Annotated in this window: 43 protein-coding genes and 3 pseudogenes; 14 read left to right on the forward strand and 32 right to left on the reverse strand. The window is 64.7% G+C overall.

What is annotated here, in order from left to right; genetic code table 11:
- From AC1DWT_RS25245 to AC1DWT_RS25275, 7 genes and pseudogenes are all read right to left on the reverse strand, one after another.
- Positions 1 to 1,187 (reverse strand): annotated as a pseudogene (locus tag AC1DWT_RS25245) (thiolase family protein); the annotation flags it as partial.
- A gap of 172 nt (positions 1,188 to 1,359) precedes the next feature.
- Entirely contained in the window at positions 1,360 to 2,379 is a 1,020-nt protein-coding gene (locus tag AC1DWT_RS25250; RefSeq protein ID WP_095869852.1) for a fumarylacetoacetate hydrolase family protein, read from the reverse strand.
- Positions 2,380 to 2,449: 70 nt separating this feature from the next.
- Positions 2,450 to 3,091: an MFS transporter gene (locus AC1DWT_RS25255; RefSeq protein ID WP_259376145.1), complete on the reverse strand. Its 642-nt coding sequence runs from the start codon at positions 3,089 to 3,091 to the stop codon at positions 2,450 to 2,452.
- Positions 3,019 to 3,726, reverse strand: coding sequence for an MFS transporter (locus AC1DWT_RS25260; protein WP_206016350.1), 708 nt, complete (start codon positions 3,724 to 3,726; stop codon positions 3,019 to 3,021). Before AC1DWT_RS25260 ends, AC1DWT_RS25255 begins: the two co-directional genes overlap by 73 nt.
- Before the next feature lie 428 nt (positions 3,727 to 4,154).
- Complete coding sequence (locus AC1DWT_RS25265; protein ID WP_095869850.1) at positions 4,155 to 5,393, reverse strand: NAD(P)/FAD-dependent oxidoreductase; 1,239 nt, start codon at positions 5,391 to 5,393, stop codon at positions 4,155 to 4,157.
- Position 5,394: 1 nt separating this feature from the next.
- Positions 5,395 to 5,721 (reverse strand): 2Fe-2S iron-sulfur cluster-binding protein, encoded by a 327-nt coding sequence (locus AC1DWT_RS25270; protein ID WP_095869849.1) that lies wholly within the window; start codon positions 5,719 to 5,721, stop codon positions 5,395 to 5,397.
- Between the two features lie 18 nt (positions 5,722 to 5,739).
- On the reverse strand, positions 5,740 to 7,038 hold the full coding sequence (locus AC1DWT_RS25275; protein WP_241031736.1) for a cytochrome P450: 1,299 nt from the start codon (positions 7,036 to 7,038) through the stop codon (positions 5,740 to 5,742).
- 122 nt (positions 7,039 to 7,160) lie between these two features.
- Here AC1DWT_RS25275 and AC1DWT_RS25280 point away from each other — a divergent pair, with 122 nt between their 5' ends.
- Entirely contained in the window at positions 7,161 to 8,126 is a 966-nt protein-coding gene (locus AC1DWT_RS25280; RefSeq protein WP_095869848.1) for a LysR substrate-binding domain-containing protein, read from the forward strand.
- 263 nt (positions 8,127 to 8,389) lie between these two features.
- Here the strand turns inward: AC1DWT_RS25280 and AC1DWT_RS25285 are convergent, their stop codons facing one another.
- Positions 8,390 to 9,289 (reverse strand): ABC transporter substrate-binding protein, encoded by a 900-nt coding sequence (locus tag AC1DWT_RS25285; protein ID WP_477922659.1) that lies wholly within the window; start codon positions 9,287 to 9,289, stop codon positions 8,390 to 8,392.
- A gap of 130 nt (positions 9,290 to 9,419) precedes the next feature.
- On the opposite strand from AC1DWT_RS25285, the gene AC1DWT_RS25290 reads away from it, so the two are divergent.
- The 4 genes and pseudogenes from AC1DWT_RS25290 to AC1DWT_RS25305 form a co-directional block, all read left to right on the forward strand.
- Positions 9,420 to 10,940 carry a bifunctional 3-(3-hydroxy-phenyl)propionate/3-hydroxycinnamic acid hydroxylase gene (locus AC1DWT_RS25290; RefSeq protein ID WP_218835159.1) on the forward strand — a complete coding sequence of 507 codons (1,521 nt, stop codon included), beginning with the start codon at positions 9,420 to 9,422 and terminating at the stop codon, positions 10,938 to 10,940.
- A 49-nt stretch (positions 10,941 to 10,989) separates the two neighbouring features.
- Positions 10,990 to 11,928, forward strand: a complete 939-nt coding sequence (locus AC1DWT_RS25295) for a VOC family protein (protein WP_095869999.1) — start codon at positions 10,990 to 10,992, stop codon at positions 11,926 to 11,928.
- Between the two features lie 78 nt (positions 11,929 to 12,006).
- Positions 12,007 to 12,867 (forward strand): oxidoreductase, encoded by an 861-nt coding sequence (locus tag AC1DWT_RS25300; protein WP_095869845.1) that lies wholly within the window; start codon positions 12,007 to 12,009, stop codon positions 12,865 to 12,867.
- A gap of 422 nt (positions 12,868 to 13,289) precedes the next feature.
- Positions 13,290 to 14,102: pseudogene (locus AC1DWT_RS25305) on the forward strand (IS481-like element ISRhosp6 family transposase); the annotation flags it as partial.
- On the opposite strand, the gene AC1DWT_RS25310 reads toward AC1DWT_RS25305, so the two are convergent.
- From AC1DWT_RS25310 to AC1DWT_RS25325, 4 genes are read right to left on the reverse strand one after another with little or no spacing between them, the layout of a single operon-like run.
- Positions 14,099 to 15,052, reverse strand: coding sequence for a fumarylacetoacetate hydrolase family protein (locus AC1DWT_RS25310; RefSeq protein ID WP_179443364.1), 954 nt, complete (start codon positions 15,050 to 15,052; stop codon positions 14,099 to 14,101). The pseudogene AC1DWT_RS25305 and the gene AC1DWT_RS25310 sit on opposite strands and share 4 nt — an antisense overlap.
- 2 nt (positions 15,053 to 15,054) lie before the next feature.
- Positions 15,055 to 15,498 (reverse strand): hotdog fold thioesterase, encoded by a 444-nt coding sequence (locus tag AC1DWT_RS25315; protein WP_095869843.1) that lies wholly within the window; start codon positions 15,496 to 15,498, stop codon positions 15,055 to 15,057.
- Positions 15,495 to 17,474: an acetoacetate--CoA ligase gene (locus AC1DWT_RS25320; protein ID WP_095869842.1), complete on the reverse strand. Its 1,980-nt coding sequence runs from the start codon at positions 17,472 to 17,474 to the stop codon at positions 15,495 to 15,497. The genes AC1DWT_RS25315 and AC1DWT_RS25320 overlap by 4 nt, the downstream gene beginning before the upstream one ends.
- Entirely contained in the window at positions 17,471 to 18,076 is a 606-nt protein-coding gene (locus AC1DWT_RS25325) for a cupin domain-containing protein (RefSeq protein ID WP_143548761.1), read from the reverse strand. Before AC1DWT_RS25325 ends, AC1DWT_RS25320 begins: the two co-directional genes overlap by 4 nt.
- A 230-nt stretch (positions 18,077 to 18,306) precedes the next feature.
- Between AC1DWT_RS25325 and AC1DWT_RS25330 the strand changes: the two genes are divergently transcribed.
- From AC1DWT_RS25330 to AC1DWT_RS25350, 5 genes are all read left to right on the forward strand, one after another.
- Complete coding sequence (locus AC1DWT_RS25330) at positions 18,307 to 18,972, forward strand: TetR/AcrR family transcriptional regulator (RefSeq protein ID WP_164060999.1); 666 nt, start codon at positions 18,307 to 18,309, stop codon at positions 18,970 to 18,972.
- A gap of 19 nt (positions 18,973 to 18,991) precedes the next feature.
- The gene (locus tag AC1DWT_RS25335; RefSeq protein WP_167114292.1) at positions 18,992 to 19,138 is read left to right on the forward strand and encodes a hypothetical protein; all 147 of its coding nucleotides are present in this window, start codon (positions 18,992 to 18,994) and stop codon (positions 19,136 to 19,138) included.
- 10 nt (positions 19,139 to 19,148) lie between these two features.
- The gene (locus AC1DWT_RS25340; protein WP_477922664.1) at positions 19,149 to 21,467 is read left to right on the forward strand and encodes an ATP-binding protein; all 2,319 of its coding nucleotides are present in this window, start codon (positions 19,149 to 19,151) and stop codon (positions 21,465 to 21,467) included.
- Between the two features lie 226 nt (positions 21,468 to 21,693).
- Positions 21,694 to 22,659 carry a LysR family transcriptional regulator gene (locus AC1DWT_RS25345; RefSeq protein WP_477922666.1) on the forward strand — a complete coding sequence of 322 codons (966 nt, stop codon included), beginning with the start codon at positions 21,694 to 21,696 and terminating at the stop codon, positions 22,657 to 22,659.
- A 666-nt stretch (positions 22,660 to 23,325) separates the two neighbouring features.
- Positions 23,326 to 24,303, forward strand: a complete 978-nt coding sequence (locus AC1DWT_RS25350) for a LysR family transcriptional regulator (protein ID WP_241031738.1) — start codon at positions 23,326 to 23,328, stop codon at positions 24,301 to 24,303.
- Positions 24,304 to 24,312: 9 nt separating this feature from the next.
- Here AC1DWT_RS25350 and AC1DWT_RS25355 read toward each other — a convergent pair whose 3' ends face one another.
- The 8 genes and pseudogenes from AC1DWT_RS25355 to AC1DWT_RS25390 all read right to left on the reverse strand — a co-directional run.
- Positions 24,313 to 25,221, reverse strand: coding sequence for a dioxygenase family protein (locus tag AC1DWT_RS25355; RefSeq protein WP_095869837.1), 909 nt, complete (start codon positions 25,219 to 25,221; stop codon positions 24,313 to 24,315).
- A complete protein-coding gene (locus AC1DWT_RS25360; RefSeq protein WP_095869836.1) occupies positions 25,218 to 26,291 on the reverse strand; it encodes a maleylacetate reductase in 1,074 nt (357 codons plus the stop codon). The genes AC1DWT_RS25355 and AC1DWT_RS25360 overlap by 4 nt, the downstream gene beginning before the upstream one ends.
- Positions 26,288 to 27,007, reverse strand: a complete 720-nt coding sequence (locus AC1DWT_RS25365) for an alpha/beta fold hydrolase (RefSeq protein ID WP_241031739.1) — start codon at positions 27,005 to 27,007, stop codon at positions 26,288 to 26,290. The genes AC1DWT_RS25360 and AC1DWT_RS25365 overlap by 4 nt, the downstream gene beginning before the upstream one ends.
- Positions 27,004 to 27,801: an SDR family NAD(P)-dependent oxidoreductase gene (locus AC1DWT_RS25370; RefSeq protein WP_095869835.1), complete on the reverse strand. Its 798-nt coding sequence runs from the start codon at positions 27,799 to 27,801 to the stop codon at positions 27,004 to 27,006. Before AC1DWT_RS25370 ends, AC1DWT_RS25365 begins: the two co-directional genes overlap by 4 nt.
- Before the next feature lie 51 nt (positions 27,802 to 27,852).
- Entirely contained in the window at positions 27,853 to 29,058 is a 1,206-nt protein-coding gene (locus tag AC1DWT_RS25375) for a VOC family protein (protein WP_095869834.1), read from the reverse strand.
- Between the two features lie 2 nt (positions 29,059 to 29,060).
- Positions 29,061 to 30,080, reverse strand: coding sequence for a fumarylacetoacetate hydrolase family protein (locus AC1DWT_RS25380; protein WP_095869833.1), 1,020 nt, complete (start codon positions 30,078 to 30,080; stop codon positions 29,061 to 29,063).
- 67 nt (positions 30,081 to 30,147) lie between these two features.
- On the reverse strand, positions 30,148 to 30,573 hold the full coding sequence (locus AC1DWT_RS25385) for a nuclear transport factor 2 family protein (protein ID WP_240960383.1): 426 nt from the start codon (positions 30,571 to 30,573) through the stop codon (positions 30,148 to 30,150).
- Positions 30,565 to 32,040, reverse strand: a pseudogene (locus tag AC1DWT_RS25390) (aldehyde dehydrogenase); the annotation flags it as partial. The gene AC1DWT_RS25385 and the pseudogene AC1DWT_RS25390, both read right to left, overlap by 9 nt.
- Before the next feature lie 277 nt (positions 32,041 to 32,317).
- On the opposite strand from AC1DWT_RS25390, the gene AC1DWT_RS25395 reads away from it, so the two are divergent.
- Complete coding sequence (locus AC1DWT_RS25395; RefSeq protein WP_477922670.1) at positions 32,318 to 32,428, forward strand: DUF1059 domain-containing protein; 111 nt, start codon at positions 32,318 to 32,320, stop codon at positions 32,426 to 32,428.
- Between the two features lie 26 nt (positions 32,429 to 32,454).
- On the opposite strand, the gene AC1DWT_RS25400 is transcribed toward AC1DWT_RS25395, so the two are convergent.
- From AC1DWT_RS25400 to AC1DWT_RS25410, 3 genes are read right to left on the reverse strand one after another with little or no spacing between them, the layout of a single operon-like run.
- Positions 32,455 to 33,309: an HpcH/HpaI aldolase/citrate lyase family protein gene (locus AC1DWT_RS25400; protein ID WP_477922672.1), complete on the reverse strand. Its 855-nt coding sequence runs from the start codon at positions 33,307 to 33,309 to the stop codon at positions 32,455 to 32,457.
- Positions 33,310 to 33,311: 2 nt separating this feature from the next.
- Complete coding sequence (locus AC1DWT_RS25405) at positions 33,312 to 34,475, reverse strand: CaiB/BaiF CoA transferase family protein (RefSeq protein ID WP_095869831.1); 1,164 nt, start codon at positions 34,473 to 34,475, stop codon at positions 33,312 to 33,314.
- A 43-nt stretch (positions 34,476 to 34,518) separates the two neighbouring features.
- A complete protein-coding gene (locus tag AC1DWT_RS25410; protein WP_164061008.1) occupies positions 34,519 to 35,727 on the reverse strand; it encodes an FAD-dependent monooxygenase in 1,209 nt (402 codons plus the stop codon).
- A gap of 115 nt (positions 35,728 to 35,842) precedes the next feature.
- Here AC1DWT_RS25410 and AC1DWT_RS25415 point away from each other — a divergent pair, with 115 nt between their 5' ends.
- Positions 35,843 to 36,802 (forward strand): LysR family transcriptional regulator, encoded by a 960-nt coding sequence (locus AC1DWT_RS25415; RefSeq protein WP_477922675.1) that lies wholly within the window; start codon positions 35,843 to 35,845, stop codon positions 36,800 to 36,802.
- On the opposite strand, the gene AC1DWT_RS25420 is transcribed toward AC1DWT_RS25415, so the two are convergent.
- The 8 genes from AC1DWT_RS25420 to AC1DWT_RS25455 all read right to left on the reverse strand — a co-directional run bounded on the left by AC1DWT_RS25420 (position 36,766) and on the right by AC1DWT_RS25455 (position 43,771).
- The gene (locus AC1DWT_RS25420) at positions 36,766 to 37,980 is read right to left on the reverse strand and encodes an NAD(P)/FAD-dependent oxidoreductase (protein ID WP_477922677.1); all 1,215 of its coding nucleotides are present in this window, start codon (positions 37,978 to 37,980) and stop codon (positions 36,766 to 36,768) included. The two genes, AC1DWT_RS25415 and AC1DWT_RS25420, sit on opposite strands and share 37 nt — an antisense overlap.
- A 5-nt stretch (positions 37,981 to 37,985) precedes the next feature.
- Positions 37,986 to 38,798 (reverse strand): HTD2 family dehydratase, encoded by an 813-nt coding sequence (locus AC1DWT_RS25425; RefSeq protein ID WP_477922679.1) that lies wholly within the window; start codon positions 38,796 to 38,798, stop codon positions 37,986 to 37,988.
- The gene (locus AC1DWT_RS25430) at positions 38,795 to 40,186 is read right to left on the reverse strand and encodes an MmgE/PrpD family protein (protein ID WP_477922680.1); all 1,392 of its coding nucleotides are present in this window, start codon (positions 40,184 to 40,186) and stop codon (positions 38,795 to 38,797) included. Before AC1DWT_RS25430 ends, AC1DWT_RS25425 begins: the two co-directional genes overlap by 4 nt.
- A complete protein-coding gene (locus AC1DWT_RS25435; RefSeq protein WP_477922682.1) occupies positions 40,183 to 41,379 on the reverse strand; it encodes a cytochrome P450 in 1,197 nt (398 codons plus the stop codon). The genes AC1DWT_RS25430 and AC1DWT_RS25435 overlap by 4 nt, the downstream gene beginning before the upstream one ends.
- Positions 41,376 to 41,567 carry a ferredoxin gene (locus AC1DWT_RS25440; RefSeq protein WP_095869825.1) on the reverse strand — a complete coding sequence of 64 codons (192 nt, stop codon included), beginning with the start codon at positions 41,565 to 41,567 and terminating at the stop codon, positions 41,376 to 41,378. Before AC1DWT_RS25440 ends, AC1DWT_RS25435 begins: the two co-directional genes overlap by 4 nt.
- A gap of 185 nt (positions 41,568 to 41,752) precedes the next feature.
- Positions 41,753 to 42,037: an antibiotic biosynthesis monooxygenase family protein gene (locus AC1DWT_RS25445; RefSeq protein ID WP_477922684.1), complete on the reverse strand. Its 285-nt coding sequence runs from the start codon at positions 42,035 to 42,037 to the stop codon at positions 41,753 to 41,755.
- Positions 42,034 to 42,501 carry a flavin reductase family protein gene (locus tag AC1DWT_RS25450; protein WP_477922686.1) on the reverse strand — a complete coding sequence of 156 codons (468 nt, stop codon included), beginning with the start codon at positions 42,499 to 42,501 and terminating at the stop codon, positions 42,034 to 42,036. Before AC1DWT_RS25450 ends, AC1DWT_RS25445 begins: the two co-directional genes overlap by 4 nt.
- 70 nt (positions 42,502 to 42,571) lie before the next feature.
- Positions 42,572 to 43,771: an acyl-CoA dehydrogenase family protein gene (locus tag AC1DWT_RS25455; RefSeq protein ID WP_477922688.1), complete on the reverse strand. Its 1,200-nt coding sequence runs from the start codon at positions 43,769 to 43,771 to the stop codon at positions 42,572 to 42,574.
- A gap of 288 nt (positions 43,772 to 44,059) precedes the next feature.
- Between AC1DWT_RS25455 and AC1DWT_RS25460 the strand changes: the two genes are divergently transcribed.
- Positions 44,060 to 45,001, forward strand: coding sequence for an NAD(P)H-binding protein (locus AC1DWT_RS25460; RefSeq protein ID WP_477922689.1), 942 nt, complete (start codon positions 44,060 to 44,062; stop codon positions 44,999 to 45,001).
- Positions 45,002 to 45,238: 237 nt separating this feature from the next.
- Positions 45,239 to 46,570 (forward strand): MFS transporter, encoded by a 1,332-nt coding sequence (locus AC1DWT_RS25465; RefSeq protein ID WP_477922694.1) that lies wholly within the window; start codon positions 45,239 to 45,241, stop codon positions 46,568 to 46,570.
- A gap of 444 nt (positions 46,571 to 47,014) precedes the next feature.
- On the opposite strand, the gene AC1DWT_RS25470 is transcribed toward AC1DWT_RS25465, so the two are convergent.
- On the reverse strand, positions 47,015 to 50,186 hold a 3,172-nt coding region (locus AC1DWT_RS25470; protein ID WP_477922690.1), incomplete at its 5' end, for a protein kinase domain-containing protein.

Below are 50,186 nucleotides of genomic sequence, written 5' to 3' on the forward strand. Positions count from 1 at the left end.
GCGTTCGATGATGGTGGCGTTGGCCATGCCCGCGCCCTCGCACATGGTCTGCAGGCCGTAGCGTCCGCCGGTGGCCTCGAGGTTGTTGACCAGGGTGCTCAGCAGGCGGGTGCCCGAAGAGCCGAGTGCGTGCCCGAGCGCGATGGCGCCGCCCCACGGGTTGAGCTTGGCCGGGTCGGCCCCGAATTCGTGCGCCCACGCCAGCGGCACCGGCGCGAACGCCTCGTTGACCTCGTAGCGTCGATGTCGTCGATGCTCAGCCCCGACTTCGCGAGGATCTTCTTGGTCGCCGGGATCGGCGCGGTGAGCATGAAGACCGGGTCGTCACCGGCAACGGCGAACGAATGGAACCGGGCCCGCGGCGTCAGTCCCAGCTTCGACGCCATCTCCTCGCTCATGATCAGCGCCGCGGACGCGCCGTCGGTCAGCGGCGACGAGTTGCCCGGGGTGATGTGCCACTGCGCCTCGGGGAACCGGGCCGCGTACTTCTCGGAGTAGAACGACGACTTCAGCCCGGACAGTCCCTCGGCGGTGGTGGAGGCGCGCACGGTCTCGTCGGCGGTGTGGGTCACCGTCTCACCGGCGGCGTTGGTGACCGAGATCGGGACGATCTCCTTGTCGAACARRCCCTTCGACAATGCGTCGGCGGCCCGCTGATGCGACTGCGCGGAGAACGCGTCGAGGGTGTCGCGGTCGAACTTCCACTTGGCGGCGATCAGTTCGGCGGAGATGCCCTGGTTGACCAGTCCCTCGGGGTAGCGGGCGGCGATGCCCGGGCCGGACGCGTCCTGACCGATGGTCGTCGTGCCCATCGGAACGCGGGACATCGACTCCACACCGCAGGCGATCACGATGTCGTAGGCGCCGGCGATCACGCCCTGCGCGGCGAAGTGCGCCGCCTGCTGGCTCGAGCCGCACTGGCGGTCGACGGTGGTGGCCGGAACCGAATCCGGGAATCCGGCCGACAGCACCGCTGTCCGGGAGATGTTGAGGGCCTGCTCGCCGGCCTGCCCGACGCAGCCGCCGATGACGTCGTCGACCTGTGCGGGGTCGATGCCGTTGCGTTCGACAATGCTGCGGAGCACGTGCGCGAGCAGTTCCACCGGGTGCGTGCCCGACAGCGCACCGCCGGGCTTGCCCTTACCGGAGGCGAGGCGGACGACGTCCACGATGACAGCGTTCGTCATGGAATTCCTTTCGCGCCATTCACTTGTACTTGGTGACGGCGTGGGTCTCGGACAGACATGCATCCTGATTGAGTGTGGGGCTTGCCGGAGGCCGAGGGGCTCGTAAGAGTCCGGCGGAAGGTACCGCCCCCTGCCAGCACCCCGGCCTCCGGCTCGGCACCGCGTACGTCGTTCAGTTGACGTCCTGGACCTCGAAGGGATACGGCCGCGGCTCAGGCCACCACGGGGCCTTCTCGCGGGTCTTACTGATCGGTGACCGCAATGTGCCAACGGACTCGAGTTCGAGTTCCACTACGTCACCGGGTGAGAGTGTCTTGCCGAGTTCGAGTCCAGACCCGAATCCCAGAGTGCCGGAACCGATTATGTCGCCGGGCTGGAGGTAGTCGGCGATCGAGACATATGCGACCAATTCGGCGGGGGTGTACACCATGTCCTCGGCGACGCAGGAGGACCATAGTTCGCCGTTGACCCGCACGGATCCCGTCAATCCTTCGATGGACGAGACCTCATCCATGGTGGTGATCCATGGGCCGATGCCGTAGGCGAAGTCCTTACATTTCTGCGGGCCCATGCCGATCGCCATCTCTGCGCCCTGCACGTCTCGCGCGCTGAAATCGTTGAAGATCGTGATGCCGAAGACGTGGTCGAACGCATCGTCCGGCGTCAGATTCCGTCCTCGCCGGCCGACGATGTAGCCGATCTCGAGCTCGTAATCGAACGCGTCCGTGAAGTCCGGGTAGGGAATCTCTTCGTTGTGCCCGTACACCGTCGCGGTCGAGCCCTTGAAGTACCCCGGAATTTTGTAGATGTTCGGATTGGGCAGCGCGTGTGCGACCTTCTCACTGAAGTTGACGATGTGCTGACTGAAGGTCAGCCCATCCCGGATCACCGGGGAATCCACCGCTGCACACCACTGGACCTCGAGTAACGGCAGTGATGCGTCGTCCGCGGCTCCGAGTGCCTCGTGCGCAGCATCCAGAAAGACATCGCCGCCACCGATCGCGGCGGCCATGCTGGACGGAAAGATGGAGCGGGCAATCTTCGACGCGCGCTCCGGCTCCGCACCCGAGCGTTGCAGCGTCAGCGCATATGCCTGCGCCAGGTCGATCACCCTTTCGGTATCGGGCTGCACCGCGACGATTCGTGCGCGCGGACCGTCCGGGGTCGGTCGCACCACCCTGCCTAGCTTCATTGTGGCCTCCTAGTTTGTTCCGTAATCCTATACGATACGTCTCGAACCGCAATAGGTTTGATGACATCATCTACAACTCCGTTTCGGCGGGTTGCGGGATGAGAGAAGCCGGCGAAGTCCGCGGAGTGGGCGTCGGCAGTGTGGCGAAGGCACATGCACACATGGCGGCCAATGCTGCGCACAGGATGAGTGCTGCTGAGTACGTGCCGAGGGCATCAAACAACATCCCGATGAGCAATGGCGAGATGCCTGCCGCGATGACGAAGCCCGTGTACATCCAGGAATATGCTCGGGCGTATCCCGCGAGTGCGAAGTACCGAGCGGTGAAGAAGCCGATCATGTCGATCTCGCCGCCGATGGCCAGCCCCAAGGCAATGGCGGCGAGTGGAGCGAAAGCGACGCCTCCGACGATCAGGAAGCATGTACCGGCAGCACTCAAGGCGCAGACCCCTCCGGCAACCAGTCCCGGGCGGACATGATCGAGCAGAAATCCCACCATGACCCGACTTCCGATGACAGCGAATCCGATCAGGGACGCCAAGGTCGCGGCCTGCGACGGCTCCACATCCATCGACCGCAACATTGGAACGAAATGTGTGAGCAAGCCCGTGAAAGCGAATGACATCACGAAGAACGTGATCAACAATCTCCAGAAGCACCGGTCTCGACGAATCGCGGCGAAAGTCGAGCGGGCACGCACGGGAGCAGGCACATCGAGTTCAGTGCACTCGGCGAGGTCGTCGTCCTCCCCCGAGTGGCCGTTGCCGAGGGCTCTTTCAAAAAGGCGGGCACGGGAGCGATACCGCTCGCGGCGATCACAGCGAGCACAAGAAACCCTGCGCGCCAACCATATTCGACAATGACGCCATTGACGACGAGCGGAGCGACGGCCGCGGCGACACCGATCCCAGTCATCGCGAGTCCGAGGGCAAACCCGCGCGACTTGACGAACCACAGGCTTACCGTTCGCGTAAATCCGACCGGGCCGGATGCGCTGGCGAGGAAGCCGAGTGCGAACATGACCGCAAGGAAGACGGGGACGGTGTCGACGATTGTCGCGAGGGCAAGGTATCCGGATGCGAAGGACAGTTGCCCGAAAACAATGACTCTCCTCGTCCCGAAGCGGTCGATCGCGCGCCCCGTGCATACCGTTCCTGCTGCGACCCCCGCGCTGACCAGCAGCAGACCGAGACCGTACGAGGTCTTACTCAGTCCGATGGCGTTTTCGAGGTCGGCCGTGAACAAACCTATTGTGTACAGCAGCAATCCGGAGATGCCGACCGCCGACCCGAAGCCAGCGATGACGATAGTTGGCCATCCGCGCCGGATCTCTTCATTACTGACCATGGGCACACACCTTCGACAGGGAGGGAAATCGAGCATTGGTATTTCGAGACGAGCGGGGATCGCTTCGTGTAATTGGCGTCACATCGCCTGCGGGCTATCTCAACCTATCCCACGGAGTTCGTAAATTTCATGCACCCGTGGAACTTCCACGGTTGAACGGTAGAAGCTGCCCGCAAGGGATGGCGGAGGACCACGCCGAACCAGCGGCGCCGTTCGTTGTCGCTCCGTGGGCGGTCCGCGTGCCGCTGAGAGCTACCGAAGGTTCAGGTGCCGATCCGTCGAAGGCTCCGGTGCGGCGCGCTCGGCTCTCTCGAACCGCAGTTGAGAGCTGTTGTGGCAGCGGGTTTGCGAAACGCCGGGAGCGCAGGACTGTGCGCGGGTGCGACACGCGGGTGTGTCGTAGTTGGGCGGGGTGGTGCAGGGACTGTTCAGCCTGCGGAGATCGCGGCGGATCGCGCGGAGAGCGATTTGAGATCGAAGCCGGCCCGGGTCAGGTCGGTCAGGCTCGGCCGCCGCGGTGCGGACAGTACTTTGCGGGCGGCGAGGTGCACGGCGGGCTGGTTCACCGATTCGACGGCGACGAGGACGTCGTCGCGGAAGCGGAAAGTGGAGAACTTTCCGGTGGTGGGGTCGGTGGGGACAACGGTGCGATCGGTGGGACCGCCGACGCCGGCGATCTGGATCTTGCAGCTGCCTTGGTGGCTCCAGAACCACGGGAGGTCCTGGTAGCCGGTGGGGGTCCCGGTGAGTGTGGCCGCCAGGGCCCGGGCCTGGTCGACCGCGTTCTGCACCGATTCCCGCCGAACCCTGGTCCCGGCGTGTGTGCAGGGAAAGCTGACGCAGTCGCCGATCGCCCAGATGTGCTCGTCGCTGGTGCGTAGGAATTCGTCGACGTGGATGCCGTTGTCGATTCGCAGGTTTGCGGCGGCGGCCAGATCGGTCTGAGGGTCCGCGCCGATACCGATGACCACGAGGTTGGCGGGGAAGCGGCGGCCGTCGTGTCCGACGACGGCGGAGACACGTCCGTGGGCGTGTTCGATCGCCGACACCTGCACGTCGAATTGAAAGTCGATACCCGCGGCGCGGTGAGTGACGGTCAGCTGGTCGGTGGTGGCATAGGTCAGGGCGCGGGCGAGTGGCCGGGGACCGTATTCGACGACGGTGACGTCGATGCCGCGCCGGGCCGCCGCGGCGGCGAATTCGAGTCCGATGAAACCGGCGCCGATGACGACGGCGGCCGTCGCGTGGTCGAGGTCGTCGTGGAGGAGGGTGGCGTCGGCGGCTGTCCGCAGGTAGTGCACCCCGGGTCCCTGTGCGCTGGGAAGGGTGAGGCGTCGGTTGCGGGAGCCGGTGGCCAAAACAAGGTCGTCGTAGTGCATCCGGGTGCCGTCTGCGCACCCGATGGTGCGGGTGCGCGGGTCGATTCCGGTGACAGCGGTGCCGCGCCGCAGGTCGATCTCGTGATCGTGATAGAACTCGGTGCCACGCAGCGGCAACGGTTGCGGATCGCCTTCGGCGAGGTAGTCCTTCGACAGTGGGGGGCGTTGGTAGGGCAGTTCCGATTCGGCGCTGAGCACCGTGATCGGGCGATCGTGGCCGCGGGTTCGCAGGGAGTCGGCGAGCTGGATCCCGGCATGGCCCGCGCCGATGATGATCGTCGCGCTCATGTCAGATCTGGCTTTCCGGGAGATCGACCTCGAGACCGTCGAGGGTGGTGGTGACGAGGATCTGGCAACCCAGACGGGACCGCTGCGGGGCGCGGGCGGTGGCGGTGCAGTCGAGCATCTCGTCCTCGTCCTCGCCGACGTCGGGTAGATCCGTCAGATGCGCGGAGCGGATGTAGACGTGGCAGGTGGCGCACATGGCCTGTCCGCCGCATTCGCCGACAATGCCGGGGATCGAGTTGGTGACCGCGGCGCGCATCAGGGATGTGCCGTCGGGGACGTCGAGGACGTCGCTGCGACCGTCGGGCTGGTGGAAGGTGATTTTTGGCATGGAGGTCTCTCTCTTTTCTCAGTTGTCCCAGGTGACCGGGAGATCGGTCAGTCCTCGGAACACCCATCCGTCCCATCGGGTTTCGCGGGTGGTATCGACGCGCAGGGTGGGGAAGCGCTCGTAGAGCAGGGGCACCGCGATCTCTCCGACGGCGCTCTTGGCCGCCCAGTGGCCAGCGCATAGGTGGACCCCGCTGCCGAACGCCAGGTGTGGGCGGCGTGGGCGGGAAATGTCGAACACCGTGGGATCGGCRTCGAAGTAGCGTTCGTCGCGATTGGCGGAGCCGACCACCACACCGATGGCGGCACCGGCGGGCAGGCGCACTCCCCCGAGCACCACCGGGCGGGTGGTCTGGCGGGGGTACATGCCGATCGGCGACAGCCAGCGCGCGGTCTCGTCGAACACCGCCGGCCACAGCGAGCGGTCCACGGATACGTGCCGTTGCTGGTCCGGATGCCTCGACAGCGCCCACACCATGTTGGTGATCATGTGCTGCGGCTCGTTCATTCCCCCGGTGATGGTCAGTTTGACGTTCGCGGCCACCGCCTGCCGAGGCAGTCCGCTGCCGACCAGTGCCGAGGTCATCGACTCATTGGGATGCTTGTCGTAGAAGGGAATCAGGGCATCGAGCAGGGCGTCGACCTCGGTGCGGGCCTGCTCGCAGCGGACCCAGATGTCCGGATCGTCGAGCAGGTTGCCGGTGCCGGCGATGAAGGCATGAGACCACCGCCGCATGTCCTCGACATCGACATCCGGCAGCCCCAGCAGATCGATCAGGTTCTGTGATGCCACCGGTGCTGCGTAGTCCCGGTTCAGTTCGGCAGCCCCGGGACCGGCATCGGCAAGGACGTCCAGATAGGTACGCGCGTTGCGGGTGAACACCTCGGACCATACGGACTTGACCATCTTCGGACGCAGGGTGGGATTGATCGTCGATCGTTCGGACGCATGGTCGGGATCGTCCTTGCGCAGCATCGGATGCCCACCCAGCGCGCGCAGCATGGTCGCGCCGCTGCCCCCGACATCGGCGGTGTAGGTCTGCTGGTCGCACTCGATCTCGTGGCATTCGTGGTAGCTGGTGACCAGGTACTTGTTCACGGCCGGGACCCACGCCACCGGCGCCTCGTGGCGAAGACGCCGGTACGTCGGGTACGGGTCGGCGGCAAGTTCACCGGGCGCCACCCAGTCGACTTCGGGTGCCGGGGGTAATTCAGCCGGGTCGACGGTGCCTCTTTGCGGAAGTGCGCTCTCGCCGGCGGAGGCCGGGGCGTGGGTCACCGGACAGGACATTGGCCGCGTGGCTGCCGTGTCGGTCATGTCGTTCTCCATCTTGTGCGTGTTGTGCACCACATTGGGGTTGAGACTTAGTTCACATCACCGAGTAATTCTCGTAAAGTGATCAAAAATGGCAAATATCTTCAGTTGAACGGAAGTTTCAGATGGGTCAGCTCACCGTCCGCCAGCTCGAGTTGTTTTCCGCCCTCCCGCGATATGGGACGTTGTCGGAGGCTGCGGCTGCGTTGCACATATCCGAATCAGGTCTGTCACAGGCGGTTTCGGAGGTAGAGCGAATTGTGGGGGAGCAACTGTGCGTGCGTCGCAAGGCGAAGGGTTTGCAGCTGACGCCGGCGGGGCAGTACTTCGCCCATCGTGCGCGTCATCTCGTCGACGAAGTGTCCTCCCTCGTCGGTGATCTCGCTGCCACGCGTGGGGAGATCACCGGCCCCATTCGGGTCGGTTGCTATGTAGGGTTCGCCGCCACGGTGCTGCCGCCGGTGCTGGCGCACTTCGCAGGCGCACACCCGAAGGCCAAGGTCGGGGTCCGGGTCGGTGGGGACGACGAGCTGCTGCCGTCACTGGCCGACGGCACCTTGGACTTCGCGGTTCTGTACGACATGTTTCTACCCTCGGACCTCAACAAGCGGGTGGTGTACGAGACCGAGGTCATGGCCGTGCTGCCGGCCGACCATCGACTCGCCGACCGGATCAGCGTGGCCTTGCACGAGCTCGCCGAGGAACCTCTCGTTCTGCTCGACTCGGCGCCGAGCACGGCCAACACCCATCGAATCTTCGCCGAGCAGGGGGTACAACCCACTGTCGGCACCGCCGTTCCCACAATCGATCTCGTCCGGGCTCTGGTGGGGCGAGGAGTCGGATACGGCCTGCTCATGTCCCGTCCCAACTCTCCCGACACCACCTCCGAAGGACGACCCCTGGTGACGCGACCGCTCACCCCTCGTGCCGGCCGCACCAGCGTGGTCGCGACCTGGCCCCGGCACATGACCCTCAGCCCGCGGGCACAGGTCTTCCTCGATCATCTCGTGCACAGCTTGTCCCGGGCCGGGGAGTCATCGCATCAACACTCCGATGCGCCCGACCCGATGTCGGCGAAAGTCACTCCGTGAACCCGTCTCTCGTATACCCACTCCCCCGTCAGACGTGCTGCGCAGACCGCCGACATCTCTCGGACACGTGGACGCGGGTTCGCGCCAGTTTCGGTTCGGTGGCACCTGCAGCGTTCCCGGTGCGCCCCGGTGAATCGCAGAGTGCCACTGGCGCGCGCCGACCCAGCGCACACACGCCGCCGCGATCTGCACTCGAGGGCACGCCGGCCATTTTCTGCTTGCCTCGGCGGCGTCCATTCGACCGGTGTCCCGGATTCGGACCGTCAGAGCGGTTCGCAGCCGTCCTCGCGGTTGTGTATCGGCACGAGCCCGGCGGCCTGCAGCGGGCGGAGGTCGATCAGATCACCGGCCTCCGGTGCACCCTGGACGATCATGCCGAGGTCATCGCGCAGCTGGGCGAGCGCCCGAATGCCGATACCGGAGGGGGCCAGGGTCTGCGGCACCGCGGCGAGAGCAGAGGCGACCGCAGCCTGTCCGAACCCCGTGGCGAGCAGTTCTTGCTCGACCTCGGATGCCGCCGCCTGTTGCATCCACCGGTGGGCCGCGGCCAAAGCTCGGAGATACCGGACAATTTCGTCCATTTTTCCCGAGAGGACCTTTCGGGTGGACACGAKTCCGAGGCCGGGGTAGGACGGCACCAGTTCCGCTATCCGCATGGCAACGGTCATCCCCTGATCGCGGCCGATCTCGTCCAGCGGCGGCGCCAGGAGAGTCACGTCCGCCGTGTTGGCGATCAGTGACTCGAACCGTTCGCGCACGCCACCCACCTCGACGACCTCGTACTGGTCTTTCGTCCGGCCGAGCCGCGCCATCATCGAGTACGCGACGATGGCGAAGCCGTTCGTAGGGGCGTCGACCGCCAGACGAATCACGTCGAGACCATCGGTCGATAGCAATTTGGGCCGAAGCGTCAAGGCAAGATCGGTGGTCGTTTCGATCTGGGCTATCACCGCGATGTCCGAACCCGTTGCATTCCAGGCGAACAGGTTGTCTGTCGCGGTGATGCCGACATCCGCTCGGCCTTCGTCGAGTTCCCGGCGCTGTTCGTGGGAGGACCCCACCAATTTTGTCTCCACATCGACGCCCGCTGCGGCGAACAGCCCCCGATGCTGCGCCACCGCCACGACCGGGGGGACGACGAACACCGACTGCTGCACCGTCATCGACTGTGCCTCCGTGTGAGTTGTTTCGAAGCCCTCGTACATATCGCTACAGAAAGTGATTGTGATCCACATCGCATGGGGTTAGAGTACGGAAATCGATACGAGACGTCTAGTACAGCAAGGAGCTCACGTGTCTTGGGATTACGAAGTGGTGGTCGTCGGCGGCGGCCCCGTGGGGGTGGCCGCCCTCGCTCTTCTCGGCCAGGCCGGGATCTCAGCGATCGGGATCGAACGCGAAAGTAGCGTGTGGCCACAGGCTCGGGCGGTGCACTTCGATGGAGAGACCCTTCGCGCATTTCAAGCCCTCGGCCTGGGCGAACAGGCGATGGCTCGATGTAAGCCGATGACGGACTTCCGCATGGAGAATGAAGCACGCGAGACGCTGTTCTCACATCCAACGGGGAAACTCGGAACACAGGCATGGCATGACGACGTCATGTTCCATCAGCCCGACATTGAGGTACTGCTGCGCAGCGAGGTGGACCGCCAGGCCGGCGTGTCACTTCGCTCGGGGACCACCTTGACCGATCTGGAGCACATTGCCGACGGGGTTCGCTGTGTGGTCACAGACGCCGAGGGCTCTACGGAGACCCTCACCGCGCGATGGGTCATCGCAGCTGATGGGGCTACCTCGACGGTGCGGCGACTGCTCGATGTCCGGACCGAAAGCCTCGGTAGCGATGATCCGTGGCTGGTCGTTGACGGATTACTGGACGGGGAGCCTGACATCAGTGGCGACATGGTGTTCCTCGGTCATTACAGTCGGCCGGCACTGTGGGTTCGCCTTCCCGGCAAGCGGGTCCGGATGGAGTTCAAGGTCATGCCGGACGATGATCCCCAGGAGATCACCACCGCGGCCGCCATCGAGCGCATCAGCCACGGCGTTCTGCCGACGGACCGATTCACGCCGGACCGGGCCGCGATCTATACCTTCCGCGCACGGGTTGCCGAGCGGTGGCGTGCGGGCAATGTGTTCCTCGCCGGGGACGCCGCCCATCAGGCTCCGCCACTGTTCGGCCAGGGACTGTGCGCCGGCATGCGCGATGTCGCCAACCTGATCTGGAAGCTGAGTCTGGTCTCGCGGGGTCTCGCCGACGTGGACCTGCTCGACACCTACGAGAGCGAGCGGCGCCCGCACGCCCATTACTGGGTGGAGCAGGCGGCGACGATGGCAGGCATTCTGCAGACCACGGACCGCAAGACCGCCGAACATCGCGACGCCTACGTGCGCGCGAACCCCGGTGCATCTGCACCCCCGTCGCCGGCGCTCGGTCCCGGCTTGCATACCGCCGAACTCAACGACAGTGCGGGCCGACTTTCCCTGCAGCCCCGGCTGTCCGACGGAACACGCCTCGACGATCTGGTCGGCGTCCGGTTCCTCGTCGCAGCACCCGAGGACATGATCGCCGGGTTGTCACCACAGCTTCAGGGGGCGCTCACCGGTGATGGCGAGACCGTGGTGCTCACCGACCCGGAGACGTTCTCCGACCTGCTCGCCTCGGTGAATGGCAAGGCCGTGGTCCTGCGCCCGGACCGGTACGTGCTCGGTGTCGCCGACACGTGTGAGGAGCTCGGGCTACTGCTCGAACTCGTCCCCACCTTCAAAGCGGCGCTCGCCCCCGCCGTCCAGGCCGCGCCCCTGCCACAGTGACGAGCCCTTGCCCGTCACTGCCCTGAACTGGTACCCGAAGGAGATTTCCGTGTCATTCAGTCCGATCACCCACCTACGTCACGTCGACATAGCGGTCCCCGAATACGACAAGCAGGTCGCGTTCTACGGCAACAACTGGGGCCTGACCGATGTCGGCGGCGAAAGCAATTTGACGTACTTCGCGGCCGAAGGCTCGCCTGAGCAGTACATCGTGCGTGTCAGACGCGCCGACGAGAAGCGACTCGATCTCGTGTCGTTCGGCGCAGCAGACCCCAAATCCGTCGATCAGCTCGCCGACCGCCTCGGCGGTGCGAACGTCGCGCTGATCAGCGAACCCGACATCTTGCAGACGCCCGGCGGAGGCTACGGATTCCGGTTCTTCGACCTCGAAGGTCGCGTCCTCGAAGTTTCCGCCGACGTCGAGACCCGCACACACCGCAAGATCGAGGAACGTGAAGCCATTCCCGTGCGACTGTCGCACGTGGTTCTCAACTCGCCTGAGCCCGAGAAGATGTTGGCCTGGTACGTGAAGCACCTCGACTTGCGTCTCTCCGACACCCTCGTCCATCCTCACATGGGTGGGCTCATGTGGTTCCTGCGCTGTGGACCGCAGCATCACAGTATGGCGATCGCCCGGTGCCCCCATACCGCGCTCAATCACGTGTCGTTCGAGATGCGTGGGCTCGACGAATACATGCGCGGTAGCGGACGGCTCATTCGAGCCGAGGTCCCGAAGATCTGGGGACCGGGCCGACACCGCGCCGGCGACAACACCTTCACCTACTTCCACGATCCCAACGGCAACACGATGGAGTACACCACCGAACTCGAACTTCTCGACGAGGACACCTGGCACCCGAGCCTGTAYGACACCAGCGAACCGGAGACCTCCGATGAGTGGGGCACCGCCGACTCAATGAACGAATGGATCAGCAAGCAGATGTTCAACGATCCGGACAAGGGCCTGTTCCAGGCACCCCCGGTATAGGGGCCTCGCGTACCGACACCGCAGCCCGGGCTACCCGGGCACCCGCAAGGAGCCCTCCGGTCGCGTTCGCACCCCACGGTGACGACAGATGCGACCGGAGGGCCTCCGTCGGATTTCTCGCCCATCGATGCGGCGTACACACCGATTGCTCCGAAATTCGTCGCACCGAAGAGAACATCCGCAGTCACGACTGCCACAGACGTCACCGGAAGAATTTATGACAGACTCCGCCCGGGCCTTGTTCGTCCGAGCGAAGGGCTCTTCCAGCCACCGAGTATCAACGGACTCGAGATCGCCAACCGCATCGTCATGGGTCCGATGGCGGTCCTGCAGCAGCACAAGGGCGGACGTCCGAGCAGACAAACGATTGCGTTCCTCACCGAGCGCGCCACCGGCGTCGGCATGATCATCGTCGGAGGGTCAGCGGCCACGTCACGAGGAGTTGACGAGGCACCGTTCCGGCCACTGCTCCGTTTCGACTCCGACGATCTCATCCCCGACCTGGGGCGGTTCACCGCCGCCGTGCATTCCCACGGGACCGCGATCTTCTCCCAAGCCTTCGCCGGATTCGGGCGGATGGGAATGCCAGGCAAGGACCGGCCGATTCTCACCGCAAGCCCGAAGAACGTTCATATGACCGAGGACCGCCTCCCACCGGGAACCTCACCGGCGGGAGGCGGGGCAGTCGGCGATGTCCCGCTGTTCCTCAGCAGCACAACCGATCCGCAGACGGGTGCCGACGCGATCGTATCCGGCCACGGAGATGCTCTGATGCTTGCCCGGCAACTCCTCGCCGATCCCGAGTATGCCAACAAGGTGCGCGACGGAAGAATCGACGAGATTGTCATGGTGCGACCACCAAAACTCCTGCCTGCGGTGGCTGATCGACGTTCCCGTCCGCTGCCACCAGAACCTCCGCACGGGTCGGGAAGGGCGTGAGCCGGGTGCGCGGCCCCGCTCCCCCGCATCGTGAAACGCCCCGCGGAAGACGCTCTGATCTGGTTGACCGGTTCAGAGCGGGTCATGGCTTGGCGAGCAAGATCGCCTCCAAGAATGAGTCCGCGGGGTCAACGGTGGGATTCACACCTCCGGCCCTCCACCGTCGGTGAGTGAGATTGTATGTACGAGAATGGGTGCGGGTTGCTCGTCGAGCGAGCCCGCACCCATTTGCATACGTCAACCCGCAGCGGTGAGGCGATCAACAGCGTGGCGTACATGGAAACGGCCGTCCGGACGCGTTCGCATTCGAGCTGACGAACCTCTTAATTTTAATGTCCACGTTTTCGTAGCCAACGCAAGCACCCGGCCTCCTCCGGCGGGCAGCTTCCGCGGCGACTAGGTGTACTGATCCAACGTTGGTGACGTCACGGCCACATCGCAGCCCGAACCAGACCCCGACGCGCACCGAGCGGCGCATCATCAAGGTCCGCGTCATCCGCCGCTGGGGTCCGGCCCGGATCGCGTATCTGCTGGGTCTGAATGTTTCGACAGTGCACAAGGTCCTGAGCCGGTACGGGTTGGCTCGACTGCGGTGGCTCGACCGCCCGACCGGACGGGTGATCCGTCGCATGCACTCACCGCACTGCGGCGATCTCGTTCATGTCGATGTCAAGAAACTGGGCAAGATCCCCGCCGGCGGCGGATGGCGGAAGGTCGGTCGCTCGGCAGGCAGCCGCAATGCCCGGGCCGACAAAAGCAGCGGCGAGGTCGACAAGTACTACCGTCCGGTCCGCGGCTACCACTTCCTGCACACCGCGATCGACGCACACTCACGGTTGGCCTACTCCGAACTGTTGGGCGACGAACGCAAAGCCACCGCCGCCGCGTTCTGGCTACGCGCCAACGCGTGGTTCACCGAGCACGGCATCACGGTCGAAAAGGTGTTGACCGACAACGGTTCCTGCTACCGATCACACGCGTTCCGAGACGCACTCGGTGAGATCAAGCATCGCCGAACCCGCCCCTACCGACCCCAAACCAACGGCAAAGTCGAACGCTTCCACCGCACCCTGGCCGACGAATGGGCCTACGCCCGCCTCTACACCAGCGACCGCGAACGCTGCGACGAGTTCCCGCGATGGCTGCACACCTACAGTCACCACCGAGGCCACACCGCACTCGGCGGCCAACCACCCGCCACCCGCGTACCCAACCTCCCAGATCAGTACAACTAGGCGTCGATACAGCGGGTGCGTTGCATGCCCAGACCATCGATCTCGCATTCGAGGACGTCCCCCTGGCGGAGGTACCGGCCCCAGTGCGAGCCGTTGCCGGGCGGGGATCCGGTGATCACCATGTCTCCGGGCTCGAGCTCGACGAAGCGCGAGATGTAGGAGATCAGTTCCGCGGGGCCAAAGACCATGTCGCCCGTGGTGCTGTCCTGCATGGTGTCACCGTTGAGGCGAAGCCGGATACCCAGGTTCAGTGGGTCTGGCACGAAAGCTGCCGGAACGAGCCACGGGCCGGTCGGGTAGAACGTCGGGAAGTTCTTCGCCCGCATCCAGTCCGTTCCCATCATCGCAATATCCCTGCGCGGAACCAGGCTTCGTGTGGTGAGGTCGTTGCAGATCGTGTAGCCGGCGACGTAGTCGAGTGCGCCGGCCACCGTGACGTTGTGAGCACGACGACCGATGACCACGCCGAGCTCGAGTTCCCAGTCGTGGTCGGACCATCCGGTAGGAAGAAGAATGTCGTCGTACGCGCCGCTGATCGCCGAAGGGACACCGGTCCACACATACGGTTCGCCGTGCGCTTTGCGCTCGTCGATGTCGTGGCCGGCCTCCTCGGCGAGCTCCTCGTCCGTCAGTCCGGCGGTGCCCAGCTTGTGCGCTACCGCCATCTGGATGATGTGCTCGCGATAGTTCGCTCCGGCCCCGTAGATCTGGCCCGGCCGGGTCACCGGCGGCAGCGTTCGCAGTTCCGACGCGGGTGTTCCGGGCGTAGTGGGTGAGACCGCGGCCTCGGCCAGTGTCTTGAACGCGGAGTCCCAGTCCTCGAGTAGCGCGGCGGTCGAGTCATAGGCTGTGAATGCACTGATGTCGTACACGTCGTCGTCGACTACCAGTCCGGGGAATGGGCCGTTGCCGGCGTCGAAGGTCCCCAGTGTGAATCGTTTCTGGTCCATCCTCATCTCTCTTCCGATTGGTCGGCGGTTCGGTTGCCGACCGCACTATCCGGGCGGCGCAGGACTGCCCCCCGGCCGCGGTATTCCGCGACGACACGAGGGCCGCTGCGGACGGTGACGTCGACCAGGGAGTGCCGACCGGTGTGGTGCCGGACGATTGCCTCGGCCACCAATTCCTCTCCGACGTGTGCCGGGGTGTAGTACTCGATCGACGCACCGGCGGTGGCTGTTCCGGGTGTGCGGCTGTTGGCGGCACACGCGAAGGCGCTGTCGGCGAGGACATAGATCACCCCGCCGTGGGCGATGCGGTGGCCGTTCGCCACGGACTCATCGATCACCATGTGCAGTACCGCCCGCCCCTCCCCCGCCGAGAGCACCTCGATTCCGAATTCGGCCAGGCTCGAATCCTGCGCCAGCAGCCTGCGGACCGGCTCGGTGATCGTCATGGCACGCTCACCTGTCGCTGTCGTATCGTGCGGTCACGGATCTCGATCAGCACCTGCGCATCGTCGACCGAACCCGGGTCGACCACCTGGTCCACGGAGTGCCCGAGCAGAATCCGCTTGACCGGAACCTCGAGCTTCTTGCCCGTGCGGGTGTGCGGAATCCGCGAGACAACAATGATGTCGTCGGGGACGTACCGTGGTGACAGCGCCGCACGAATCGCGTTGCGGATGGCCGTGATCGCGGCTTCGGGATCGGTTCCGGTGTGCAACTGCACGAACAGCGGCATGTAGTAGCCGTCGGTCTCCTCGACACCCACCACGAGTGCCTCCTCGACCTCCGGCAACGCCTCGACCACCCGGTACAGGTCCGCTGGGCCCATCCGGATGCCGTTGCGGTTCAGTGTCGAATCCGATCGTCCGACGATGACCGAGCTGCGATCGGTATCGAATTCGACCAGGTCTCCGTGGCGCCACACACCGGCGTACGTCGAGAAGTAACTCTCGCGGTAGCGCGAGCCGTCGGGGTCGTTCCAGAAGTACAGCGGCATCGACGGCATCGGGCTGGTGATCACCAGCTCGCCGGGTTGGCCGACCACCGGGTGGCCGGCGGTGTCCCATGCTGCGGCGGCAACCCCGAGCGCAGGCGGCTGGAGGCGTCCCAGACGCACCGGTTCGGTCGGCGCGCCGCCGAGGAAGATTCCGGCGATGTCGGTGCCCCCGCTGACCGATGCCAGCCACACCGGCCCGACGGCGTCGTAGACCCACCGGAATGCGTCCGGTGCCAGGGGGGAGCCGGTGACCTGGATCATTCGGAGCGCGGAGAGGTCGTGGTCGGTTCCTGGGCGCAGCTGAGCGCGCATACTGGCGTGTGTGTAGGCAGCGCCGAGGCCGAGCATCGACACCTTGTTCTCGGCAGCGACTCGCCAGACCCGGTCGATGTCGGGATGGGCGGGGTTGCCGTCGAGGAGAACGATGGTGGCCCCGCGCAGAAGCCCAGAGACGAGCATGTTCCACACCACCCAACTGGTGGTGCCGACGACGAACAGCTTGTCTCCGGGGCGAAGGTCGGCGTGCAGCGTCAGGGTTTTCAGGTGCTCGAGGACGACGCCGCCGTGTCCATGGACGATCCCCTTCGGGATGCCAGTGGTGCCCGAGGAGAACAGCACCCACAGGGGATGGTCGAACGGTAGTTGGTCGGCTTCCCATTCGTGCTCGGCGGCCACGACGTCCTGCCAGGAGTGCGTACGCATCGACGTGGCCGGAACACCCGCAGCGGTATCGACCCAGACGATTTCGCGCAGGCTCGGCAGTTGAGCGACGATGTCGGCAAGGACGTCACTGCGATCGAGACGGCGGCCGCCGTAGGTGTAACCGCTCGCCGCGATCAGCACGACGGGTTCGAGTTGCTGCAGCCGCGAAACGATGGCGCCGACGCCGAACTCGGGCGCGACGATCGACCACACCGCCCCGACCGAGGCTGCGGCGAGAAACCCGACCACCGCTTCGGTGCGGTTGGGCAGGATTGCAACCACGCGGTCGCCGTGCTGGACCCTGGATTGTCGCAGGAACGCGGCGAGGGCGCCGACTTGCCGGCGGAGCTCGTGCCATGTGGTCGTCGTTGTCGTACCGTCCTCGTCGATGGCCACAATGGCCTCGTCGGCGTTGTCGTGGTCGGCGAGCGCATACGAGGCGTAGTTGACCGTCGTTCCCGGGAACCATCGCCCGCCGGGCATCGTGTCGGGCACGACAGGTTCGCCGTCCGGGGTGTCGACGACGATGCCGATGTAGTCGGCGAACGCGCGCCAGAACGCATTCGGGTCGGTGACCGACCAGTGCCACAGTGCGTGGTAGTCGTCGATCGTGCCCGGCGTCACGAGACCCGATGTGGTCAGCCAGGTGACGAATCTGGTGAATTCACTGCCCTCTGTGCGGGCCTGATCGGGGCACCACAGAACGTCCCCCGGTGTTTCTGTCACGACGACTGCCCCGCCAATTCGCTCTGGGTGTCGTCGGTCGATACCGGCAAGGCGCCGAACAGAAGGAACGCCACCCGGCAGTTCTCGTCGGTTCGGTTGGACCAGGCATGCGCGGTGCCGCGCTGGACGATCACGTCACCGGCCTCGAGCCGGCACTCGCCCTCATCGAGAAGTAGCCAGATCTCGCCCTCGATTACGACGGCGAAGTCGATCGAGTCGGTCTTGTGGAACCAGAAGTGGCGGTTGCCGCTGTGGGTCGCTTCCTCTCGCGCGTGGTCGCCGCCGATGTCGGAGAATAGCTGGTCCTTCCCGGCCTTTTCGTACACGCTGTCGGGTGGGAAGTCGGCGACGCGGAAGATCGTGCCACCCAGTTCCGGGTACATCGGGATCTCGGCGTCGACGGAAGCTGGGTCGAGGCGGCCGTCGTTGGACACCGGTCCCGGTTCGGTGGCCCACACCTGCGCGGCGCCGAATCCGGGAACCGTCGGTGACCTGAAAATGTTGGGGGCCTTGCCGTCGGCAAGGACGTATGACCGGCCCTGCTCGTCGACCGCCGTCACCACCCGACGAATAGAGGCGGTTCGCGCCTGAGGCTGATTCATTGTGTGCTGCCTTTCTGAAATCAGTTCACTGCCTGAGTGGCGAATGGGTACGGCTTTTCCTCGGGAGCCACGACGCGACCTCCCGTTCTCCGATGGGGTACGCAGGATTCGATTCCGTCGAGTTGCGTCCCGGCTCGCGTCGACGATCGAGCTCGAGACCGACCGTTTCCGAGGGTTCCGGTTCAACCACTCCTTCCAATTCAATTCGATACGTACCGTACAGCACTGTGGTGTCCATCACCAGCGCCAGTGCAAACCACCACCACGAGGCCAGGGCCCGGGTAGTTGCGATCCGAGACGGACCGGATAGCATTTCGGGCATGGCCGTACGGAGTGAAGCAAGCCGCAAGGCGGTCCTGCAGGCAACCATGGAGTTGCTCAACGACACCCCACCTGGGCCGGTGTCGCTGCAGAAGCTGTCCATCGAAGGCATCGCCAAGCATGCCGGTGTCAGCAAGATGACGATCTATCGGTGGTGGCCCAGCAAGACGGCTGTAGTCATCGATTCCTTCCTCGACAACCACGTGGCGCAGACCCCGATCCACGACGAGGGTCCAGCTATCGATGCACTGCGGGCACATCTGGCGTCACTCGCACGCGTCTACAGTGGGCCGGAGGGGCGACTGATCGCGCAGCTCATCGCAGAGTGCCAGCATGATCCGGCAACCCTCGAGGAGTTCAAGCAACGGTTCTGGAAAGGACGCGCCGACGCCGCAAGGCTTTTGATCGAGCGCGCCGTCGCCGAAGGTGCCGTGCGGGATGACATCGACCCTGATGTCGTCGCCGAAATGCTCTACGCTCCAATTTACTTCCGACTTCTGTTCCAGACCGGGGACCTGGACGAGGAGGCCACCGATGCCATGGTCGACGCCGCCCTGAAAGGCATCGGCAGGTAGGAGGAGGCGCAAACATTCCGTGGCCTCGTTCTTTGGCGAAACCGTGTGGGAGCAGGACGACGTTCGGCACCCAATGCGGCACCCCCTTGCAGGCCTGAAGGCCACCGATCTGGCGCTGTCCGCGCTCGACTACGCCCTGCTCACTGCGCTGTCGGCGCTGGAGTAAAATGCCCGAGATGGGTAGGCAAGTCTCGCGGGCTCGAGCACTGACGCCACCAGCGGCGGAATTGTTCGGGCGCCAGCGCGAGCTGGCGAGCGCACGTGAACTTTTTGCTTCTACCCGCCTCGTTACACTCACCGGACCCGGGGGCGTGGGCAAGACCGCTCTGTCTGCGGCGTTGTCCGCCAAGCTCGACCGGGCATTCCGAGACGGCGTATGGTTCGTCGAGCTGGGCGCGCAACGCAGTTCAGACACTGTAGCCGAAGCCGTGGTGACACAAATCGGCCTGAGCGCATCGGCCAGCGTGGATGCCGAAGAACAGCTCCGGCGGCATGTGGCCGATCGCTCAATGCTGTTGATACTGGACAATTGCGAGCACGTCCTTCCCGGATGCCGGCGATTGGTGTCCGCGCTCCTCGCCGCCTCCGCCGAGCTGCGAGTATTGGCTACCAGCAGAGAGCCATTAGGAATCCGAGGCGAGCGTGTAGTCGCCGTTCGCCCGCTGGAAATCCCCCCGAATCATCGCGGCCTCACCGCCGACGAACTTTGCGAGTATCCGGCCGCGGCCATGCTGAAAGCCCGGGCCAAGGCGGTCAACGATCAATTCGAGATCACCGACCGGACTGCGGCGGAGATCGCACAGCTGTGCACCTATCTGGACGGAATGCCGCTGGCTATCGAGCTCGCTGCTATGCGGCTGCGATCGCTGTCGGTGCACGAGCTGCTGACTCACATTGACGACCGATTCGCACTGTTGACCTCGGGTGACCCCACCGCCGCGCCGCACCACCGGTCTTTGGATGCCCTGGTGCGGTGGAGCTATGACCTATGCTCCTCCACCGAACAGCTGCTCTGGGAGAGAATGGCCGTGTTCAGCGGCAGCGTCGATCTTCCCACGATCCGCGCCGTGTGCRGGCTCCCTCCACTGCAAGGAACCAAACTGTTCGACGCGCTCGATGGCTTGGTATCCAAGTCGATTGTTCTCACCGAGACGACGCACGGCGACATGCGCTATCGGTTCTTGGAAACTCTGCGCGAGTTCGGGCGGGCCCAAGCCGGGGCCGGCGAAGACTACGGTCGCGTCCGGCGTGCCCACACGGAGTATTACCGAACGTGGGCGAGCAGAGCCGCCGAGAACTTCTTCGGCCCGCGCCAACTCGATATGGTCCAGCGGTGGGAGTCTGACCTCACCGACCTCGAGTTAGCCTTTGACCATCTCCTCCACGCGGCTCCGGGCTCTCATGGCGCCCTGGAGCTCGCTGCGGACCTCCGCTTCTTCTGGATGAATGGCCATCTCCGTGAGGGTCGCCGCTGGCTGGAGCGTGCCCTTGCCAACGATATGACCGTCTGCGCCGAGCGTGGCAATGCCCTGTGGGCAGCGGGGTGGATTGAGGCGCTGCACGGCGAAACGCATACTGCCCGGGAGCTTCTTGACGAAGCGGACACGATCGCCCGGAAGATCGGTGATCCGCGAATTGCTGCGCGGGCCGCGACGTGGACAGGATTGGCCGCGTTGATCACCGGGGATTTCGAGGTTAGCCGCTCATCTCTGGAAATGGCTTACACCGCCCACCTCGAGCACGCGGATGCCGAGGGTCTGCTGATGACCTTGTTCCTGCTCGGATTCGTCAGGAGCATATCCGGAGATCATGTAGGTGCCACGGACGCCGGCCGGGAAGCCGTCGAACGAAGCGAACGTCTGGGCGATACTTGGGGCCGCTCCTATTCGCTGTGGATGTTGGGATTCGACGCGTGGACGCGTCAGGACCTCGATGTCGCTGAGGAGTACGCCGAGCAGAGCCTCACATTGCGATGGGACTATCACGATGACTTCGGCAGTGCAGTCGTCCTCGATCTGATGGCAGGCATCGCGCTGGACGACGGCGATCCCAAGAAGGCGGCGAAGATGTTGGGCGTCGTCGCTGAACTGCTGGCCATTGTCGATACTGAGGTACCGGGCATGCTTGGCTCGCGCTATCAGGCGATCAAATCCGCCGTCCAGGATCGGCTCGGGGACGACCTGTTCGCCCGCCATCACGACATCGGTCGGCGACTGGACCGCGGTCAGCGGATGCGCTTGGCGCTGGGGTCGGTCGCCGCCGTCCCATCGGACCCGACGGACACGGTGGCTGCGGCTGGCTTGCTGACGCCGCGGGAAACGGAGGTAGCGGCGCTGTTGGCGGAGGGTCTCAGCAATCGTGCCATTGCCGGCAAGCTGGTGCTCTCTCCGCGCACAGTCGAGGTTCATGTCGAGCACATTTTGGCCAAGCTTAGCGTCAAATCACGCACTGAGGCCGGCCTGTGGGCAGCCGCCGCCCTCGGCAAGAAGGCGTGACGCGCGTCCCCGGATCGGTGTCCCATGTCACAGGGTACGTAGATGCCCAATTACGTAGCTTCTAGGTGTTCCCACGCTGTCACGGACATGCCGCGCGGGGGAAGGTGGAGTTCCCATCCCGAGGACCCAGGTGCGAGGGATGGTCCTAATTGTCGACTGGAACCCCAGCGCTGGACCACCGGTAGGTATCCGCCAGCGACGGCGTTCTCCCCTAGGCAGGTTCACCATGCAATTGCGCGAGCTTCAGTGGTTCACGACGCTGGCCGAAACCGAGCACATCACGGAGGCTTCGATACGGTTGAATATCAGCCAGCCGACCCTGTCGCGGGCGTTGGCCCGAATCGAGCGCAAGCTTGGAGTGCAGCTTTTCGACCGCYACCAGAACCGGCTGCGACTGAACAGGTACGGCAAGCTCTACCAGGCCCACGCGTTACGGGCACTGAACGAGTTAGACCGTGCGGAACAACGGATCGCCACCCTGGTCGATCCGGATCGAGGCTCGGTGTCGCTTGGGTTTGCGCATTCCTTCGGTGGGTGGCTGATACCGGATCTGCTCATGAGGTATCGCGGTGTCGCGTCAAGTACGTCCTTCGAATTACATGGGGGTGCTTGCGATTCCGTGGTGGACAGTGTGCGGCAGGGGAAAATTGATATCGGCTTCGTAGCTCCTGAGCCGGCCGCGGACGATCTCGTGTGGATACCGCTCGGGCATGAGGCCCTGTGTTTGAGGGTTCCCGCGGGCCATGCGTTCGAGGGCCATGACCATATCGCGATGACCGATGTCTCAGACGAGCCAATGGTCGCACTGAAGGCTGGACACGGTCTACGCCAGGCCACGGACCGCCTATGCCGGGAGGCGGGGTTCAGGCCTCGCATCGCGCTCGAAGCCACCGAACTTCCCACACTGCATGCCCTTGTCGCGGCCGGACTGGGCGTGGCGGTCGTGCCCGCCGCCCCATCGGGACACCCGTCCGCCACTGGTACCGTCCCGCTCAGCGACCCGACTGCGTTCCGGTGCTACGGGGCGGTCATCCGCAGGCATGGTCCGAGTAGCCAGGCCGCACGGCGTTTCCTGAAATTCGTCGCCGGTGTCTCGGCGATTCCGGCGCGAGCAGACCGCGCGCCGTCCGAAGGAACTCCGAGACGGGTGCTGCGGCCAGCAGTACCTGGCGCCTGGCCGGTGTCGGCTTGAGTACCGAATACGTGTCGTGCCCGAATGAGGGACCGCTCGGGGAGCAAATTTCYGCCGCGGCGCGCGGCTTAGGTCACCTCTCCGCCGTGGGATCGGCGACGTTCCGCGAGCGGCACGTTCACGTCGCAGTCGATCTCGTCGACGGTGGCCATCATCCTGCCTTCACGGTCGGATACGAACGCAGCCGGACCGCTCCGGACGCCTCATCCCGAATTGCGCCACCCGGTGACGAACGAACGCAACGATTCCGTGCCCGCGATCTGCAACTGGCCACGGACGCGTACGCAAGGAGGCTGGTCGACCACGCGCAGGCATCCGCAAATCGGCCCTTCGTGCTGCTCGACGTCGAAATTCTGCTCGCTTCGACTGCGCGGAAGGCGCGGCTGGCACTTCGAGAACTCGAATTGGCGACCCCCTCTAGTCCGACAACCTTGCGATTCGTGGGAACAGCGAGTGGTCTCGCATGTTTGGCCGCGGATATCCGCACAGCGGGAGTCGCAGATGGGGTCACGCTTCTCCCTCTCTGGAACGCTGGCACCGTGGAACTTCTTGCCCAGGTGACGGTTCCGGAACTTCACCGTGCAGGCTTCGTCAACTTTGACACCGCGAGCGCGCTCGTTGCGACCTTGGGCGGAACCACCTTGGGGTAGGCGCTGTCCGATCCGAGTGGACACGCGGTTCGTCTGCGGGTCGTGGACACCGATACGCCTTTGGCGCTATGAGAGGAAGTGCTTTACAACCATGGAATTACGTGAGCTTGAATGGTTTGTCATCCTGGCGCGAACCGAGAACGTGACCAACGCCGCCACACATCTCCACATCAGCCAGCCGACTATGTCGCGTGCACTGGCGAGAATCGAACGTCAATTGGGCGTCAAGTTATTCGACAGGAATCAGAACCGGATCCGGCTGAACAAATACGGTGAGATCTACCGGGCCCACGCGGTCAGAGCAATGCAGGAGCTCACCCAGGGCGAAGAACGGATCCGAACTCTGGTGGATCCTGAGCGCGGAGTGGTGTCCCTCGGATTCCTCCATTCCTTCGGATCCTGGCTCGTCCCCTCCCTGTTGGACCAATACCACCTGGTTGCACCGCTGACCACGTTCGAACTCGAGGGAGGGGCCGCGGACGCCATAGTTGACGCCGTGCGAAACGGCCGGATCGACGTCGGGTTCGTCGCACCTCGACCAAACGCGGAAGATCTGGCCTGGGTGCCGCTGGGCCGAGAACTTCTCTGTCTCGAAGTCCCGCCCGGGGACGAATTCGCCGATCGCGAGTCCATCACCATTGCCGAAATTGCTGGGCGGCCAATGATCGCTCTCGGCCCGAGCTACGGGCTGCGCCAAGTCGTCGACCGCCTCTTCGACGAAGCCGGCCTTACTCCCACCATCGGTATCGAAGCCACCGAATTGTCCACGCTGCGCGCACTGGTCCGGCACGGCCGCGGCATCGCCATCGTGCCGGTTCCCCAGGCCGATCAGCAGTCACCGACGGTCACGATTCCGATCAGCGACGCCAACGCATTTCGCTTCTACGGCGCGATCACCCGGAATTACGGGCCGACGGGAACCCCAGCGAGAGCATTTCTCGAATTCGTGACGGGCCACTTCGCCAGCTCGGATATCGACCGAGAGGACGAGTGACCCTTACCATCAGGTCCCGGGGGGGAGGACGATGTCGAAGGTGACGTCGCTCCACGAGCCGTTCACCACGCGCCCGTCGGGAGTGGGTCCCGACGGGTGACGCTCGAACGCCTTGATCAACGACTCCTTCACGCCGAACACGGCATCCTTCCAGCCGATCTCGTCACCGTCGACGAAGATGTGAGTCACCAAACGCCGTAAGCCAGGCGCAGTCACCATGAAATGCAGGTGACTCGCGCGCATGGGGGAACGACCTACGGCCGAAAGCATCCGCCCCACCGGACCGTCGTGCGGAATCGGATAGGGAGTTGGAGTCATACCCCAGAATCGAAACTCCCCGCTGTCGTCGGCGAAAAGGTGCGCACGTGCCGCGACGCGGTCGTCGCCGTACTGCACGTCGTACTGCCCGTCCTCATCCGCCTCCCACACCTCGATACGCGCGCGGGGAACGGGTTTACCGTGAACGTCGCGGACACTGCCGGTCACCCAGCACGGCTCCCCCTTCGCGCCGAACGACATGTCCTGTCCAAGTTCGATTCGGGGTGAACCTTCCACGAAGAACGGGCCGAACACCGTCGCCTCGGTGGCGTTCGCGACCGATGGATTGTTCATTCCGATYACCTGCATGGACAGTCCGAGTACGTCGGACAGCAGAATGAACTCCTGCCGGGTGTCCGTACACGTCTGGCCCGTTTCGGTGAGGAACGCGATCATCGTGTTCCATTCGGCTTCGGTGAGCCTGACCTCGCGGGCTGCGGCATGCACGTGCCGAACCACCGCCTTCATGACTTCTTTCAATCGGGCGTTCGGCGATTCGCCGAACGAGCCGAGGACGGTGTCGACCAGTGCCTGCTCACGCGCGGCCTGCTCGGTCGACGGGTTCAGCTCGGCGTTCGCTCGCTCCTGCTCGATCGTCATACTCGCTCCTGCTCATCGATCGGGTCGCCCGCCCACGCGGCGGCGAGAAGAGTGCGCAGATCGGCCAGCGCGACCGGGCGCGGGTTAGAGGCAGGAACCGCCGCGATGATGCGCTCGGCGGCGGTGTCGATGCCGTCCTCCGGCATACCCAACTGTGAGAGAGAGTCGACGACACCCAGGTCCCGGCGGAGGTCGTAGAGCCCGCGTGCAGCCGACGAGCCACCGAGGGCGTCCGACACTCGGCGCGCTGCATCGGGCGCGGCGGGGCCGTTGAAGTCCATCACGTAGGGCAGCACCACGGCATGCGTGTCGGCGTGTGACAGCCCGAATGCACCACCCAGAACGTGGCAGATCTTGTGATGCAGCGCGCTGCCCGCCGAGGCGAACGCCACGGCCGCGAGGTAGGCCCCGTAGAGCGTGGCCTCTCGCGCGTCAAGATTGTCAGGGTTTTCGGACATAGCCCGCAAGCCGGGAACGAGCGCACGGAGGCCCTCGGTGCCAAGTGCCGTGTCGATCGGGTCGGCACGCGGCGCCCAGAAAGCGTCCACCGCATGGGCGACGGCGTTGAGCCCCGACGCCACCGCCAGTCGGGCGGGCAGCGAGGCGAAGAGAGCCGCGTCATAGACCACGACTCGGGGCAGAACTTTCGGATCGGATCCGGTGGTCTTGCGATCCCCGTCCGTCTGTCCCCACACGTCGGTGGCTTCGGAGCCGGCGAACGTGGTCGGGACGGCAACGATCGGGATCCCAGTGTCGCGGGCAACGAACTTGGCGAGCCCCGTCGACGAGCCGCCGCCGATGCACACGACCGCGTCGACAGCCTCTAAACGCGCGAGGTCGACAGCAGCGCGACCGTTCGCGACCGGCACGTGCTGGACGACATCGTCGATCCGAGCCACGACCGGTACCCGGTGAGCCATCTCGTCCGCGAGGCTCGTCACGAACGAATCAGCGACGAGCAGCACGCGCGACGCGGACAGGTCCCCCACGGCCGAGACGATGTTGTCGACCGCTTGCCCGCGGGCGAACAGCACCCGTTGCCCGAGTGTGGTGTGGTCGAACTCGATCACAGCCCCGTCCTCGCGGAAGTGACCTGGCGCGACAGCCAGGACAGCAGGTGCGAAGCCACGGCGTCCGGCGCTTCGAGAGTCGAGAGGTGGCCGACCCCGGGGAGGACGACCAGTTCCGCATGCGGGACCGAGTCGACGACTTCGGAACCGAGCGCGAGCGGGGTGATCGCGTCGTGTTCACCCACGATCACGAGTGTGGGCACGTCGAGCGTGGCGATTTCGGAGCGCCGGTCGCGTCGGTTCGACACGGCCGTCTGCTGTGCGATGAACACCTCGTCACCGAGATCTCGCGCCATCGTGGCCGCGGCTTCGGCGACGTCCGGCCGCTGCGGGGCGACAGCGCTCGAAATCATTGTCACCGCTTCGTCGAATTCCCCTGCTCGAACTTTCTCGACGAGGCGCTGGGAATTCGCGCGCCGATCGGAATCGGCAGCGATTGCGGACGAGTTGAGCAGTACCAGGCCTCGCACGCGACCCGTTCTCCGGAGCGCGATCTCCAGTGAGACGTACCCACCCATGGAGTTTCCCACGAGGAAGAATTCCTGCGGGCTCTGCTCGAGTACGCGGTCGGCCATGTCCTCGATCGAACTGCCGTGACCGCGCACCACGACGCTGGTTACCTTGTCGCCGAGGATGTCGGCTACCGGCCGCCACGAGCGAGCGTCCGATCCCAGCGCCGGAACGAATACCAGGGGCACGTCGAGCACGTCGCTCATGATGCAGCTCCGTCGACCGCGAGGATGCATCCCGACGTGAAACCGGCATGTTCGGACACGAGGTATCCGACTGCGGCCGCGATCTCCGTACCGGTTCCTGTGCGGCCCAGTGGAATAGCTGCGCGTGTCGCGTCCTGCGTCTCGTCGGACAGCGCCTCGAAGATGGTCCGCACCCGGCCGGCGGTCGGTAGAACCAGACCGGGCGAGACCGCGTTCACGGTGATGCCCGTTGCGCCGAGGTCTTTAGCCAGCTGCTTCGTGAAGCCGTTGATCGCAGCCTTCGATGCGGCGTACGGCAGCCGGGCACCTACGGTGCCCGAGGGACCTGCCAGGCCGTTGGCGACCGCGGACGAGAAGTTCACGATCCGGCCGTAGCCGTGTCGCAGCATGAGTGGCACTGCCTGTCGGCTGCAGAGGAAGGCGCTGGTTACGTTGTTGTCGAGCACCCGCCGCCAGACGTCGGCGCCGAGGTCGTCGAGCGAGCGCACCGGATCCGTTCCGCTGCCTCCGGCGGTGTTGACCAGTGCGTCGAGACGGTCGAACCGCTGGTCGATCTTCTCGAACGCAGCGACGACGGCTACCTCGTCGGTTAGATCGACCGCTAGCGTGAGCACCTCGACGCCGGACACGATGGTCTCGATCTGCTTCTTCGATGTCTCGAGCCCGTCCTCCTGGATGTCCAGGAGGACGACGGAGAATCCGTCTTCGGCGAGTTGCTGCGCGATTTCGGCGCCGAGTCCCTGCGCTGCACCGGTGACCGCCGCGACTCGCCTCTCAGCGTTGTGCTCAGGCACGTACTTTCCTCACTTCGTGATGACGATGAATGGTGATGGTCGGATGCGTGGTCACCCGAGCGGACCCCAGAACGTTTCGCCGCCATAGGTATCGGACATGGGTTCGAGCGTCTCGGGCCAGACTCCGGGTTCGACGCGGCGTCGGCTCTCAGGTGAGCGCACTGTGCCGTCCCACCCGACCTGCTCCATGTAGTAGTAGAGCTGCATCACGTGACCGTCCGGCGCGACCGCGTGGATGGCGTAGTCGATGCCCGGGTGAATCTCCTGCGGCAGATCGATCAGCTTGACGCCGCGTTCTTCGAGGAAGGTCTTCGCGTCCCGCAACTGCTCGTACGAACCGAGCTGGACGCCGAAGGACAGCAGGGTCGTGTTGTCGCTCAATCCCAGTGCACTCCGGACCTCGAGCGGGAAGAGTGCGATGCTGTGGTGTTCGGTGTTGGCGCGCAGAAAGAGCACGCGGTGACCCTCGACGGTCGACTCCTCGCTCTTCACCAGTCCGAGCGTTTCGGTATAGAAGTGTTCCGCCGCATCGAGATCGGCAACGAAGATGCTGACCGGACCGATGCGGACCGGTTTGAAGGGACGGGCGAGCAACACTCCGCCGACGTCGTAGGTCTTGGGTAGCGTGTCGATCCAGCGGTGCCCCGAGGTGAGGTCGATGCCCTTTTCCTCGGCTTCCTCGAGCTCGCTCGCCTCCGACTTCGTGGGAAGCGCGGGATGTTCGTTGGCCCAGGGCCACATCACTTCCGGCTTGCTGACGCCGTCCCAGCCCACCTGCTCGATGCCGTACTCGAGTTCGTTGGTGTGACCGGTGGGGTCTGGGAAGTAGGTGTGCCAGTTGGAACCGGGGTCGCGGCCGTACCGCTCGATCGTGGAGCCCTGCTCCTCGAGCCACAACCTAGCCTGCACCACCTCACGCAACGATCCTGCCTGCCAGGTGATCTGGTTGACCGTGATGTCGTCCCGAGCAGGGTTGTCGTTCTTGTCCACCCACGAACGGGGCATGAGCACCAGCGTGTGGTGGTCGCTGTTGTGCCGCAGGAAGTAGATCTTGGTGTCGGACAGGCCGTCCAACCACACACCGGGATCGTACTTCTGCAGATCGAGCATGTCTGCGACCACGAAGCCGAGGACATCACGGTAGAAGCCGACGGCTGTTCCGGTGTCAGTGACGCTGATGCCGAAATGGTTGAGACGACGAATTTTGAATGGTCGGTCGTACGAGACACCACCGACCGAGTATTTCTTCGCGGCCATGACTACTTCTTCCCGCCGCGCGATCCGGAGATCGTGTTGGTGATGGAGCCCAGTGCGGTGGAGCTGACCTCCACAACATCACCCGGGTTCAGGAAGAGCGAATCGTCCGCGAACTTCCCCTCGGCGTCGCGGGTGCTGGAATCGACGGCCGTCCCCTTGGGCGTCCCCCCACTGATCAGATCCCCGGGGAACAGCGTCGAATCCCTGGACAGGTACTCCCCGAGCGAGGCGAAGCTATGGATCATCGACTTGGTGTTCCCGCTCTGCCGAACCTCGCCGTTGATGCGTGCTTCCACCGGGATGTCCTGCGGATCCAGGCTCTCGTCGACGACGATCCAGGGACCAACCGTTGCGGCGCCATCGAAGTTCTTCGAGTACTGGAAGTCCGGTCCGAACGAGACGTTATCCCTGATGGACCAGTCGTTGACCAGCGTGTAACCCCAGATGTACGAACCGAAGTCGTTGGCCGCGATGTCCTTGGCACGCTTACCGATCACGACGGCCACTTCCGCCTCGTAGTCGAGCAGGTTGGTCCGGCGCGGGTAGGCCAGGTCGTCACCGTCGGCCGAGACGACTCGCGGGTCCTTGATGAAGTACTTCGGACCACCGGACACCAGCCGGTCGAGGGTTGCCTTGTCACTCCCGTTAGAGGTGTTGTCGGCAGCGGCCTGCATGTGGTCGGCGAAGTTGGCCAGTGCGGCGAAGATTCGCGACTGCCCTTCGATCGGCGCGTGCAGCGTGACTGCGTTCAGGGGGAACACGAGCTGTTCGCCGTCGACGCCCGTCTTGTCGCTGTCCTCCGACAGGAAGTCGAGCGCCGTGTTTGCACCGGCGAGTGCGTCGTCCCCCTGCTCGATGAAGGAATTCAGCTCGGCTGGCACCTCGTGCGCCGCTCGCGCCGCCGGACGCACGCTGTCCGTGCGCTCGGTCAGATATTTGGCGTACGCACCGTTGACGTCGACGACGTCATCGCCCACGACAACGCCGACTCGTCGATTCGGACCGAAGACTGCGATCTTCATTATGCTCCCTGTGATCGTTTGATGCTTGGTGTGGTGGTGCTGACAGACCCKGGGTCACTGCCACCGATTACGGCGTGCGGCTGGACGGATCGACACCCACGTCGTTGAGCAGGCGCCCGCCGTCCGGGGTCAGACTGTAGATCGCGAGCCGAGTGATCTTGCCGTCTCGAACGGTGAAGAAATCTCCCAGTACGATCTGCGAGCCGTTGGCGTTCAGGTCGATCTCCACTGACACGTTCTCCCCGTCGACGACGGGTGTCCTGGGCGAGGGGATCATCTTCCCTGCCTTCAAGCCACCTTCGTACATGCGTCCGATAGCTTCCGCGCCGGAGAGGGTGCCCGCTGCGTTATGCAACAGGGCATCCGGGGCGAACAGGTCCGCCACCGCGGCGGCGTCGCCGGCGGCGACACCGGCGAAGTACGCGGCGACGACCTCGGCGGGGCTGGATGCCGTTGCGTTCCGGGCAGCTCCGGCCGACGTGGTCGACTCCAGGTACCGCGTCGAGGCGTACACGGACTGGTACTCGAGGTAGGGATCGAGGCCCTCGGGGCCGAGTTCTCGTCCGAGGCCGGAGTCCTTGAATCCTCCGAAGGGTGCGCCGAGATCAAGGGTGTAGTAGTTCAGGCCGATCGTGCCCGTGCGGACCTGACGAGCCACTCCGAGGGCGCGATCCTCGTCAACGCTCCATACGGATCCACCGAGGCCGTAGTTGCTGTCGTTCGCCATTCGGACCGCTTCGTCGTCTCCTTCGAACGGGATCAGAGCCATGACCGGACCGAATACCTCTTCGCGCGCCAGACGGTCGGAGTTGTCGACATCGGCGAATACCGTGGGCTGGACGAACCATCCTTGATCGAGACCGTCGGGCCGACCACCGCCCGTCACCAGGCGTGCGTTCGAGTTCTTCGCGATGTCTATGTAGCCGAGCACCTTGTCTCGGTGGGTGGGGGTCGCCATGGGTCCCATGGTTACCGACGGGTCCAGCGGGTCGCCCAGTGTGTACGAGTCGGCGAAGTTCGCGACGGCATCCACCACTTCGTCGTAGCGCGAGCGTGCGATGAGGATGCGTGACTGCGTCGTGCAGGTCTGGCTGTTGTTCAGGAACGATGCGTTGTCCAAGCCCGCGAGGAAGGTCTCGAGGTTGGCGTCCTCGAGGACGATGGCCGCGGACTTTCCGCCCAGTTCCAGAGTGGAACGGCGAAGCAGCCGACCGCACTCCTGACCGATGATGCGCCCTGCTTCGGTCGAGCCGGTGAACGCGATTTTGTCGACCAGAGGGTGTGAGACGAGCGCCGCGCCGGCGTCGCGGTCGCCGAGGACGATGTTGAGGACACCGGGCGGCAGGCCCGCCTCCTGCGCTGCATCGGCGAATACATATGAGTCCAGCGCAGTCTCGGGGGACGGTTTGAGAACAACGGTGCACCCGGCGGCCAGCGCCGGCGCAATCTTGAACATCGCCAGGGCCTGCGGGAAGTTCCACGGAGCGATCGCACCGACGACGCCCACTGGCACGCGGCGGACGATGGTCGATCCCGCCTGGCTCGGGCGGACCGATTCGAGCGGCAGGTTCTCGACGATGTCCGCGTACATGCGCAGCAGAGCCCCCGGGGCTCCGCCGTTCAGTGCCTGCGACAGCCCGAGAATCATCCCGTTTTCGCGGCTGACGAGCGTTGCCGTGTCAACCGCTCGGGCGTCGAGGGCGTCAGCGAAAGCACGAAGCACGGTGGCGCGCTCGGCAGCCGTGGTTCGGCCCCATGGGCCCTCGTCCAGGGCCCGACGGGCGGCGCGAACGGCTGCGTCGATGTCGGCCTCGCTCCCGAGCGCGGCCACCCCGATGCGCTCGCCGGTGGCAGCCTCGATCTGGTCCCGGAGTTCTGTGCGCACCGGGTCGATCCAGGTGCCGTCGATGAAGAAGCGGGTGCGGTCGAGGCTGCTCGGCCGGTCGACGGTGACGGACATAAGTTCTCCTTGCTGCGAGGTCGCGTGATCCCGAACTTCGGTGTCGGCGGGCGCATACGGCCGGCTTGTCGCCTGCACCGGCGAGATCCCGATCACTGTCGATCCTGTGCTGACGTGCCCGTCATCGCAATGCCAGGATGTTCCCCGTCCTCATACTCTGGACGCATTGTCGCTGGTTGAGCGATATGGGAGGACACACCGAGACCTGACCGCCGGTTATTGTCGAGACATGACGGGTGAGAGAAGACGCTACGTGCAATGTCCGTGCGGAGAGCTCATGGAAGGGCGCACCGACGACCTTCTGGTCGACGAGGTTCAGCACCATCTGCGCGAGCAGCATCCGCATCTCCGGTACAACCGCGACCAAATCCTGTCTATGTCGTACTGACCGGCGTCGTACCGACCAGCATCGTCTCAGTCGACGTGGGGGGTCGGGGCGCCCGCAGCGCGCAGAACCGCGTGGGCGCGGGCCAACACCGGCGCGTCGACCATGAAGCCGTCCACGCGCACCGCCGCACCCGACGCAGCGGCGTCGACGATCTTCCGTGCGTGAGCGACGGCGATGTCGCTGGGGTGGAAGGCCGTACGGCTCGGCTCTACTTGCGACGGGTGGATCAGCAGCTTGCCGGCCATGCCCAGTTCGATGGCATAGCGGAGGTCGTCGGCGAGAACCGCACCGTCGTTCAGTGCCGTCGTCACCCCGTCCACCGGTCCCGGCTTGTTCGCCACTCGTGACGCGAGCACCAGCTGTGACCGAGCGTGGAGCATCGCGATACGCGTTGGTTCCGCGCCGAGATCCACGGCGTAGTCCAGATGGCCGAACGCCAGCCGTGCAACGCCCGGGTCGGCGGCAATCACTCCCGACCGGTCCACACCGACCGCGGATTCGATCAGCGCGATGACGGGGCACCGGAGTCGCTGGCGGAGATCGAGATACCGGACGGAATCGTCCGCCTTGGGGACCATGACAGCGGTGAGTCCCGGCAGATCCGACAGGGCATCCACGTCGCCGATGTGCTCGGGGTCGCCCACCGAGTTCACGCGCACGCATGCGCGTCCGCCCTCGGACAACCACCGCACGACCTCGGTTCGCGCTGTGGCCTTGTCTCCTCGTGCCACCGAGTCCTCGAGATCGAGGACTATGACGTCCGCCCCGGTGGCGAGCGCCTTGTCGAACCGGTCGCTGCGGTTCCCGGGAACGAACAGAAACGTCGTGGCCTCCTGCACTCGCGCCGTGGTCTCCGCGAGCGCGGAGACACTTGTCGACACGGTCAGAACCCCGCCGGAACCGTGGATTCGGGTGCGATCCCGAACTCCGCCAGAATCGCCTCGGTGTGCTGCCCAACGTCCGGGATCGGACCCATGACGGGGGTCGAATCGGACATGGTGACGGGCGGAATCAGGGCGCGCAACTCCCCGACCGGCGACTGGTAGGTGCGCCACCTGCCCCGCGCTTCGAGCTGCGGATGCTCCGCGAGACCGTCCATGGTGCGCAGCAGAGCGTTGGCGATTCCCGACACTTCCAGTAGCTCGGCCACCCGCTCGGCCGTGAAGGCTTGGAAGACCCCCTCGATAACGGCGCGCAACTCCGCGTTGTGCTCGACACGCAGGGAGTTGCGCACGAAGCGCTCGTCTCGCGCCAGCTCCGGCGATCCGAGGAAGGTGCAGAACGTCGCCCATTCCCGTTCGTTCTGGATGCCGAGGAAGACCTGGTTGCCGTCGCCGCACGTGAAGGGACCGTATGGAGCAATCGCCGCGTGCCGGGCTCCGGTGCGGGAGGGGGACGCGCCCCCGTATATCGCGTAGTTCAGCGGAAAGCCCATCCACTCCGACAACGCTTCGAGCATCGACACCTCGATCGTGGCGCCCTCGCCGGTGCGCTCCCGTTTAATCACGGCGGTGAGCACACCCGAATACGCGTACATTCCCGACGCGATGTCGGCGATGGAGATACCGACCTTGGACGGTTCGTCCTCGGTACCGGTGATGGATACCAGGCCAGCTTCGCACTGGACGAGCAGGTCGTACGCCTTCTTCGACGAGTACGGCCCACCCGTTCCGTAACCCGAAATGGACACGTGGATCAACCGCGGATTCCGAGCACGGAGCTCCTCGGCGCCCAACCCCAGCCGATCCGCCGCCCCGGGGGCGAGGTTCTGAACAAAAACGTCGGCCCGGTCGACCAAAGCCTGCACCGCTTCTCGGCCCTCCGCACTCTTCAGATCCAGGGCCACGGACTCTTTGGACCGGTTCAACCACACGAAATGACTGGCGAGACCGTTGACGGTCTCGTCGTAGCCTCGCGCGAAATCACCGACGACCGGTCGTTCGATTTTGATGACGCGCGCGCCGAGGTCGGCCAATTGTCGTGTGGCGAAGGGAGCGGCGACGGCCTGCTCCAACGACACGATCGTGAGTCCATCAAGAGGATTCATGTTGCAGTTCTTTCGTTTCGAGTGGCGTCCGAGGCGGCGCGTCCTACACGGAGGAGAGCAGAGACGGACTTTCGAGGGTCTTGGTGAAGTACAGAACTTCTGCGGCGAATTCTGGGTCGCGAGACATGCGCCGGAACATCTCGAGGTCCTGGTCGCGCTTGACCGGATCCGACGAGTGGAAGAGCAGCTTCTTGTTCGACGATGCGCGCGGACTCGCCTTTTCCACGAACGCGGCCCGACGCTGGTCCGCGTACGCGGTCAACACCTCGTCGTCGGCGCGGTGCTGCGCCACTGCCCCGAGGCCCTCGATGAGCGCGTAGGAATCGAACAAGCCCATGGTCAGCCCCAGTCCGCCTGTGGGATTGGTCGCATGCGCGGCGTCGCCGGCAAGAAGCACCCTGCCGGCTCGAAACGACGACGCGGAACGCTGGTGCATCCGATACGGCGATGCCGCGACCACCTCGGTCCGGGCGGCCACGTCGGGTCCGAACACGGCGGACAGGAACCGCGGCATGCGTTCGTCGATGGAATCGGCCGGAAGCGAGGCATCCTCCATATAGGTGTAGCGCCACATCCCGTGATCGCCGGACTCGTCGATCTTCGCGATGATTGCCCCGTAGACATCGTCGACGTAGAACGTCGACTGGGCCCAGCCGTCGCGGTCGTCCGGGAAGCGGACGTTCGTCGCCACGAAGCGCTCCGGCCACGTCATACCTTCGAAGCCCAGGTCTAACGTGCGTCGAACGGCCGAGCTCGCACCGTCCGCTCCGACCAGCCACTGCGACCGGAGAACCGTGTCGCCGTCCACGCCGCGCACGGAGACGGTCACGCCCGACTCGTCCTGATCGATGCCGGTGACCTCGTGGTCCCACAGCACCCGCGCGTTGGCGAACGTGTCGAGCTCCTCGAGGATGACTTTGGCGAGCGCACCCTGCCCCAGATGCAGGTTGTACGGTCGTTCGACCTTGCCGTTCAGGGCAGCAAGCCCGTAGGAGATGATCTCCCCGGTATCTCGAACGCGATACGCGTAGTCCTGCTTGAGGAAGCCTGCCCCACATGCCTTCTCCAACAGGCCGAGCCGTGACAGACCGTCCAGCGTCGACCAGTGGTAGACGATCGCTCGCGGTGTGTCCTGCAACGCGGGCGCACGCTCGACCACCGATACACTGATTCCGTGCTGGGCCAAACCCAGCGCGGTCAGCAAACCGGTCGGCCCGGCTCCGACGATTGTTACCTGCTGGTCTTCTTGCACGATTCCTCCGTACTGCGTTCACGACAACTCTGGGCTGTCGCTCCGATGTTCACGATCCTTTACTCGGCCCCGTAAGGCCAATACCATTGCAGCACCGTTGCCATACACTTGGCGCATGGACATCCGGAGCGTCAAATACTTTCTGGCCGTCGCGGATGCCGGGTCCATCACCGAGGCGGCGCGCATTCTGCACCTCTCGCAACCGCCTCTCAGCAGCGCGATGACGAAGCTGGAGGCCGAGCTCGACGTTCGCCTGCTGGACCGGCACCCTCGCGGTATCGCCCTGACCGATGCGGGCCGCTATCTGCAAAGCGCCGGCCGGCGGCTCGTCGCCGAAGAACAGAGAATCACCTCCGCGCTTCGGTCGATGGGGCAGGGCCTCGAGGGCGATCTTCGGATCGGCGCGGAGCCGATCGGGATGTGGCGGGTCGTCAGTGCCGCAGTTGCGGTCTTCCTCGCCGAACACCCGCGCATCACACTGGAGCTCACCGATGCCAATCCCCAAGTGCTGCTGGAGAACCTGGCTACCGGGCATCTCGACCTCGCTGTCGTGCCCGTTCTCGCCGAGGAGCCGCTGCCGACGATCAACGATGTCGCGTTCTCCATGACGATCATCGCCCACTCGTCGCTGACTCTCGTCGTGCCGCGCTCATCGTGGCTCGCGACGCAGGACCGAGTGCACCTGTCCGACCTCCGACACGAACGGTGGGTCCTTCCGTCGCGGTTACCGGGCGCACGGAGCTTGTCCCGGCTGCTGGACGACCGGTTCGCAACGGCAGGAGGCAGCCCGGCGTCGGTGATATCCGTGCCTACCGTCGAAACGGCCGCCAGTCTCGTTGCTGCCGGTGTCGGGGTGTCCGTTCTGAGTCGCGAGCTGGCCGAACAGCATCCCGGCGTGGCGAAAGTTACCGTCGAAGAGGGATGGCCGGACCTTCCGCTCGGCGTGGTGAGCCGCCGAGACGGCGTCATCACCCCCGTCGCCGAACGGTTCGGCGACATTATCCGGAACCTCGATAACCACGACCCCACCAGCCCGGATCAGACGAGCGAGGACCCGACGGGTAGCATTCCCTGAACTGTGTCCCAGCGGGTTTCGCGTCGCAGCATCGCCCGAATCCTGACGAATTCCGCGCGACGTTCGAATGCCAACACTCCGGTCACGGTGTCGCCGAGCTTGTACACGAACAGCGAACCGCCCGGTTCCTTACTCTCGACGATCTCCTCGGCACCGGTCAGAAACCCTGAGAACTGGATGCGGACATCGTGTTGATCCGACCAGAAGTACGGAACGGTGACGCATTCCACGGGCGGCAGCCCGGACACCGTATTGGCAGCATTCGTTCCCGCGACACGCCCCTGCTCCGCAGCGTTGGTCCAGTGCTCGACTCGCATCGAGGTACCGAACCGACCGTTCGGCCAGCGCACGAGGTCACCGGCCGCGTACACACGATCCGCTGCGCGCAAGTGCGCGTCGCACTCCACACCGTTGTTCAGGGTTATTCCGGAATTCTCCAGCCATTCGGTCGACGGGCGCACGCCGATACCGACGAGGATGACGTCCGCGGGTACGGTGTCACCCCCGGCGAGACGGAGCACGCGGCCATCCGAACTGTCCTCGACGCCGACGACCGCGTCACCTAGGCGCAGTGTCACTCCCGACTCACGGTGCAGGGCTGCGTAAGCCGCCGCAACCTGGTCGCCGAAGCGCCCGAGGGGTTTCTCCGCGAGGTCGACGATCGTGACATCGCGGCCGTCCTTGACCAACGTCGCCGCGAACTCGCCGCCGATGAATCCGGCTCCGATCACAGCGACTGACTTGGTGTGATCGGACACCGCGGCACGCAAAGCTTGTGCATCCTGGAATCGCCTGAGCGCGAACACGTCCGGCAGCCCGACGAACATCTCCGGGAAGATGGGATCGCACCCGGTGGTGATGACGACGGCTCCATACTCGACGTCGCCGTTCGACGTGACGACGCGGCGACCCGCCACGTCCAGTGCGGTGGCACGGGTGTTCAGAGCGAGCTCGACCCCCCGTGCGCGCAGATCCGCCACGGACGGATACGTCAACGCCGCGAGATCCAGGTCGTCGCCGAGCCCGATCTTCGAGAGCGGAGGACGCTCGTACGGGGGATGCGCTTCGTCGCTGACGATGGTGACGCCGAGGTCGGGCGCATGCCGGGTAATGGTCTCGGCCGCGCGGATAGCAGCGACCGATCCTCCGACGATGAGGACGTCCGTTGTGGTGGACATAGCGATCAGCTCCCCGTCACCGTACTGGTGGCGCACACGACACCGGCGGCGCTGTGTGCTTCGGCACCGCGTTCCAGGCCGTCGACGTGCGGAACCACGGTAAAGGTCTGCGGGCGGGTCATCGGCGACACCAAACGGTATCCGAATGTTTTGCCCTGCCACGAGATGTCCTGTCGACGCATGTGCTCGGCCATCATGAAGGCTAGCAACGGCCCATGGATCACCACGCCGTCGTATCCCTCTCGGCGGCACCAATCGAGATCGTAGTGAATGCGGTGCGTGTTGTAAGTCAGTGCCGAGAAACGGAACAACAGTTTCTCGTCGACAGCGAGGGACAGCGTGGGGCCGTTCACCTGGGCCGACGACGGAGCAGGCGTGGGAAGCGGGGTCGACCCTCCCTCGCGGTAGACGATGTCCTGCTCCTCGCGGATGATCAGTTCACCGCCCTGCGTGATCTCCTGCAGAACCGKGACGAGCGTCAGGGCGCCGGTGCGTCCCACCTTGTCCACGGACTTGGCAATGGACGTCACCTTCGTGGCAGGCTCGCCGATACGTAGACTGCCGAAGGCGGTGACGCGGCCACCACCGAACATCCGGCGGCGTCCACCGCCGGGAGGCGCGGGGATACCGACAACGGAGTGGCCATCCTCACCGAGGTCGCTCTCAGCGTCGCGGGGAAGCAGGTGGAGCCAATGCCAGATCGGTGGCACCGTGTCACCGATCGCATGAGGAACATCGATGTCCAGCAGCGCAGCCATCGCCTCAACCGGTTCGGCCGAGATGACCTCCGTGCGTGCGATCTTGTCTGGGGAAGTCATGGGGTCGGCACCCTTTCGGCGGCGAGAACGGACAGCAGTTCGGACAGGTTGGGTGCGTCGTCGAGTGCCTCGACGGCCGCCACCAACCGGGAGGCGATGTCGCCTCCGAGAGGTTCGAGCAAGAGCGTTGCCTTCGCGACGACCTCGTCGTGAGTCATCGGGTTCGGAGCGGACCCACGTGCATACGTCGGGTTCCCGGCCTCGACGACGAGGGATTCGCCGTTGGTCAACTCGATGTCCAACCGGGGTCCGTCCTCGATCTCGATGGAGTCATCGACGCGCATGGAGACCTTGGCGAAAGTCGCGGCGATCCGCGGATCGTTCAGCCGTGGTGGGTCGTAGTCATCGAGTCCCAGGGCGCTTCCGCACAGCGCGAGGCTCACCGCGTAGGGAAGGCTGAATTGGGCGTCGAACACGGTGTCGATCGGGTACACCGACAGCATGTTCACCGCGGTCGTACCTGCAGTGATCACTATGGAGCGAACGTTTTCCGGCGTCAGGTCCCGATTCGTCACGAGGTCCTTCATCACGTCGACGGCCGAATGGCAACCGCGGCAGCACGCGTAGGGCTTGAGGTACGACGAGGCGACGTTGAAGTCCGTCCCCAGTCCAGTCAGCGCCCGATCGGTATGGCCGGTGCCGCCGGCGATAACAGCGTAGAGGCCGCCCCACTTCGCTTCGAATATTCGCCGGGGGCCGGTGATTCCCCCGGTCGCCAGCACGGCGGCGTCGACACCCGTCTCACCCGCTTTGCCCGGGTGCAGACGCTTGGTCAAGGCACCGTCGTCGATGAATGCCCACACCCCACCGGTGAACGATCCGGCGATTCCCAGTGCATCGGCGAAGGCGTTCTTGTCCGCGTCGAGGCATTTCGCTGCCGCTGCCGCGGCGGCGAAGCTGCCCATCGTGCCGCTGGAATGCCATCCTCGGTCTGTGTGTGCTGCGAATCCGCCGACCGCTTGCAGGGTTCGATACCCGATGTCGTAACCGGCGACCGTGGCGGYGATGACCTGCCGACCGGTACTCCCTGCTTTTTCGGCCACCGCGAGCGCCGCGGGCAGTACGGTCGACCCCGCGTGACCGGGCCCGCCTCCGTCGTCGAAATCTCTGGCGTGCGCAGAAGTTCCATTGACCAGGGCTGCGTGCGCCGGGGTGAGGCGTGTGCCGGTCCCCCACACCAGGCTGCCGGCATCGCCGGCCGAGAAGCGTGACAGCGCGTCGACGACACCGCTCACTTCGGGAGTTGTCGTGCCGACCAGGGCGACGGCCAAGGTATCGAGGATGTGGTCCTTGATTCCGTCGACGACGTCTTTCGGCAGATCGTCGTAGCCTGTTCGAGCCCAGAACGTCGCGAGCCGCTCGGTCAGCGACGGGGAGTCGCTCGTCACGATGTCGTCGCCGTCGTTGAGGGATTGAGGTCCACGGCCAGAGATCCGACCAGCCACCTGCCGCCGGCGTGTCCGATGTCGGTTCCGTTCTCCACGACTCTGGCATGGGGGTAGTGGTTCAAAAGGTAGCGCACCACTTCTTCCATCTCGACCTTCGCCAGGCTCTGACCCAGGCATCCGTGCAGACCGGTGCTGAACGTCAACGGCTGGTTTCGCTCTCGATCGAGGTCGAACGCGTTGGGCTGCGCGAAACGCTCCGGATCGCGGTTCGCCGACCAGACGGCGACGTGCACGTCGGACCCGGCGGGAATGACCGTGCCGTCGAGCTCGATGTCGACCGACGCGATCTTGCTGACGATGCCGGGGCGGGGGTACAACCTGCAGGCCTCGACGACGGCGGCCGGGATCAGCGACTGATCCTCGACGAGCCTGGCCCATGCCGCCCTGTCACGGAGCAGCGTCCATACCACGAGACCGGTCTGGTGCGCCGTGTTCACGGAGCTGGCTTCGAGCATCGCCGTCGCTTCGCTGAGCAGTTCCTCGGAGGTCAGTTTTCCTTCGGCCTCCTGACGAATGAGGAAAGACAGCATGTCGTCACCGAGTCCGGCCTGCCGCTTGCGCGCGATCAGGTCGCCAAGGTAATCGAACAATTCGTCGTAGGCCTTGAGTATTGACTCGGTAAGACTCGGATCCCTTTGCAGCAGAGCAAGTGTCCGCGCAGACAGACTGGCCACGACAGGGGCGTCCTCGGCCGGCGCGCCCGCCAAGTGGCAGTACACCCTCGCGGGGATCTTCTGGTCGACGGCCGCGTGGAAATCGACAGGTCCGGCGGCGTCGTTTCCCGGATCGATGTCTTCGAGGATGCCGCGCAGGACCGCGCGGATGTCTTCGACCGTGGTGGGACCCATGAAGCGCGCCAACGGGGTTCGGAGCCGCATGTGTCGGGGGCCTTCGGCCATGATCAGACTCTTGGCACGGAAGTCATGGACGGGCCCGTCGGTGATGCCGAACTGTTCCATCAACGTCAGGGCGGCATTGATGAAACGGGTGTCCCGAAGAACCTTGGTCGCGAGGTCGAAGTCGAGAACGGCGTAGCCGTAGTCGCCCTGTACGAGCGACGCGCCGTCCGCGGAACCACCGGTGTGGCTGGGCGAGTCGGGTGCAAACGGGTCGAAAGCGTGAAGTGTGCTCATGCGCGCGAGATCGCCCCCATCGGGCAGCAGAGGATAACTTCGTCGAGATCCTGGTCCCGGTCGGCCGGCACGGTCGTCGCGACCTGCTCGAGTAGGCCGTTGTCGGCGATCTGGAACACATCGGGCATGAGGGCGGCACAGGTGCCGTTCGCGTCACACCGCGCGAAATCTACTTTGACCTCGATCATCGCGAGAATCCTTCGTGATTGGGATGGCTGCGACCGTTGCGCCTGAGCTGCAGGAGCGGTCGGTATGTCGTACACCACATTCTTGACCCGGATGAGCTATCCGACAAATATCAATATGGCGGACCGGTCATAGCTTTTGCGTATGCCAGGGTGCCACGCGAGACCGCCCCGGCGGCGTGGCTGAGTCAGTGCTCGTAGTGCGTGACCCGTGGTACGGCAGCGCACAGCGGCTGAATCAACTCGCGGACGCGCGTTCCGGCAGCGGACGCGGCGAACACCTCGGTGTGATCCTCCACGCGGTTCCACAAAGCGCGAAGGAGATACGTCTCGTCCCGATCCACGCTCCGAGACAAGGTTGCCTCCGAGCATCCCGGCGCTGCCAGAAGCAGCGACCGGATCTCGTCGAAAGCTGCCTCGAGATCGCCGCCGGCTCCCGGACGGAGCTGGATCTCGAGGTGCTCGGAGATCACGCCTCCACCGACCGGCCGGCAATTGCCGACATGTCGACGAAACCGCCCCGCAGGAAAATCAACGGCTCGTCGATTCCCTGCTGAATGAGATCCTCGACTTCACCCACTACCTGCAGGTGGTCACCGATGCGGTCGACTCGGTGCGGCGAGCACTCCACGGTGACGATCGCGTCCTCGAGGAGGGGCACTCCCCGAGCTGAGGGCTGCCACACCACACCTGCGAAGCGATCCTGCCCACGTCGCGAGAACGCCCGACACACATCTCCGCATCCCGACCTCAAGATGTTGATTCCGAAGTACTCGGCTTCAGCCAGCACCGGCCAGGTCGTGGAACCCTGGTCCACGTAGAACGCGACCAACGGCGGGTCGAGCGAGACGGAGGTGAAGGTACCCACCGTCATTCCGGTGGGTCCCGCGTCGGTCATCGCGGTGATGATCGAGACGCTGGTTGGGACGTGACTCATGACCCGTCTGTAATCGGCTGGGCTCAGCACATCGGACACCTTCCCTTCGACGGCGGAGGTCATCGTCATCTCACAATCCGATGGTCGGATCATCGTTTCCGAGGAGCTGACGTCCGTACGCTTCGCGCCCGATCTCGGGTGTCACGAGTGCGTGCCGGGCCGCGGTCTCGCTGTCGCGCCACACCCGTCCGAGCACGTTGACGTCGGCGAACGAGCCGGCACCGTTCGCGGTGAGGAGGTAGTCGATCTCTTCTTTGACCAGCTCCGCCACCACGCCTGTGTCGTTGCGGATGCGCGCGAGCACCTCCAAGTTGGGCAGCTGGTGGCTTTCGGCGGCGGTGTCGATGTCAGAGCACATGCCAGCCATCAACATCTCGGCAAGGCGCAGCTTGGTGGCCGCCTTCGCGACACCGATCTGGTGGGTAGGCGACTCCTTGGCTTGGCGGTAGGCCGTGTACGCGACCGGCTTCAGCGGAAGCTTCGCGCGTGTCAACTCGAGGGCGTGACGTCCCAGTCCGATCTGCGGCGCAACCAGAATGCCGGCGGCAACGGCGTTGAAGGGCATCGACGCCGTCCGCTCCTCGGTGAACGGAGAGCGGAAGTTCGACGCGAACATGTCTTTCACTCGCTGCACGCGGTACTCCGGGACAAAGTGGTCCTTGACCACAACGGTGTCGCTACCCGTTCCCTGCATGCCGGCGACGAACCACGTCGGTTCGATGGTGAAGGCTTCTGCGGGGACGAGCGCCATTCCCTGCTCACCATCCTCCAGCGTGATCGTCAGGCTGGCCCACTGGGCGGCGAAGGAGCCCGAGGCGTAGGGCCAGCGGCCGCTCATCAGGTAGCCCCCTTCGACGGGCTCGCTGCGGTCACCCGGGGAGAAGATCCCGCAGATCCTCGCGTTCGGGTTCACCCCGAACACATCTTCCTGCGCCTGCATGGAGAACGTGCTAGCGAAGCCGGTCGCCACCATCATGAGTGCGGTGATCCAACCGGTCGAGCCGTCACCGCGGGCGATCTCGGCGGTCACGTCGACCGCAGTCTTGAACGACGCTCCCTGGCCTCCCCAGCGCGTGGGAACCATGAGATGGAACAAGCCCGCCTCCGAGATTGCGTCGATCACCTCGGGTGCGATGTGGCGGTCCTTGGTTCCCTGTTCCGCGTACTCGCGGATGAGCGGGACGAGGGCCGCAGCCCGGGCGACGAGGTCGGCATCCGAGACCTGGATCTTGTCGCGATCCGGCAGTTCCGTGCTGGCGAGCTGTGCCATGTTATGTCTCTCTTCACTCGGTAGGACGCGATCAGGCTGCTGCTAGTGACTGCGATCACGTCGGACCACACCAGCATGTGATGCCGACCGCCTCGTCGCAATGGCACAAAGTTTGCGGACCTCATACGCCAAACACATCGGCTGCGGTCGATACTCACCGCGCATGACAACGACGACAATTTTGGATGTGGACCCACGCCACAGACGGTGGTCCGATGTAGCTTGCATCACAACCAGTTTGAGCGAAGGCGGCCCAGCGGATCAGGGCCGTGCATACGAGGAGTGCACATGAGTCGAATTATCATCAGCGGAGCATCGGGTGACCTAGGCCGGAGGGTAACGGGCCTATTGCTCGCAGCCGATCCGCACCGGGAGCTGATCCTCACCACCCGCACACCGGAGAAACTGGCTGGCCTCGCTTCCGACACTGTGCAGATCCGGCATAGCGACTACCAGCACCCAGCCTCTGTCCAGGAAGCCTACGTAGGCGGCGACACACTCTTCCTCATCAGCGGCCTCAACCTCGGACGTCGAATTTCCGAGCATCGCGGCGCGATCGAAGCAGCTCAAAAGGCAGGCGTCGGTCACATCGTCTATACCTCGGTCGGCGGTGTGCAGCCGGGCAATCCTGCGCTGTCCGCTATCGACCACCATCAGACGGAGTTGGATCTCCGCGCGTCGGGGCTCAAGTACACCATTCTGCGGAACGCCCTCTACGCGGAGATCGTCAGCAACATCCTGGTGGCACCTGCCGTGCAGTCAGGAATCTTGGCCCAGGCAACCGGGGATGGGCTTCTGGCTCCCGTTGCGAAGGGCGACGTCGCGCGTAGCGCTGCCGCCTGTCTCATGGATCCCGCCCGCCACGTCGGCGCGGTCTACGAAATCACAGGCCCGGAATTGCTGGACTTTCATCAGATCGCAGCCCTCGGCGCGCAGATCCACTCGACACCGATCGAGTATCAACCGATCACCGAACGCGACCGGCTGGCATTCTTCGACTCGATCGGGATTCCCCGCACCTACGATCCGAACATGCCCCCTAGCCCGGACGGGCACCTATGGGCCAGCGACGAACTTGTCTCCGCCGAAGTGGCTGTCGCACAGGGCTACCAGGCTCTTCTGAGCCATCACGTAAAGCAAATCACCGGGCGTGCCCCAGAGCCGCTCCGTTCCGTAATGGAGCGGGTGCGTGAGGTCCGCTACGACAAGATCGACGCCGCCATCTCCTGAAAACACGGGTCTCGGCACCACTTTCTCTCACCCTGATGTCCGTCACCTTCGGCTCGCCGGCGGCAGCATCCGAGCCGGGCGGGGGCGGCCGGCGCACCGCGGCCCGCGACTGTCTCCCGCCGCCGTTGCCTCCGGTTCGAGCGATCACTACGCAGCAGCGCGCGCCCTCGAACTCCCCACAAGGAAGGCACCATGAGCTCACCCGTCGATCCGACCCCACTACGACCAACTCCCAGCATGGACCCGCCGCTCGTCACCGACGCCGACACGAAGAAGAAGGAGATTCGACGAGTGGTGCTTTCGAGTTACCTCGGCAGCACCATCGAGTACTACGACTTCCTGCTTTACGCGACTGCTGCGGCGATCGTGTTCGCGCCCGTCTTCTTCTCCGATCTCACGCCTGTAGCCGGCACCATCGCATCCCTGGGGACGTTCGCCGCCGGATACCTCGCGCGCCCGCTCGGCGGCATAATTTTCGGTCACTTCGGGGACCGATATGGCCGAAAGTCCATGTTGCTCGTCTCGATGACGGTGATGGGCAGCGCGTCGTTCCTGATCGGGCTCGTTCCTCCTGCGTCGGCCATCGGCTCTTGGGCCGCGATCATTCTCGTCCTGCTACGCGTGAGCCAGGGCATCGCCATCGGAGGCGAGTGGGGCGGCGCCACGCTGATGTCGCTGGAACACGTCGGTGGACGCGGACGCGGATTCGCCGCGGCATTCACCAACGCGGGAGCACCCACCGGTTCCTTGCTGGGCACCATCGCACTCGCGATCGTGGCCGTGCTGCCCGAGGAGGACTTCCTCCTGTGGGGCTGGCGCATCCCGTTCCTACTCTCCGCTGTCCTCCTCGCGCTCGGTCTCTTCATCAGAAGTCGAGTTTCGGAGAGCCCAGTCTTTAAAGAGGCTTTGGCGCGGCGCACAGAGCGCGATTCCGCCACTGTCCCGGTCACGCCGCCGCTCATGAGCATCCTGCGCCGTCCGAAGAACGTCGTCCTCGTGGCCGGGGGATGCATGGCCAGCGTCGCGATACAGATCATGTTTGCGACATTCRCCATCGGCTATGCCACGAGGTCGGGTGCTACACGGTCGGACGTCCTCATCGGTTTCGCGATCTGCCAATTCATCGCCATCTTCGCACTGCTGGGATTCGCGCGCCTCTCGGACAGAATCGGCCGTCGGCCGGTCATGTTGGCCGGCCTCGCCGGGTTCGCGGTGTTCGTCGTCCCCATCCTGTCCATGCTGTCCTCCGGGAACGTGGTACTGGTAGCACTCGCTTTCGTGTTGGGCTTCAGCGTGTTCCAGTCGGCGACTTTCGGGCCGATGGCTGCGTACATCGCCGAACAGTTCGGCACATCCGCTCGGTACACGGGTGCCTCTCTCGGCTACCAGGCAGCCACGCTCCTCGGCGCGGGTTTCACCCCCGTAATCCTCGTGTCGTTGCAGGCTGCTACGGACGGCAGCACAGGCCTGGTGGCGGCTTACATGATCGCGCTCGCCGTGGTCAGTTCAGTGTTCATTGTCCTGACGAAGGAGAGCAAGGACCGAGACCTGGCGACATACCAGCACTGACCTACGCGACACATACGGACGAAGGGCAGGCACTCCGCGGTCGGCCGAGAGCGTGCCCTTCGCGTTGTCTGGCGCTACCCGGTCCCGCGAGCACTATCGCAGTCACGTGCCGCTCCTCCTCATACGAGCGTGGAAGTGGGAACCGGATGCCGCGATTCGAATGCGCGTATCCCCATGTCACCACATGCCCGAGCACGACCAACAATCCAGGACCAGACTCTACTGCCCGTACGTTATGTACTCGGTGTCGAGAGAGCCAGTGAGGTAATTGGTGCCACCAACCCCAATAACACCGCGGATTCCGATCTAGGGGCTTGACACAGGAGGACGTGCGGTGTTGTAGCCGATTCATCTGTGCTACGCGACAAGCCCGTTCGACCGCGGCATCGTCGATCTTGTCTGTACGCCAGGCCGACATTCAGCAGTCCAGTGTCGGTCGGTGGTTCAGGAGGGCCTATTGTGCGATTCGACGACCCATGCCGCGATCTGTGCGCGTGAGCCGAATCCCAGCTTGGTCAGGATGTGTTCGACATGCCCCTGCGCGGTGCGTGGCGAGATGACAAGGCGAGCAGCGATTTCCTTGTTGGTCAACCCTTCGGCGACCAATTCGGCGACCTCATGTTCCCGCTTCGTCAGTTTCGTCGAGCTAGGAGCGGATATCGATGTCGGCGGAACCTGCTCGCCCAGCGCGTAGGCGACGGCAGCGTCGAAACCGAGTGCCCCACCGCGCTCGTGGGCCGTGGCGAACGCCTGCCCGCTCATCGCCTGGCGGGTCTGCTTTTCGCACTCCTCCTGGTAGACCACCAGGGCGGATACCACCACTGTTGGACTTCCCACCGATCGGCTCAGCTGCTCTGCGGCTCCCAACAATACGGCCGCACGGCGGGGGTTGTGTTCCTCGGCTGCGATCCATGCCAGCGCTTGCAGACACCAGCTGGTGCTCAACCAGTCTTTAACTTTCCGACCGAGTTGCAGTGCCTGCTCGAGTAGCCGTACCGCTCGCGCGCGGTCATTGTGCCGCCACACCGCAACAGCCAACGCCCACATTGCATACGACCGATACACGAATTCTCCCCGCGACTCGGTGATCGCGAGGAGGCGCTCGTAGCATTCGATGGCCCGCTCCGTATCGCCCAGTAGTGCGTAAGTCGTTCCAAGGGGGCCGAGAGCAATGACTTGGAAGGTGAGGTCTCCCTGTGTGGCTTCCGCCTCGATGGCATTCTCGAAATGCGAGCGTGCGCCGGGAAGATCCCCACTGAACAGTGCTAAGGCCCCCGCGGCCAGATCGAGGTGAGCGTGTAGCATCGGGTCGGTCGTCTGGCTGGCGAGAGTGCGACACTCCTCTACCAAGGCGGCCTGGGCGCGAAGATCGCCCTGCACGCCGGCCAGGAGGCTGCACGCAAAGAACGCCTTGGCCCTGTCTCGGGTAAGTGCGCCGGTCTGACAGGCGAGGAGGCGCTCGAGCCAGCGCCGCCCCTCGCCGAACAACCCCCGGGTATACCAGTAGTGGTAGAGCGCGGCTGCGATGCGAATTCCGGCTTCGGGACTATCGGACGACGAAAATTCAAGCGCCTCTCGCAGATTCGGCTGCTCCAGCGCGAGTCTGTTGATCCACGCGAGTTGTCGGGGACTGATCCAGTCACCTTCAGCTTTGATCACCAACTGCTCGTACCAATCTCGGTGTCGGCGGGAGAGTTCGGGATATTGACCGGTCTCGTGCGCCTTTTCGCGGCCGTAGTCGCGCACGGTATCGAGCATCCGGAACCGTACCGTGTCGCCCGACTCCACCCGGGTCACAATCGACTTGTCGACCAGGCCGGTCACGGTATCGAGTAGCGCCTCCGATGTCAGGGTACCGCCGCACACCTGTTCTGCAGCATCAATTTCGAAGCTGCCGGCGAACACTGACAGCTGAGCCCACACCCGTTGCTCGACCGGCCTACACAATCCGTGGCTCCAGTCGATGCACATCCGTAACGCCTGCTGCCGTGAAGGTAAGTTCCGGCTGCCGCGCGTTAGCAACGCGAGACGGTCCGTCAGCCGCTGCTCGATCTGCTCGGGCGTCATCACCCGCATCCGGGCCGCAGCCAACTCGATCGCTAGGGGCAACCCGTCCAGGCGCCGGCAGATCCGGGCAATGGTGACCTTGTTGGCCTCGGTGACTGCGAACCCCGGGACGGCGGCGGCTCCCCGTTCGGCGAACAACGTTACCGCGTCATTGCGGGGCAGCCCTCTGGGCAGGTGATCGGGATCCGGTACAGGCAGCGGCGGGATCAGCTGCGCCACTTCCCCGCCGATGTCGAGTGCTTCACGGCTGGTCGCGAGGATCCGAAGCTCGGGGCAGCTGCGTAGCAGGGTTTCGGTGAGCTCGGCCACCGCATCCACAATCTGCTCGCAGTTGTCCAGTATCAGTAGCAGTTTGCGGGGGACGAGGAAGTCGACGAGTACCCCGTGTATTGGTTTCGTCGACTGGTCGCGTAGTCCCAACGCACTCGCCACCATGCCCACCAACAGTGACTCGTCACGAAGCTCACCTAGCTCGACCATGCACGCACCGTCAGGGAAATCGGGCTGCAGTTTGGTGGCGACCCGCAACGCCAGCCGGGTTTTGCCGACCCCACCGATCCCAGTCAACGTCACCAGTCGCGAGGTCGACAGCGCGTTCTTCGCCTCTGCTAGTTCGGTGCGGCGGTCAACGAAGCTGGTCAACTCCAGGGGCAGACGACCTGTGGGGGACCCCCGGCGTCCGGCTAACGTATCTGTTGCCGCGGGTAAATGTGTGCGTATCGGCGGGCTACTTTCATGTTCTTGTGTCACTCCCGTTTCGGTGCGCAGGGCCATTTTGTCGACCGCGAACCCGTGGTGAAGCTGGGAAGTCTCGAGTTGCTGACCCAGTTCCGCGACGGACGGACGACGCCCCGGGTCTGCGGACATGGCAACTTCAATAATCGCACCGACATCGTGCGGAACGCCGTGCTCGCAGGGATCCGGGACGGGTTCTGTGGTGATCCTGAGAAACTGGGCGACCAATTGCTCTCCGCTCCGGCGCTCGAACGCTGCGTGCCCGGTCATCGCGGCGAACAGTGTCGCACCGAGACCGTAGACGTCGGCGGCTGGACTGGCTGGTTGGCCGGCCACGACCTCGGGGGCGGTGAACGCCGGTGAACCCGTCACAATGCCCGCAGTGGTCTCGAACCCGCCAGAGATGTGGGCGATCCCAAAATCTGCCAGCGCCGGCTCACCGTAGTCGGTGAACAGGATGTTCCCGGGCTTGACATCGCGATGAAGGATTCCCAGTTGGTGCGCGGTCTCCAGGGCGCCCGCTACTTTCACTCCGAGCCGCAGCGCTTCGTCCAGTGGAAGCGGTCCGCGACGTCGGATTTGCGCATCGAGAGAATCCTGGGGGTAGTACGGCATCACTATGAAGGGGCGACCGTTGTCGGTCACACCGGCGTGGAGAACGTTGACGATATTGGGGTGTCCGGTCAACCTTCCTGCCGCGCGCTGTTCGCGCAGGAACCGTGCCTGATTCTCCTCGTCGAGGTCCACGGTGAGGACCTTCACCGCTACGGTGCGGTCGAGCGCAGCCTGCGTGCAGCGGTAGACGACGCCGAAC

The sequence above is a fragment of the Rhodococcus sp. P4_B6 genome (assembly GCF_056402215.1).

What these genes read in the sequence shown, in the direction of transcription:
- AC1DWT_RS25250 (WP_095869852.1), bottom strand. Translation starts at nt 2,379, where the DNA reads ATGAAGCTAGGCAGGGTGGTGCGACCGACCCCGGACGGTCCGCGCGCA.
- AC1DWT_RS25260 (WP_206016350.1), bottom strand. Translation starts at nt 3,726, where the DNA reads ATGGTCAGTAATGAAGAGATCCGGCGCGGATGGCCAACTATCGTCATC.
- AC1DWT_RS25265 (WP_095869850.1), bottom strand. Translation starts at nt 5,393, where the DNA reads ATGAGCGCGACGATCATCATCGGCGCGGGCCATGCCGGGATCCAGCTC.
- AC1DWT_RS25270 (WP_095869849.1), bottom strand. Translation starts at nt 5,721, where the DNA reads ATGCCAAAAATCACCTTCCACCAGCCCGACGGTCGCAGCGACGTCCTC.
- AC1DWT_RS25280 (WP_095869848.1), top strand. Translation starts at nt 7,161, where the DNA reads ATGGGTCAGCTCACCGTCCGCCAGCTCGAGTTGTTTTCCGCCCTCCCG.
- AC1DWT_RS25310 (WP_179443364.1), bottom strand. Translation starts at nt 15,052, where the DNA reads ATGGACCAGAAACGATTCACACTGGGGACCTTCGACGCCGGCAACGGC.
- AC1DWT_RS25315 (WP_095869843.1), bottom strand. Translation starts at nt 15,498, where the DNA reads ATGACGATCACCGAGCCGGTCCGCAGGCTGCTGGCGCAGGATTCGAGC.
- AC1DWT_RS25325 (WP_143548761.1), bottom strand. Translation starts at nt 18,076, where the DNA reads ATGAATCAGCCTCAGGCGCGAACCGCCTCTATTCGTCGGGTGGTGACG.
- AC1DWT_RS25365 (WP_241031739.1), bottom strand. Translation starts at nt 27,007, where the DNA reads ATGAGCGACGTGCTCGACGTGCCCCTGGTATTCGTTCCGGCGCTGGGA.
- AC1DWT_RS25375 (WP_095869834.1), bottom strand. Translation starts at nt 29,058, where the DNA reads ATGGCCGCGAAGAAATACTCGGTCGGTGGTGTCTCGTACGACCGACCA.
- AC1DWT_RS25380 (WP_095869833.1), bottom strand. Translation starts at nt 30,080, where the DNA reads ATGAAGATCGCAGTCTTCGGTCCGAATCGACGAGTCGGCGTTGTCGTG.
- AC1DWT_RS25395 (WP_477922670.1), top strand. Translation starts at nt 32,318, where the DNA reads ATGGAAGGGCGCACCGACGACCTTCTGGTCGACGAGGTTCAGCACCAT.
- AC1DWT_RS25405 (WP_095869831.1), bottom strand. Translation starts at nt 34,475, where the DNA reads ATGAATCCTCTTGATGGACTCACGATCGTGTCGTTGGAGCAGGCCGTC.
- AC1DWT_RS25415 (WP_477922675.1), top strand. Translation starts at nt 35,843, where the DNA reads ATGGACATCCGGAGCGTCAAATACTTTCTGGCCGTCGCGGATGCCGGG.
- AC1DWT_RS25420 (WP_477922677.1), bottom strand. Translation starts at nt 37,980, where the DNA reads ATGTCCACCACAACGGACGTCCTCATCGTCGGAGGATCGGTCGCTGCT.
- AC1DWT_RS25435 (WP_477922682.1), bottom strand. Translation starts at nt 41,379, where the DNA reads ATGAGCACACTTCACGCTTTCGACCCGTTTGCACCCGACTCGCCCAGC.
- AC1DWT_RS25440 (WP_095869825.1), bottom strand. Translation starts at nt 41,567, where the DNA reads ATGATCGAGGTCAAAGTAGATTTCGCGCGGTGTGACGCGAACGGCACC.
- AC1DWT_RS25450 (WP_477922686.1), bottom strand. Translation starts at nt 42,501, where the DNA reads ATGAGTCACGTCCCAACCAGCGTCTCGATCATCACCGCGATGACCGAC.
- AC1DWT_RS25455 (WP_477922688.1), bottom strand. Translation starts at nt 43,771, where the DNA reads ATGGCACAGCTCGCCAGCACGGAACTGCCGGATCGCGACAAGATCCAG.
- AC1DWT_RS25460 (WP_477922689.1), top strand. Translation starts at nt 44,060, where the DNA reads ATGAGTCGAATTATCATCAGCGGAGCATCGGGTGACCTAGGCCGGAGG.